General features: G+C 43.0%; 55 protein-coding genes and 2 pseudogenes (2 of these 57 running past the window's edge). 44 read left to right on the top strand and 13 right to left on the bottom strand.

Annotation, left to right across the window (positions count from 1 at the left end; genetic code table 11):
* The 29 genes and pseudogenes from NQ489_RS08360 to NQ489_RS08225 form a co-directional block, all read left to right on the top strand.
* A protein-coding gene (locus NQ489_RS08360) for a recombinase family protein (protein ID WP_044961777.1) crosses the window boundary here: on the top strand, positions 1-453 show its end. Its footprint begins 1215 nt before the window's first position; the window shows 453 of its 1668 coding nt (coding positions 1216-1668); the start codon falls outside the window, past its left edge; the stop codon is at positions 451-453.
* The gene (locus NQ489_RS08355; RefSeq protein ID WP_021651969.1) at positions 446-2137 is read left to right on the top strand and encodes a recombinase family protein; all 1692 of its coding nucleotides are present in this window, start codon (positions 446-448) and stop codon (positions 2135-2137) included. The genes NQ489_RS08360 and NQ489_RS08355 overlap by 8 nt, the downstream gene beginning before the upstream one ends.
* Entirely contained in the window at positions 2127-3701 is a 1575-nt protein-coding gene (locus tag NQ489_RS08350) for a recombinase family protein (RefSeq protein ID WP_021651970.1), read from the top strand. Before NQ489_RS08355 ends, NQ489_RS08350 begins: the two co-directional genes overlap by 11 nt.
* 134 nt (positions 3702-3835) lie before the next feature.
* Positions 3836-4306 carry a hypothetical protein gene (locus NQ489_RS08345; RefSeq protein WP_044961779.1) on the top strand — a complete coding sequence of 157 codons (471 nt, stop codon included), beginning with the start codon at positions 3836-3838 and terminating at the stop codon, positions 4304-4306.
* Between the two features lie 179 nt (positions 4307-4485).
* On the top strand, positions 4486-5064 hold the full coding sequence (locus NQ489_RS08340) for a hypothetical protein (protein WP_044961781.1): 579 nt from the start codon (positions 4486-4488) through the stop codon (positions 5062-5064).
* A 13-nt stretch (positions 5065-5077) separates the two neighbouring features.
* Positions 5078-5983, top strand: coding sequence for a bacteriophage abortive infection AbiH family protein (locus tag NQ489_RS08335; protein WP_021651973.1), 906 nt, complete (start codon positions 5078-5080; stop codon positions 5981-5983).
* 403 nt (positions 5984-6386) lie between these two features.
* The gene (locus tag NQ489_RS08330) at positions 6387-7133 is read left to right on the top strand and encodes a hypothetical protein (RefSeq protein ID WP_021651975.1); all 747 of its coding nucleotides are present in this window, start codon (positions 6387-6389) and stop codon (positions 7131-7133) included.
* Between the two features lie 97 nt (positions 7134-7230).
* Complete coding sequence (locus NQ489_RS17960) at positions 7231-7680, top strand: DUF4314 domain-containing protein (RefSeq protein ID WP_442863931.1); 450 nt, start codon at positions 7231-7233, stop codon at positions 7678-7680.
* Positions 7681-7741: 61 nt separating this feature from the next.
* A pseudogene (locus tag NQ489_RS08320) lies at positions 7742-8281 on the top strand (ABC transporter ATP-binding protein); the annotation flags it as partial.
* Between the two features lie 13 nt (positions 8282-8294).
* Positions 8295-10940, top strand: coding sequence for an ABC transporter permease (locus tag NQ489_RS08315; RefSeq protein WP_044961803.1), 2646 nt, complete (start codon positions 8295-8297; stop codon positions 10938-10940).
* Positions 10941-11007: 67 nt separating this feature from the next.
* Entirely contained in the window at positions 11008-11313 is a 306-nt protein-coding gene (locus NQ489_RS08310; RefSeq protein ID WP_044961805.1) for an Ig-like domain-containing protein, read from the top strand.
* Positions 11314-11619: 306 nt separating this feature from the next.
* Positions 11620-12174, top strand: a complete 555-nt coding sequence (locus NQ489_RS08305; protein WP_021652022.1) for an RNA polymerase sigma factor — start codon at positions 11620-11622, stop codon at positions 12172-12174.
* Positions 12147-13250: a DUF4179 domain-containing protein gene (locus tag NQ489_RS08300; RefSeq protein WP_084449168.1), complete on the top strand. Its 1104-nt coding sequence runs from the start codon at positions 12147-12149 to the stop codon at positions 13248-13250. Before NQ489_RS08305 ends, NQ489_RS08300 begins: the two co-directional genes overlap by 28 nt.
* Before the next feature lie 162 nt (positions 13251-13412).
* Entirely contained in the window at positions 13413-13514 is a 102-nt protein-coding gene (locus NQ489_RS17955) for a hypothetical protein (RefSeq protein ID WP_442858075.1), read from the top strand.
* Between the two features lie 555 nt (positions 13515-14069).
* Entirely contained in the window at positions 14070-16688 is a 2619-nt protein-coding gene (mutS, locus tag NQ489_RS08295; RefSeq protein WP_015525114.1) for a DNA mismatch repair protein MutS, read from the top strand.
* A 5-nt stretch (positions 16689-16693) separates the two neighbouring features.
* Positions 16694-18808, top strand: a complete 2115-nt coding sequence (mutL, locus tag NQ489_RS08290; protein ID WP_044961807.1) for a DNA mismatch repair endonuclease MutL — start codon at positions 16694-16696, stop codon at positions 18806-18808.
* Positions 18809-18835: 27 nt separating this feature from the next.
* A complete protein-coding gene (gene miaA / locus NQ489_RS08285; RefSeq protein ID WP_021652027.1) occupies positions 18836-19789 on the top strand; it encodes a tRNA (adenosine(37)-N6)-dimethylallyltransferase MiaA in 954 nt (317 codons plus the stop codon).
* A gap of 21 nt (positions 19790-19810) precedes the next feature.
* Positions 19811-21085 (top strand): methionine gamma-lyase family protein, encoded by a 1275-nt coding sequence (locus NQ489_RS08280; RefSeq protein WP_044961809.1) that lies wholly within the window; start codon positions 19811-19813, stop codon positions 21083-21085.
* On the top strand, positions 21082-22287 hold the full coding sequence (locus NQ489_RS08275) for an NAD(P)/FAD-dependent oxidoreductase (protein WP_021652029.1): 1206 nt from the start codon (positions 21082-21084) through the stop codon (positions 22285-22287). The genes NQ489_RS08280 and NQ489_RS08275 overlap by 4 nt, the downstream gene beginning before the upstream one ends.
* A complete protein-coding gene (locus NQ489_RS08270; protein WP_021652030.1) occupies positions 22284-23885 on the top strand; it encodes an NAD(P)/FAD-dependent oxidoreductase in 1602 nt (533 codons plus the stop codon). The genes NQ489_RS08275 and NQ489_RS08270 overlap by 4 nt, the downstream gene beginning before the upstream one ends.
* Before the next feature lie 105 nt (positions 23886-23990).
* On the top strand, positions 23991-24698 hold the full coding sequence (gene radC, locus NQ489_RS08265) for a RadC family protein (protein ID WP_021652031.1): 708 nt from the start codon (positions 23991-23993) through the stop codon (positions 24696-24698).
* Positions 24699-24714: 16 nt separating this feature from the next.
* Complete coding sequence (locus tag NQ489_RS08260) at positions 24715-25728, top strand: rod shape-determining protein (RefSeq protein ID WP_021652032.1); 1014 nt, start codon at positions 24715-24717, stop codon at positions 25726-25728.
* 13 nt (positions 25729-25741) lie between these two features.
* The gene (mreC, locus tag NQ489_RS08255) at positions 25742-26638 is read left to right on the top strand and encodes a rod shape-determining protein MreC (protein WP_021652033.1); all 897 of its coding nucleotides are present in this window, start codon (positions 25742-25744) and stop codon (positions 26636-26638) included.
* Positions 26628-27155: a rod shape-determining protein MreD gene (mreD, locus tag NQ489_RS08250; RefSeq protein WP_021652034.1), complete on the top strand. Its 528-nt coding sequence runs from the start codon at positions 26628-26630 to the stop codon at positions 27153-27155. The genes mreC and mreD overlap by 11 nt, the downstream gene beginning before the upstream one ends.
* Entirely contained in the window at positions 27140-30037 is a 2898-nt protein-coding gene (locus tag NQ489_RS08245) for a penicillin-binding transpeptidase domain-containing protein (RefSeq protein ID WP_021652035.1), read from the top strand. The genes mreD and NQ489_RS08245 overlap by 16 nt, the downstream gene beginning before the upstream one ends.
* A 57-nt stretch (positions 30038-30094) precedes the next feature.
* Complete coding sequence (minD, locus tag NQ489_RS08240) at positions 30095-30883, top strand: septum site-determining protein MinD (RefSeq protein WP_015525126.1); 789 nt, start codon at positions 30095-30097, stop codon at positions 30881-30883.
* 45 nt (positions 30884-30928) lie between these two features.
* A complete protein-coding gene (gene minE, locus NQ489_RS08235) occupies positions 30929-31168 on the top strand; it encodes a cell division topological specificity factor MinE (protein ID WP_015525127.1) in 240 nt (79 codons plus the stop codon).
* 3 nt (positions 31169-31171) lie between these two features.
* The gene (locus tag NQ489_RS08230; RefSeq protein WP_015525128.1) at positions 31172-32347 is read left to right on the top strand and encodes an FtsW/RodA/SpoVE family cell cycle protein; all 1176 of its coding nucleotides are present in this window, start codon (positions 31172-31174) and stop codon (positions 32345-32347) included.
* Complete coding sequence (locus NQ489_RS08225) at positions 32344-33510, top strand: D-alanyl-D-alanine carboxypeptidase family protein (RefSeq protein WP_021652037.1); 1167 nt, start codon at positions 32344-32346, stop codon at positions 33508-33510. Before NQ489_RS08230 ends, NQ489_RS08225 begins: the two co-directional genes overlap by 4 nt.
* A gap of 83 nt (positions 33511-33593) precedes the next feature.
* Here NQ489_RS08225 and NQ489_RS08220 read toward each other — a convergent pair whose 3' ends face one another.
* Positions 33594-34106: a hypothetical protein gene (locus tag NQ489_RS08220; RefSeq protein ID WP_021652038.1), complete on the bottom strand. Its 513-nt coding sequence runs from the start codon at positions 34104-34106 to the stop codon at positions 33594-33596.
* 195 nt (positions 34107-34301) lie between these two features.
* Here NQ489_RS08220 and NQ489_RS08215 point away from each other — a divergent pair, with 195 nt between their 5' ends.
* The 6 genes from NQ489_RS08215 to NQ489_RS08190 all read left to right on the top strand — a co-directional run bounded on the left by NQ489_RS08215 (position 34302) and on the right by NQ489_RS08190 (position 40308).
* A complete protein-coding gene (locus NQ489_RS08215; protein ID WP_021652040.1) occupies positions 34302-34850 on the top strand; it encodes a hypothetical protein in 549 nt (182 codons plus the stop codon).
* Between the two features lie 42 nt (positions 34851-34892).
* Positions 34893-36134 carry a DNA polymerase Y family protein gene (locus tag NQ489_RS08210; RefSeq protein ID WP_021652041.1) on the top strand — a complete coding sequence of 414 codons (1242 nt, stop codon included), beginning with the start codon at positions 34893-34895 and terminating at the stop codon, positions 36132-36134.
* A gap of 128 nt (positions 36135-36262) precedes the next feature.
* A complete protein-coding gene (locus NQ489_RS08205; protein WP_021652042.1) occupies positions 36263-36682 on the top strand; it encodes a hypothetical protein in 420 nt (139 codons plus the stop codon).
* 167 nt (positions 36683-36849) lie between these two features.
* Positions 36850-38082, top strand: coding sequence for an MYG1 family protein (locus NQ489_RS08200; RefSeq protein ID WP_021652043.1), 1233 nt, complete (start codon positions 36850-36852; stop codon positions 38080-38082).
* A 75-nt stretch (positions 38083-38157) separates the two neighbouring features.
* The gene (locus tag NQ489_RS08195; protein WP_015525138.1) at positions 38158-38388 is read left to right on the top strand and encodes a hypothetical protein; all 231 of its coding nucleotides are present in this window, start codon (positions 38158-38160) and stop codon (positions 38386-38388) included.
* Positions 38389-38562: 174 nt separating this feature from the next.
* Entirely contained in the window at positions 38563-40308 is a 1746-nt protein-coding gene (locus tag NQ489_RS08190) for an alpha-amylase family glycosyl hydrolase (RefSeq protein ID WP_021652045.1), read from the top strand.
* A 220-nt stretch (positions 40309-40528) separates the two neighbouring features.
* On the opposite strand, the gene NQ489_RS08185 is transcribed toward NQ489_RS08190, so the two are convergent.
* Complete coding sequence (locus NQ489_RS08185) at positions 40529-41911, bottom strand: citrate/2-methylcitrate synthase (RefSeq protein WP_022427281.1); 1383 nt, start codon at positions 41909-41911, stop codon at positions 40529-40531.
* 310 nt (positions 41912-42221) lie between these two features.
* Here NQ489_RS08185 and NQ489_RS17825 point away from each other — a divergent pair.
* The 9 genes and pseudogenes from NQ489_RS17825 to NQ489_RS08140 form a co-directional block, all read left to right on the top strand.
* Positions 42222-42407 (top strand): annotated as a pseudogene (locus NQ489_RS17825) (purine permease); the annotation flags it as partial.
* A 10-nt stretch (positions 42408-42417) separates the two neighbouring features.
* Positions 42418-43089 carry a response regulator transcription factor gene (locus NQ489_RS08175; protein ID WP_021652048.1) on the top strand — a complete coding sequence of 224 codons (672 nt, stop codon included), beginning with the start codon at positions 42418-42420 and terminating at the stop codon, positions 43087-43089.
* Positions 43086-44096 (top strand): HAMP domain-containing sensor histidine kinase, encoded by a 1011-nt coding sequence (locus tag NQ489_RS08170; RefSeq protein WP_021652049.1) that lies wholly within the window; start codon positions 43086-43088, stop codon positions 44094-44096. The genes NQ489_RS08175 and NQ489_RS08170 overlap by 4 nt, the downstream gene beginning before the upstream one ends.
* 200 nt (positions 44097-44296) lie before the next feature.
* Positions 44297-44938, top strand: coding sequence for a GNAT family N-acetyltransferase (locus NQ489_RS08165; RefSeq protein WP_021652050.1), 642 nt, complete (start codon positions 44297-44299; stop codon positions 44936-44938).
* 23 nt (positions 44939-44961) lie between these two features.
* The gene (locus tag NQ489_RS08160; protein ID WP_092070011.1) at positions 44962-45834 is read left to right on the top strand and encodes a DegV family protein; all 873 of its coding nucleotides are present in this window, start codon (positions 44962-44964) and stop codon (positions 45832-45834) included.
* 174 nt (positions 45835-46008) lie between these two features.
* On the top strand, positions 46009-46356 hold the full coding sequence (locus tag NQ489_RS08155; protein WP_015525145.1) for a hypothetical protein: 348 nt from the start codon (positions 46009-46011) through the stop codon (positions 46354-46356).
* A gap of 4 nt (positions 46357-46360) precedes the next feature.
* Positions 46361-46933, top strand: a complete 573-nt coding sequence (gene cyaB / locus NQ489_RS08150) for a class IV adenylate cyclase (protein WP_021652052.1) — start codon at positions 46361-46363, stop codon at positions 46931-46933.
* Between the two features lie 390 nt (positions 46934-47323).
* Entirely contained in the window at positions 47324-48154 is an 831-nt protein-coding gene (gene rhaD, locus NQ489_RS08145; RefSeq protein WP_021652054.1) for a rhamnulose-1-phosphate aldolase, read from the top strand.
* Between the two features lie 157 nt (positions 48155-48311).
* Positions 48312-48569: a hypothetical protein gene (locus NQ489_RS08140; protein ID WP_015525151.1), complete on the top strand. Its 258-nt coding sequence runs from the start codon at positions 48312-48314 to the stop codon at positions 48567-48569.
* Between the two features lie 221 nt (positions 48570-48790).
* Here NQ489_RS08140 and NQ489_RS08135 read toward each other — a convergent pair whose 3' ends face one another.
* The 11 genes from NQ489_RS08135 to NQ489_RS08085 all read right to left on the bottom strand — a co-directional run.
* Positions 48791-49852 (bottom strand): tyrosine-type recombinase/integrase, encoded by a 1062-nt coding sequence (locus NQ489_RS08135; protein WP_021652055.1) that lies wholly within the window; start codon positions 49850-49852, stop codon positions 48791-48793.
* Between the two features lie 223 nt (positions 49853-50075).
* Positions 50076-50525: a D-aminoacyl-tRNA deacylase gene (dtd, locus tag NQ489_RS08130; protein ID WP_021652056.1), complete on the bottom strand. Its 450-nt coding sequence runs from the start codon at positions 50523-50525 to the stop codon at positions 50076-50078.
* The gene (locus NQ489_RS08125; protein WP_044961815.1) at positions 50522-51949 is read right to left on the bottom strand and encodes an AI-2E family transporter; all 1428 of its coding nucleotides are present in this window, start codon (positions 51947-51949) and stop codon (positions 50522-50524) included. Before NQ489_RS08125 ends, dtd begins: the two co-directional genes overlap by 4 nt.
* A 170-nt stretch (positions 51950-52119) precedes the next feature.
* A complete protein-coding gene (locus NQ489_RS08120; protein WP_022427272.1) occupies positions 52120-52761 on the bottom strand; it encodes a cytidylate kinase-like family protein in 642 nt (213 codons plus the stop codon).
* 102 nt (positions 52762-52863) lie between these two features.
* Positions 52864-53778: an RluA family pseudouridine synthase gene (locus tag NQ489_RS08115; RefSeq protein WP_021652059.1), complete on the bottom strand. Its 915-nt coding sequence runs from the start codon at positions 53776-53778 to the stop codon at positions 52864-52866.
* A 47-nt stretch (positions 53779-53825) separates the two neighbouring features.
* Complete coding sequence (gene lspA, locus NQ489_RS08110) at positions 53826-54296, bottom strand: signal peptidase II (RefSeq protein ID WP_326929028.1); 471 nt, start codon at positions 54294-54296, stop codon at positions 53826-53828.
* A gap of 62 nt (positions 54297-54358) precedes the next feature.
* Complete coding sequence (gene aroB, locus NQ489_RS08105; RefSeq protein WP_021652061.1) at positions 54359-55450, bottom strand: 3-dehydroquinate synthase; 1092 nt, start codon at positions 55448-55450, stop codon at positions 54359-54361.
* A 20-nt stretch (positions 55451-55470) separates the two neighbouring features.
* On the bottom strand, positions 55471-56223 hold the full coding sequence (locus NQ489_RS08100; protein ID WP_021652062.1) for a YlmH family RNA-binding protein: 753 nt from the start codon (positions 56221-56223) through the stop codon (positions 55471-55473).
* 4 nt (positions 56224-56227) lie between these two features.
* Positions 56228-56881 (bottom strand): cell division protein SepF, encoded by a 654-nt coding sequence (locus NQ489_RS08095; RefSeq protein ID WP_021652063.1) that lies wholly within the window; start codon positions 56879-56881, stop codon positions 56228-56230.
* Positions 56882-56905: 24 nt separating this feature from the next.
* On the bottom strand, positions 56906-57598 hold the full coding sequence (locus NQ489_RS08090; protein WP_015525161.1) for a YggS family pyridoxal phosphate-dependent enzyme: 693 nt from the start codon (positions 57596-57598) through the stop codon (positions 56906-56908).
* A 19-nt stretch (positions 57599-57617) separates the two neighbouring features.
* Positions 57618-57671 carry the 3' end of an HlyD family efflux transporter periplasmic adaptor subunit gene (locus NQ489_RS08085; protein WP_021652064.1) on the bottom strand. It continues 1389 nt past the right edge of the window, so only the last 54 of its 1443 coding nucleotides appear in the window; its start codon lies beyond the right edge, outside the window; its stop codon occupies positions 57618-57620.

The raw sequence follows: 57671 nt of genomic DNA, 5'->3' as shown, positions 1-57671 counted from the left end.
GAAGAGGATAAAAAACTGGAGGTATTGGAAAAAGAAAGCCAGAGGATCTTAAACATTAAAGTAAAACTGTATGACAGTTTTGCAGAAGAAATCCTGGACCGGACAGAATTTGAAACCTTCAAAGCAAAGTATGACCAGTCTTTAGAGGAAATCCGGCAGGCAATGGAGTGCCAGCAAAGGGAAATCCGAAACTTGCAGGAAACCCTTGAAAAACAGCAGGAGTGGCTGGAATATTTTCTGGAATACCGGGACCGGACGGAAGTGGACCGCTTAATGCTGGTAAACCTGGTCAAACGGATTGAGGTATATGAGCAGAAGCGCATTATCATTCATTTTTGGTTTGAAGATGAATTTGAAAAGGTATTGGGACTGCTGGAAACGGTAAATAGAGCAAAGCCGGATCAGCATGTGGAAGCCTTCCTGAAAGGAAAGGGGGCGGAAGCAAGTGCCTAAGGTAAGAAAAAGAGGACAGAAAAGACAAAGCAGCAAGCCGGAAATGAAGTATCTGAGAACCTATATTTATGTAAGGCTTTCCGAAAAGGACGGAGGGCATGGCAGAAGGGATTCCATTTATATCCAAAAACAGATCTGTGAAGACTACGCAAAGAAACACCCGGAAATGCTGGTGGTAAAAGTCTATGCGGATAATGGTGTGACAGGTACAACGTTCCAAAGGAACGCATTTGAAGAGTTGATGGAAGATGTGGCAAATAAAAAGGTTGACTGCATCATTGTAAAGGATTTTGCCCGGTTTGGAAGGGACGCCTTAGATGCTGTAGATTTGATTGATGTAATTTTCCCAACTTTAAATATCCGGTTTGTTTCCGTTATGGACGAATATGACAGTGCGAACCCGGCTTGTGTAGAAGACCGGACCACCAATATTTTGAAGCACTTTATGAATGATTATTATGCCAGGGAAGTTTCAGAGAAACTGGTACAGGCACACCGGCTGTCTAGGGAGCGGGGAGAGTTCTGGGGTTCCAGACCTCCTTATGGATACCAAAGGGCAGAGGAAAACAGCAAGAAGCTGGTGCCGGAACCAGAGGAGGCAGAAATAATCCTGCAGATTTTTTACTGGTATGTGTTTGAAGAAATGTCAAGCTATGATATAGCAAGGGAACTGAATGGCAGAAAGGTATTAGGACCGGAGGACAGCTATCAGAAAAGGAAACAGGGAAAGGAGCCGGAAAAAAGGCGGTTATGGAGATCAGACGGTATCAGGAAGATTTTACAGAACCCCGTTTACATTGGTGCTGCTGTTTATGGGAAAACAAAACAGATGCTTGCACAGAATATTCCTCTTCAGATGATACCAAAAGAGCAGTGGGAAGTGTGTGAAAATGCCTGGGAAGCAGTTGTGGAACGGGCGATTTATGAAAAAGCACAGGAAATTGCAAAGGAACGCTGGAAAGATACGTTAGATAACTGGGCTGCAAACCCAAAAGAAAAACAGGGGGCAGATGGTCCTTTTAAGGGAAGGATTTTCTGTGGACATTGCGGAAAACGCCTTGGAAGGTGCAGGAGCGGAGGCAATGAGAAACATAAATATATGGTTTATAAATGCCCTTCTTTTTCCCTTACAGATCATACGGAATGTTTCCGCACGGTGAATGAAATCTACATCAATCAGGCAGTCAAGGCAGCACTCCGCTACCAGATCCAGCTTGCTGTGGAAAGTAAGAAGACCTATGGTGCAGAGTTTTATCAAAAGCTGGAGCAGGAGGTAGCAGAAAAAATAAAAAATGCCAGACGGAAGTATGAGAAATATGGAAGAAAACTGGAAATCTTGTTTGAGCATTATGCTACCGGACTGTTGGACTGCAAGGAATATCAGGAGATTAAATCAATCTATCAGGAAGAACAGCAAGCAGCCAAGCAGAATATGAAGCAGGTACAGCTTCGTGGACAGAACCTGTTAGATCAGGTGAAGGCAAGAATGGACTGGACAGAGGAACTTCTAAAGTACCAAAGATTCCAGAAGATAGAGAAAGGGATTGCTGACCGCTTTATTGAAAAGATTACGGTATATTCCAAAGACTATGTGGAAATCGTGTTCTGGTTTGGGGATTTATTTGAAAAGGAGCTGGAAAAAGAACTGGTCAATATGGAAGGAGGTCTTCCGTATGCAGTATGATTTTATTTTTGCTTATCTGCGTCTTTCCAGAGATGATAAAGAAAAAATGGAGGAAAGCAACAGCATTAAAAATCAAAGGCTTTTGATCCAGCATTTTGTAGAAAAACAGCCGGAATTTGCAGGGGCAAAGGTTTTCTTCTTTGTAGATGATGGTTACAGCGGTACAACCTTTGACCGCCCGGAATTTAAGCGCATGATGGGGCTGATTACCAGGAGAAAACGGATCTGTATCATTGTCAAAGATTTGAGCCGCCTGGGAAGGGATACCATAGAAACACAAAACTATATCGAAAAAATATTTCCGTTCCTTGGGGTGCGTTTCATTTCAATCAATGATTTTTATGACAGCAGCCAGAAACCTTCCGAAAGAAAGGATACGGAGATTAAATTTAAGAACCTAATCAATGGGATTTATCCCCAGATTTGTTCCGACAATATCAAAAAAGTTATGAGGAAACAGGCTGAAATGGGACAATATCATGGTTCAATCCCAACATACGGATATTGCTTCCATGACGGTGTTCATACAAAACTTCATCTGGATACGGAGGCAGCTTCCGTTGTAAGGGGGATTTTCGACCAAAGGTTGGAAGGAAAGACCTATGCAGACATTGCCAGGGACCTGAATAAAAAAGAAGTTGAAACACCTACCGTATATCTTCAAAGGAAAGGCTGGGCGCCGGAAGCAAAGAAATCTGTGAAATTCTGGGACGGAAATTTAGTAAAGCTGATTTTGTTTAATCCGGTTTATGCAGGACTGACGGTAAGAGGGAAAACAGAAACCAGGGTTCCGTCAAAAAGAGAGTACCGATATATTTCAAGAGAGGATTGGATTTGCGTAAAAGGAGGACACGAAGCGATTGTAACGGAGCAGGAGCTTCAGAAGGTCCAGGACATGGTACAGAAGGACAGAAAATATCATGGGTCTACACCGTCTTCTGAGAATATTTTTGCAGGCCTGATCCGCTGCGGGCATTGTGGTCGGAAAATGCGGATACGGACAGAATACAAAGAAAAGCCGATTTATTGTAAAAGTGTTACGACAGCCCCCAATGCTTCCTGTTATCCAAAGAAATATAAGCAGAAAGAGTTGGAAGAACTGGTGCTAATTATGATAAGACAGCAGGCAGCCCTTGCAGAGGATACCATAAAGCAGTTAAAGAAAGCCAATCAGACTTTGAATATTCCGAAACTCCGGTATCGGAAAAAGCAATATGAAAAGAAGCTGGCACTTTGCAAACAGGAGAAAATGGAACTATATGAACAATATGTAGAAGAACAGATTTCTTTGAAGGATTACCTGGCACGAAAACAAACCTATATGGAGAAAATAGCAGCTTATCAGCAAAAGATACAGGAGATAGAAGCAAAAATTTTAAAGGGGGAGGAGGAAAAACAAAAGGAGAAATCAGAGGGACTGCAACTTTTTGTAAAATATAAGGGATTGGAAGAGCTGTCTTATGAAGTTCTGCATGAGCTGATTGAAGTCATAAATTTTTATGATCCGGAACATATTGAAATTGTATGGAAATACAGGGACGAATTTCTGGAAGCAGTAGAATAAGAAAGAACCGGGAGAGCTTATTGTCCTGGATTCCGGTAGAGAAAAAGATTTCATAAAAGAGGAGGAAAACGCTGCGGTGTCTTCCTCTTCTTTGTATTAGGAGAAAATTAGGCAAAGAAGATGGGGGAGGAGCCATGTATCTTGAAACATATTCTATGGAAGAACTGATGGAGCTGATAGAAGAGAAAGGGTATTGCTCTGTGGAGGCAGTAGAAATCCTGAAAGAAATGGAACAGGCAAAAAAAGAGTATGATTTTTTACTCCGGGATTGTGAGGAAAAAGCGTGGAAAACAGACCAGGTGGTAGTTGATTATTACCGGCATCTCTTAGAAGAATTACGGAAATCGTTGCCCTATGATGCTATGGGAGGGCAGTACACAATTCCGATTTTGGTGTTACAGGAGTTCCGTAAACCGGACATTGTAGAAAAAATCAGGGATTTTATTGGTTGTCAGGCTGGATTTTCCGATCATGCTCTGTTACAGGAAATACAGAAATTTATGACCGTACATCTGGACCCGCAGGGAATTATCCTCTATATGGACGTATTGGGAAACCAGCCGGCGGCAAGGAATGTTTACAAACAGGGAGGACAAATGTGGTAAAAGAAAGAGTATTGGCGGTTCTCGACATCATTATGAAAATAAGATATAGGAAGATTATTGAAAAAGTGGTACAATAAAATATAAAGAAAAATAAGCATTAAAAGTAATATAAAAACCAAAGAAAATATGATAGGTTAATAATTTAACTTAGAAATAGAATACGAATGGAGATGTTTAAAATGGGTACATTGATACGTGAAAATAAAAGGAAAATAGCACTTAGTCTTAATATGGGTTTGTTGTTAATGGGATGTTTAATGTTAACGATTGGTGCATATCCAGCCTTATATAGTGGTGGAGCAAATGAAACACGTTTATCAATAGGAGCAACATGTATTGCATTTTGGTTTATTAGTTTTCCTGCTTTATCGAGAGAAACTAAAGAGAAAAAGATAGTTACAGTAAGCATCCATGCCATTACTGCATTTTCTGTTTTAATTATATTTTCTTGGGAGATACATTATATTCTTGTTAATTGGAAAAAAGGATCTCACTTGGGAGATATAGGATTTTGCATAGGGGGCATAATCGTGTGTTCCTATTTGTGTTATATACTTATCTCGTTCATTAAAACATTTTATTTTTTAATACAGAAGGTAAGGAGATTACTGTTTCCTAATAGTACAAATCAAAATGTTTCCAGAATTGTACATCTGCTAGAAATGGCTTCTTCGTTAATAGTATCTTTAACAGCTTTTATCGGAAGTCTAACAGCTGCTTGTGTAGCAGTGCAAACATTTTTGGAACATATTTACTAGGAGAGAAAAGAAATTGGACAGATTGGTTATTATAGGAAATGGTTTTGATCGGGCACACAATTTGCCCACTTCGTATTATGATTTTAAGGAGTATTTGAGAATATATGCTCGTGAATTTTATGAAGCTATATGTAAATATATACCAGAAGAAGAATTGTGGTTTCAATTTGAAATGGCTTTAGGCGAATTAGATAAATATCAAGTGCAAGAAGAAAATGCTTCATATTATCTTGATTATGGTGACGAAAATTGGAAAGACAGTGCTAATCATGACTTTCAATTTATGGTTGAGCAGGATTTGGCATTTGCATCTTATATTCCATATTATTTTAAGAAATGGATTGAGCAAATAGATACAAACGTTTTACCTTTGGTATCAAAGCGTATAATAAATAATACGTGTAAGATTCTAAATTTTAATTATACGGATACATTAGAAAGAGCATATAAAGTACCTGCTGAGAATATTTTATACATTCATGGAAAAGCCCTGAGCAGTAAGAAACTTGTAGTGGGACATCATGATATTTCTACTTTTCAGTACGGAGCTGTTTCTCCATTTAATGCAGCGGAAGAACATGGAATATATATACAAGATGATGATGAAGATTTTAGAATAACTGAAACAAAAGAAATCATTAAAGCCTATTTTCAAAAGACATATAAAGATACGTTTGGTATTATACAAATGAATCAAAATTTTTTTGACTCTCTTATAAATATAAATGAAATATTTATATTAGGTCATTCGTTATCTTCTGTAGATATGGATTATTTTGTTGAGATTAGAAAGAGAGTATTACATTCGTGTAAATGGTATATTTCATATTTCTCAGAAAGTGATTTAGATAATATGGAATATTTTGCAAAAAGGTTAGATATTAAAAATTTTCAGCCGGTAATGCTAAGTAATTTATAATACGATTATACAGTCAGAAAAGACTAATAAAAGAAGAGGAAAACGCTGCGGTGCCTTCCTCTTCTTTTATTTAGAAGAAAATTTAGAAAAGAAGGAAGGGGAGAAGAGCCATGTATCTTGAAACATATTTTACGGAAAGACTATGAAAAAAGCTAGCATATAATGCTATGGGAGGTCAGCACACGATTCCGATTCTGGTGTTACAAGAGTTCCGTAAACGGGATATTGTAGAAAAAATCAGGAATTTTATTGGCTGCCAGGCTGGGTTTTCTGATCATGATCTGTTACAGGAAATACAGAAATTTATTACCGTACATCTGGACTCGCAGGGAATTATCCTCTATATGGACGTACTGGGGAATTTGCCGCGTGCAAGAAATAGTTACAAGTAAGGAGGACAAATGTGGTAAAAGAAAGAGTATTAGCAGTTCCAGATACAAGCATTTTTATTGCGGAGTTGCCGGAAGCAACCAGAAATATCATACGGAAAGATTTAGAGGAACATGCAAGGGAACATCATTACCGGCTGGAATGGGACCGGGAAAGTAAAGATTATGTGGCAATGAGCCGGAGATTTTGCGATATGGAAAACATTTATACGGATACATATCTGCATTTCTGCGAGACAGGGGAAGATATAGAACCCTATGAAAAAAGCCTGCAGCGGACCATTTCTATCAGGTTATATCAAGACGAAGTAGAAGAACTCTGTATGAAGTCTGGAAAAGTTGGGTTATCAATTGGCGAACTGTTTGAAAACTTTGTTGCAGATTTGATTTGCGGTACACATACCAATGGTTCTGATGAACGCATGTATATTGAGCAATGGTTTGACCGGTGCTATTTCAGTATTATGCCTGAGAAAACGTTTTTATCTTATCTGCTTGAAATGCAGGAGATAGACAGTGTTTTGGAATGTTGGGAAACCTTACAGGAGTTGAAGGAATTGGAAGAACCGGATTGCTATGATAAAGAGGAACTGGAGATACAGCAGAACACTTTGGAAGAATATTTTCAGGAATATAGAACTTATACAAGAGAACCGGTAGAAGATCAGTTGGAAGCTGCTATGGAAAAGGTGTTGGAATGGAATAAAGAAAGAGAGCATTTATTGGAGGGAAATGTTCCAGAGAAATCTTTGGAACGGTAGCCAGATTGAAGAGAGGAAGAAAACAGTGATAAGTAATGCGGAAAGAATTGTGTTGAGAAATATGTATCCACCAGGGTGTCGGGTAGAATTGGAAGATATGGAGGCTGATCCGTATGTAAAACTGAGCCCCGGTGATTTAGGAACTGTACAGTTTGTAGATGATGCCGGACAGATTCATGTATCCTGGGATTGTGGACACAGCCTTGCTATGGTGTTTGGTGTAGATCATTGCAAATGTGTTATGAGAGAGGAACGTTTGCAGGAGATATTACAAAGGATACAGGCTATGCCATTTGAGAGCTTGGAAAAAATGGAACTGTATATTATGGAAAAATTATCAGGGGTTTTTCCTAAAATCAGTTTTCAGAAGAAAGAAGGGCAGGAGGTTTTTGTAGATATGGGAGTTGCCGCATTTATGAAGAAGGGTCTTGGTGTGGCAATTCAATATGAAACTGACAGTCAGCAGCACATCTTCATAAAAAAGATGGAAATGCAGGGACAGGAGTTGGAGAGGAAAAATCCTTTCCCAGTACAGAAGAAGCGATAAGAATGGTTTCTTTTAATTGCAAAAATCGACAATTTTTTTTGGATATTACTTGACAGGATAGGGAAAATCCACGCTGTTGCATATGCTGGGCGGGCTGGATCGCCCTACAAGCGGCACGGTCATGGTGGACGGACAGGATATTTTCTCCCTAAAGGAGGAAGCGCTGACCATCTTCCGCCGCAGGAAAATCGGCTTTGTATTTCAGAGCTACAATCTTGTTCCGGTGCTGAATATATATGAAAATATCATTCTACCCACTGAACTGGATGGCGGAAAGGTAAACAAGGCTTTTGTGCAGCAGATCGTGCAGACGCTTGGACTGAACGACCGTCTGGATGCGCTGCCCAATCAGCTCTCAGGCGGTCAACAGCAGCGAGTAGCCATTGCCCGTGCGCTGGCAGCGGCACCCGCTATCATTCTGGCAGATGAACCCACCGGCAATCTGGACAGCAAGACCAGTCAGGATGTTTTGAGTCTGCTGAAGGTGAGCAGTCAAAAATTTGCCCAGACCATCGTGATGATCACCCACAACGAAGAGATTGCCCAACTATCTGACCGGATCATCCGCATAGAAGATGGCCGCATTGTCACGGACCGATGAGGAGGTGACCGTGATGAAGGTAAGAAATCAAAAATGTATTCGAAAGCTCAGCTTAAAATCCCTTTATGCGAACCGTAGCCGCAATCTGATCGCCATTTTTGCCATTGCGCTGACAACGCTGCTATTTACTTCCATGTTTACCATTGTCTTGTCGTTGAACGCCAGTTATGAAACCTACCAGTTTCGGCAGGTAGGCGGCTATGCACACGGTACCTTTAAAGATGTTTCCCCCGAGCAGGCGGAACGTATCGCTGCTCATCCAAAGGTGAAGGCTGCGGGGGCACGGAAGGTGATCGGCATCACTGTGGATGGTGTCTTTTCCAAAACACCTGCAGAGATCAGCTACATGGATGCCAACTGCACCAAATGGAGCTATGCCACCCCTACTACCGGGCGGATGCCCGAAAGCGGCAAAGAAGTAGCCATGGATACGGCAGCGTTGCAGCTGCTTGGCGTAACGCCGGAGCTGGGCGTCGAGGTCACGGTTTCCTATTCCATCACGGACAAGGATCAAACCGCCTTTACTGTAACAGATACCTTTACGCTGGTGGGCTATTGGGACTATGATGAACTAATGCCTGTTCATTACATCAACATCAGCCGTGATTACGCAGATGATATCGAAGCGCAGGCAGTGAAAACAGGTTTACAGCCCTTCCGCACTGACCTGAATGTCATGATGGCTTCCAGTACAAACATTCAAGGGCAGATGGAGCAGGTGGATACCGATCTCGGCTACACATGGGACAGCTATACCGATCCCAACAGCGTCCGGATCGGCGTCAACTGGGGATATACCTCATCCCAGCTGGAGTCGCACCTCGATCCGGAACTTGTGATCGCCATAGCAGCTTTTTTGCTGCTGGTGATTTTCACCGGGTATCTTATCATCTATAACATTTTCCAGATCTCTGTTGCGGGGGATATCCGGTTTTACGGGCTTCTGAAAACCATTGGCACAACGCCCCGGCAGCTCAAACGCATCATTCGCCAGCAGGCACTTCTGCTTTGTCTGATTGGCATTCCGGCGGGGCTGCTGTTGGGCTATGGCATTGGCGCTGTTCTGGTGCCTGTTGTCTTGCGCTCCACCCAGTTGGATGCGGGCATCACCACCATCAGCACTTCGCCTGTGATCTTTGTTGGCTCCGTGCTGTTTGCCCTGCTGACGGTGCTTTTGTCCTGCTCCAAGCCCGGGAAAATGGCAGCCAGGGTTTCTCCGGTGGAGGCTACCAAATATACAGATGCGATGCAGACCAAGAAAAAACAGCGCAGCACCCGGGGAGCGAAGCTCCATCAGATGGCCTTTGCCAATCTGGGACGAAACAAAAAAAAGACGGTGCTGGTGGTGGTGTCTCTGGCACTGTCGGTGACGCTGTTCAATGCACTGTGTGCCTTTGTGGGCGGCTTCAGCATGGAGAAGTATGTATCCTTCATGACCTGCGCCGATTTTATCGTCAGCACGCCCGACTATTTCCGTTACAACCCGGCGGATGAATTCATCACGCCGGAACAGATCGAAGAGATCGCAGCAAACACAAAGTCCAGTCTTTCCGGCACGGGATATGCTGTGCGAAAACCCGTATATCTTTGGATGACGGAGGATGCTCTGCGGCAGGACTATGCAAGGTACGAAAGTGCTGAGCAGTTGGACAGCCATATGAGCCGCATGGAGCACCGGGGCGATATGGTGATGGGAGATACCAGAATCGAGGCTCTGGATAACAGCCTGTTTGACAAGCTGCAAGTGTTCGACGGAGATATTTCTCCTATGCTGGAGCCGGACAATAACGCCATTGCCATTGCGGTTTCTTTGGATGATTACGGCAATCTGCCCAATCCTGAATACTACCCCAAGGTGGGAGACACGATCACCGCCACCTATGCGGACGATGTGAAATATATCGACAGCCGCACCGGGGAACTCCGCACCGAAGATACACCGGAGGAGTACTTTCAGGAAAAACTGTATGGAGCTAGAGATGTAGAGTACACGGTCTGCGCCTTGGTAGAGCTTCCGTATTCCATGAGTTATCGTTATGGTGGTATTGGATATGAGACAGTTTTGTCTGTGGATACCGCACAGAGGGACAGCGGCGGTGCGGCCATTCCGATGCTCTACCTGTTCGACACAGCAGACGACGCAGACGAGGCCGAAGCAGAGCAATATCTATCGAAGCTCACTGCCGGTGAGTTTTCACCCTTGATGTATGAAAGCAAGGCCACGGCTCGCTCTGAGTTTGCTCAGTTCCGGCAGATGTTCCTTCTGGTAGGTGGTATCCTCTGTGCTATCATCGGGCTGGTGGGACTCTTAAATTTCTTCAACGCCATGATGACCAGTATTCTTTCCCGCCGCCGTGAATTTGCTGTGCTTCAGGCTGTAGGAATGACGAACCGGCAGCTCAAAACCATGCTGATCTACGAGGGATTGTTTTACGCAATGTCCTCCGTATCGGCGGCCTTTATTCTGTCGCTGGCGGTGGGACCTCTTGCAGGAAAAATGCTGGGCAGTATGTTCTGGTTCTTTGAGTATCGATTCACCATTCTGCCTGTCCTGCTGACAATTCCGGTATTTCTTCTGCTTGGGTGGCTGATTCCCTGCATGATGTATGATAACGCAGCGAAATGCAGCATTGTAGATCAGTTAAGGGATGCTCAATAATTGCTAAGCCAAAATTAGCCCTCTGTCAATGAAAAGGCTGAGGGCTGGAATTCAAATAATAATCAAAGTGACCATTACACTGGCCAGCGGCAAGAAACAGGTCATTTCCGTTACTGTGCAGAAAACAACGGTAAGAACAACAAAGATCACCGGACTGAAATCAAGCGTGACTGTTGCAAGAAATAAAAAACTTACGCTGAAACCGGACATCAGCCCGATCACTTCCCAGGAGAAGGCTACATATAGTTCTTCGAATAAGAAGAGCGTGACGCTAAATTCCAAGGGCGTGATCACCGGAAAGAAAAAGGGAACCGCCTATATCACAGTGAAATCTGGAAAGATCCGCAAAAAAGTAAAAGTAGTTGTTAAATAAAAATGATTCAAGCAGGAGCTGCCTTTCATGAATACACATGGAATGGCAGCTCCTTTTTTCATTTTTTGCATGTGGTTTTATTTGCAGAAGTAGATTACGATATTAATAGTTGACCAGGGAGAGAAGAATGTTTAGATAATATGTTATAGTGATAATGGAAGCATGGTAACAAAAAAATTATAAAAATAGAAAAAAAGTGCAACCAAACAGAAAAAAATACGTTATATATAATAGAAAACATTAATATGGCACACTGCAAATAACCTATCTGCATAAAAACACTAATATACAGGGGAGAAATGTGATATGGAAGATATACATATTATAAATTTATTTTTAGAAAGATCAGAAGATGCAATTCGCCAGGTAGAAGTAAAGTATGAAAAATTTTGCTTTAAGATTGCATGGAATATTTTATATAACACAGAAGACTCAGAAGAATGCGTAAATGATACATGGCTGATAACGTGGAATAAGATTCCGCCCAAAACGCCAACAAAATTATCTGCATTTCTTGGAAAAATAACCAGAAATTTGGCATTGGACAATTTCAGAAAGAAAAATGCTTCAAAAAGAGCAGATACACATATGATGGATATTTGTGGTGAAGTGGAAAAACTGGAAAATACAATAAAGGATTATGTGGAAGAGGATATAAAGAAAAAGGAAATTTTGAATATTTTAAAAAAATTTTTAAGTGATTTAAAAGCAGGGGACAGGGATATTTTTGTCAGGCGATATTGGTATATGGATAATATTAAAGACATTGCAAAAAGACATGGATGCTCTGAGACTAAAATTAAATCCAGTCTTTTTCGAAGCAGAAACAGATTATGGGAAGAGGTGAAAGAAATCATATGAAAAAAGAAAACAATTTTTTGGATCTGATGGGAGAAATAGATGAAAAATTTGTTTATGAAGCTTCCTTGCCATGGGAAAAGCGAAATGTTAATTTGAAATTAAAATTAGCAAAGATTGCAGCAGCAGGAGTTGTAATAGCATTATTGATAGGAGGCTTGGGACATCCGCATGAGATAAAGGCGGCCTGGGAACAGATTACTTTGTGGATTCAAACTGCATTGGGGATTAATGAAAATGTAGAATCATATATAGATAGTGTTGGAAAAACGATTACTAAAAATGGAATTTCTATTACGTTAGATGAAATTGCTGCTGATAAGGAGAATTTATGGGTGGCAATATCTGATAATATAAATGATTCAAAAGAAAAGGAGACTATTCTACTAACAGAAGTGGAGATAAATGGAAAAGCGGCACAGTTAGATGGAACATATGCTCTGGAGAAAAAGGAGAACGGAACAGATGGTCAGGTTTGTCATTATAGGTTGGAAGATACAACTATTAAAGATAATACAGCAGATATAAAAATGAAAGTATGGTTATTTTATTCAACAGAAATGGATACTGCAGATACAGAAGATACGGATGACTATATTTTTGAATTTTCATCAAATTGGGAAGAACTGGAGAAGAATACCATAAATGTAAATGTGAATAAAAAAATAAAGATATCTCCAAATCAAAATCTGACGATTTCAAAAATGAGCTTAAACGATTTGGCAAGTACAATTTATGGAAATTTGGATAATAAAGAATATGAAGATTATTATTTAATAGGAACCGACGATAAAGGAAATCAGGGGCTTTATAGAATGACAAATTATGGAGACACAGAGACTGTGTTTGAAGAAAGCAGAAATAATACAAAATATAAAGGAATTTCTCCAGATGCTAAAACGGTGACATTAGAATTATATGTAAATAAAGAAGAAAAAAACAGAACAACATATAAAAAATATGAAACAGGAACAGAAGATACTTACGGAGAAGGCGAAGGACGTGTTTATGAAAGTGATGAAGATCCTCTGGATTTATATAGCCCAGTGGAAGGAAAAATAGAAATTAAAATCAGATGACAAAAGAATAATTTTATCGAAGAGAGGAACAGCCAATATCATCTGCCTTCAGATATTGGCTGTAATATATATGATACATAAAAAATACAAGCAGCAGATAACGATAAGATTCTTATATCAGTCAAGGAAGCCTGTGAACGCACAGGTCTTTCAGAGAAAACCATGAGAACTCTTATGAAGAATAATACCTTCATGGTACGAATTGGGCGAAGAACCCTGATTGATAAGAAAAAATTTCAGAAATGGATAGATCGGCAGTCTTGAAAGGTTTTTGGGGTTGTGTTAAAATTAAGTCCAGTGCCATGCATGATCATCTATTGTTATTAGAAAAAGGATGGTAATGTTATGGAAAAAATCTAAGAGGAAAAGAAATAGGTAAGGGAATCCGACAAAGAAAAGATGGGCGGTAAGAAGCCAGAATCACAATTAAGGGATCTGGCAACCGCCTTTTTCTATCTATGGAACAAATCTTCAGCAGGTGAAAAAGCAAAGAAACATGTATTTGGCGGAAGTTCTCCCAGGTATTCCAGGCTTTGATTCGAGTATGTCCGTTTCAAAATGGTATGAGAAATGGATGGAACTTTATAAGGTTCGGAATCTTAAAGCAACCACGATAAGAAATTATGAAGAAAAGTATGGAAAAGAAAGCTAATTTTACTGATAAAATGACAATTTAGGAAGAGGTTTAAATATTTGGAAAAAGCAAGAAACACTGAAGAAGAGAAAAAAATGGGTCAAAAGTGGGTCAAAAAAAAATATAAGGCATCTGAAACCCGCATAAACACTGGGTTTCCGGCTGATACCAGTACATTATCACCGATGATGAAAGAATACGTAAAGACCAAAGAAGAATACAGCGACTGTATCCTTTTTTACCGTCTGGGCGATTTTTATGAAATGTTCTTTGATGATGCGCTGACTGCATCCAAGGAACTGGAGATCACACTTACAGGAAAAGACTGCGGATTGGAAGAGAGAGCGCCCATGTGTGGCGTTCCTTTTCATGCTGCGGAAACTTATATCAACCGGCTGATCGAAAAGGGCTATAAGGTTGCCATCTGCGAACAGGTAGAAGATCCGAAAAAAGCCAAGGGTCTTGTTAAACGAGAGGTTGTCCGCATTGTCACGCCGGGAACTACTCTGGATACCATGTCACTGGACGAGTCCAAAAACAATTATCTGATGTCCATCGTCTCCATTGGAGAGCATTTTGGCTGTGCAATTGCAGATATCACAACCGGTGACTGTTTTCTCACAGAACTGGATAAACCTCAGAAGCTTCTGGATGAGATCAATAAATTTACACCTGCAGAGATCATCTGCAATGACGCCTTTCTTTTAAGCGGTGTGGATGTAGCGGATCTGAAGGGGCGTCTTGGAATCTGTGTATTTGCTCTGGATCCCTGGTACTTTGACGACCAGCTGTGCCAGAAAACCCTGAAAGAGCATTTTCACGTCGGAAATCTGGAAGGTCTCGGGATCGGAGATTATGACAGCGGGATCATTGCTTCCGGTGCACTGTTCCTGTATCTGAAGGAAACACAGAAAACAGCACTTTCCCATATGGCAAGCATCCGCCCTTACTCTGCTGAAAAATATATGCTCATCGACAGCTCCAGCCGTCGTAACCTGGAGCTTGTGGAAACCATGCGCGAAAAGCAGAAAAGAGGTTCTCTTCTCTGGGTTCTGGATAAAACCAAAACTGCCATGGGTGCAAGAACCCTTCGTTCTTATGTGGAGCAGCCTCTGATCGATGCAGAGGAAATCGAAAAGAGACTTGGTGCCCTGGAAGAACTGAACGCAAAACCTATGGATCGTGATGAGATCCGGGAATACTTAAATCCGATCTACGATCTGGAACGTCTGATAAGCCGTATCAGCTATAAATCTGCCAACCCAAGAGATCTGGTTTCCTTTGCCTCTTCCCTGGAAATGCTGCCTTATATAAAGCAGATCCTTGCAGAATTTAAATCTCCGCTGCTTATGCAGATCAACGAAGACATGGATCCATTGTCAGACATTACCGATCTGATCCGTAATTCCATTGCTGATGATCCGCCCCTTGCCCAAAAGGACGGCGGTATCATTCGGGAAGGTTATAACGAAGATGTGGATAAATTCCGCCGCTCCCGGACAGATGGAAAGAAGTGGTTATCTGAATTGGAAGCAAGAGAGCGGGAACGTACCGGTATTAAGAGCCTGAAGATCAAATATAACCGTGTATTCGGCTATTCCCTGGAAGTTACCAACACCTTCAAGGATCTCGTGCCGGAGGACTATATCCGCAAACAGACCCTTACCAACGCAGAGCGTTACATCACCCAGGAGCTGAAGGATCTGGAGGATCTGATCCTTGGAGCAGAAGATAAGCTTTATGCATTAGAATTTGAACTGTTTTCAGATATCCGTGATCAGGTTGGAGCTGAGGTTGTCCGTATCCAGCGTACTGCAAAGGCAGTAGCTGCTCTGGATGTTTTTGCTTCCCTTGCACTGGTTGCACAGAGGAATAACTTTGTCCGGCCCAAGATCAATGAGACCGGCCTCATTGATATCCGAAATGGCCGCCACCCGGTTGTGGAACAGATGATTGAAAACGATATGTTCATTCCAAATGATACGTATCTTGACAACCACAAAAAACGTATCTCCATTATCACAGGACCGAACATGGCCGGAAAATCCACATACATGCGCCAGACAGCATTGATCGTACTGATGGCACAGATCGGAAGCTTTGTTCCTGCGGACAGTGCGAATATCGGTGTGGTTGACCGGATCTTCACCCGTGTGGGAGCATCCGATGACCTTGCAAGCGGACAGAGTACCTTTATGGTGGAGATGACAGAGGTTGCCAACATTCTTCGTAATGCCACTTCCCGAAGTCTTCTGATCCTGGATGAGATCGGACGTGGAACTAGTACCTTTGACGGCCTTTCCATTGCCTGGGCAGTGATCGAACACATCAGCAACACCAAACTCTGCGGCGCCAAGACCTTATTTGCGACCCATTATCACGAGCTTACCGAACTGGAAGGCAAGCTTTCCGGTGTCAACAACTACTGTATCGCTGTCAAGGAAAAAGGCGACGATATCGTATTCCTGCGTAAGATCGTAAAAGGCGGAGCAGATAAAAGCTATGGTATCCAGGTAGCCAAGCTTGCCGGTGTTCCGGATTCCGTGATCCAGCGTGCCAAGGAACTGGTAGAGGAGCTCAGTGATGCAGATATCACTGCAGCTGTAAAAGATCTAACTGCTCCAAAGAAAAAGCAGAAGATCACCTATGATCAGTTAGATATGGCACAGATGTCACTGTTTGACACGGTACAGGACAATGATATCATTGAAGAGATCAAAAACCTGGAGATCGGGAATCTGACACCAATGGAAGCTTTGAACATTCTCTATAACCTGCAGAACAAAATTAAGAACCGGTGGTGAGACCCTTGAAAAAAATTGCAGTTTTAGACCAGAATACCATTGATAAGATCGCAGCAGGAGAGGTCGTAGAGCGCCCCTCCTCTGTTGTAAAAGAGCTTGTGGAAAATGCCATTGACGCAGGTGCTACCGCTATTACTGTAGAGATCACAGACGGCGGAAAAAAGCTGATCCGTATCACGGACAATGGCTCCGGAATGGATGCAGAGCAGGTTCCGCTTGCTTTTCTCCGCCATGCCACAAGTAAAATTGAAAAAGTAGAAGACCTGACCCACATTGCCTCTCTTGGCTTCCGTGGTGAAGCACTTTCCAGTATTGCCGCCGTCTCCCAGGTGGAGCTGATCACAAAGACTCCTTCCGGGATCAGTGGTACCCGTTATGTGATCGAAGGCGGAAAAGAACAGTCTCTGGAGGAAATGGGGGCACCGGAGGGAACAACATTTCTGATCCGAAACCTCTTTTACAATACACCTGCAAGGAGCAAATTCCTGAAATCCGATATGACAGAAGCCGGTTACATCAATACTCTGATGGAGCAGTTGGCGCTTTCCCATCCGGAAATCTCCTTTAAATATATCCAGAACCGTCAGGTGAAGCTTTCCAGTTCCGGAAACTACAGCGTAAAAGATGTGATCTACAGTGTCTACGGCCGGGAGATCGCCAAGGCGCTTCTGGATGTTTCCTACGAAAATGATTTCATGAAGATCGAGGGCTTTGTGGGGAAACCGGAGATTTCCAGAGGAAACCGTACTTTTGAGAATTATTATATCAATGGCCGATATGTAAAAAACAAGATCATTACCAAGGCCATTGAGGACGGATATAAAGGACTTGTCATGCAGCATAAATTTCCGTTTGTCTCACTTCGGATCGAAATGGACGGCAATGACCTGGATGTTAATGTGCATCCCGCAAAGAGAGAAGTGCGTTTTGCCAGAGAAACCGAAGTTTATACGGCCATTTATGAAACTGTCCGCAAGGTATTGACCCACAGAGAACTGATCCCACAGGTATCTGTTGGAAAAGACGAACCGACATCCCGCACAGAACAGATAAAGCCAGGAAATATTCCGGAGCCTTTTGAAGTAAAACGGCGGCAGGAGATGTACGGTCACCCAAATCGGACGGCAAATATAGCTTCCCATGCTGCACCGACAGCTTCTGAAGTACGTAGTACAGCGCCGGTTCCATCGATACCTTATAATAAGCCAACAAATGGTACCGCCTCCTATGGTTCAGCTGAAACAACTCACAATTCTTCAGCTTCTTCTGCAGATAAATACAAACGTGTGGATTCTCTGCGGGAAAATCCCGTATATGAATCGCAGCCTTTCACAAAAGAAGAAGAGGAAATGTTTTCCGGAACATTAAAAGACGGAAGAAATGAAAATTCCGCTACAGAAACAGCAGATTATGAAGTGATTTCTGAAAAGCCTGCTGAATCGGCACCTCCTGAGGTAGACAACGAGCCGATCAAATCGCAGGAACAGGAACCGCCAAAACAGCTGGAACTGTTCGAAGAACGGCTTCTTGCTCCTGAATCCAGAAGCCGCCACAGACTGATCGGACAGCTGTTTGATACCTACTGGCTGGTACAGTTTGAGGATAATTTTTATATCATTGACCAGCATGCTGCCCATGAAAAAGTATATTATGAGCGATTCGTAAAGCAGTTTCAGTCCCAGAACATCCAGTCCCAGTATGTAAGTCCCCCACTGATCGTTTCACTCAGCCTTGAGGAGGAGAATCTGCTGAAGGCAAACAAAAAGTATTTCCGGGATTTCGGCTTTGAGATCGAACCCTTTGGCGGAAGGGAGTACAGTATCAGTGCGGTTCCCTCCAGCCTTCTGGGAATGACAGAAGAAGAGCTGTTTCTGGAAATGCTGGACCATCTCACTGCAGACGGCTCCAAAGATGCATTTGAACTGTTTACCGCAAGGCTTGCAACTATGGCCTGCAAAGCTGCTGTAAAAGGCAATCATTCCATGTCACCCCAGGAAGCCGACAAGCTGATCGATGAACTTCTGACACTGGAAAATCCTTATAACTGTCCTCATGGAAGGCCAACCATCATTGCCATGAGTAAGACAGAGATTGAAAAAAAATTTAAACGTATCGTGTAAGATACCTATCATAAACGGAGAAAATCTATGAAAAAACCTCTTATCGTCCTTACCGGACCTACTGCCGTGGGAAAAACAAAACTTTCCATTGCCCTTGCAAAAGCAGTAAACGGAGAGATCATCTCCGCAGATTCCATGCAGGTTTACCGCCATATGGATATTGGTTCCGCCAAGATCACACCGGAAGAAATGGATGGCGTCCCTCATCATCTGGTGGATGTGTTGGAGCCCACAGAAGATTTTAATATTGTCCTTTTCCAGCAGATGGCAAAAGAAGCCATGGAAAAAATTTATGATAAAGGCCGGATCCCGATCCTGGTAGGCGGCACGGGATTTTATATTCAGGCCGTAACCAGAGATATTGATTTTACCAGTTCCAACCAGGATGACCATTACCGCAGGGAGCTGGAAGAGCTGGCAGAACAAAAAGGCCCTTCATTTCTTCATGATATGCTTGCACAGGTTGATCCCAAGTCAGCCCAGGACATCCATGAGAACAATGTCAAGCGAGTGATACGCGCCCTGGAATTTTATAAACAGAACGGTACCAGGATCTCCGAACATAATGAAGAGCAGAAAGAACATACCAGCCCCTATGCCCTGGCATACTTTGTCCTGAACGCACCCCGTCCCCTTCTCTACGAACGCATAGACACAAGAGTGGATGAGATGTTGAAAAACGGGCTTGTAGAAGAAGTAAAAAAGCTCCGGGAAATGGGCTGCCACAGAGGAATGGTTTCGATGCAGGGACTGGGCTATAAAGAAATCCTGGACTGGATGGACGGAGAATACCCTTACGAGGAAGCCGTTCGCATCCTGAAACGTGACACCAGACATTTCGCCAAACGCCAGCTTACCTGGTTCCGAAGAGAAGGCGAGGTAACCTGGGTAGATAAAGATAACTTTGATTACGATGACAGCCGGATCCTTTCCTACATGCTTTCTGTATGCAGAGAAAAAGGGATCCTGCCTGCCAAATAAAATAAAAAAGGAAAAATGATCATGAAAGAATTATATGCACAGCTTGGAATCTCTTCCGCAGTTTACGATTTCGGTAAAACTGTAGAAGATTCCCTGAAAGAACGTTTTGAAAAATTTGATAAAACTGCAGAGTATAACCAGATGAAGGTTATCCATGCCATGCAGAAAAACCGTGTCAGTGAGGCATGTTTCGGAGCTTCCTCCGGTTATGGCTACAACGACCTTGGCCGCGAAACTCTGGAGCAGGTTTATGCCGATACCTTCCACACAGAAGCCTGCCTGGTACGCCCGCAGATCACCTGTGGAACTCATGCACTTGCCATTGCTCTCTTCGGAAACCTGCGCCCCGGTGACGAGCTTCTTTCCCCTGTAGGAAAGCCTTACGATACCCTGGAAGAAGTGATCGGTATCCGCCCGTCCAATGGTTCCCTTGCGGAATATGGCGTAAAATATCGTCAGGTGGATCTTCTCGAGGATGGTACCTTTGATTATGAAAACATCAGAAAAGCAGTCAATGAAAAAACAAAGCTGGTAACCATCCAGCGTTCCAAAGGCTATCAGACCCGTCCTTCTTTCTCCGTAAAACAGATCGGTGAGCTGATCTCTTTTGTAAAAAAGATCAAGCCGGATGTGATCTGCATGGTAGATAACTGCTACGGTGAGTTCGTAGATACCATAGAGCCAAGTGATGTAGGTGCAGATATCATGGTGGGTTCCCTGATCAAAAATCCAGGCGGTGGTCTGGCACCTATCGGTGGTTATATCGCAGGAAGAAAAGACTGTGTGGAAAATGCCTCCTACCGTATGACCTGCCCGGGACTGGGCATGGAAGTCGGTGCAACTCTTGGTGTAAACCGTTCTCTGTATCAGGGATTTTTCCTTGCACCGATGATCACCAAAGGAGCTTTAAAGGGCGCTGTTTTTGCAGCGAACATTTACGAAAAGCTTGGTTTCCCGGTAGTTCCCAACAGCACAGAGCCACGTCAGGATATCATCCAGGCGGTCACTCTCGGAACACCGGAGGGTCTTGTAGCATTCTGCCAGGGTATCCAGGCTGCTGCACCGGTAGACAGCTTTGTAACACCGGAGCCGTGGGATATGCCGGGATATGACAGCCAGGTGATCATGGCAGCAGGTGCTTTCATCCAGGGTTCTTCCATCGAGCTTTCTGCCGATGGTCCTATGAAACCGCCTTATGCAGTTTATTTCCAGGGTGGTCTCACCTGGGAGCATGCAAAGCTGGGAATCCTGAAATCTCTTCAGTATATGGTTGATAAGGAACTTGTGAGCTTATGAAAAAATCCGAAGGACCGGACTTAAAAAAACAGATCTTTGTCATAGGAGCCGGTGCTTCCGGTCTTATGGCAGCTATTCAGGCTGCTGTATACGGAGCTGCAGTTACGGTTCTGGAACAAAATGACCGTCCCGGCAGAAAAATCTGTGCTACGGGAAACGGCCGTTGTAATATGACGAACCTGAATCAGGATGAAAACGCTTACCGGGGATCTCATCCTGAATTTGCCAAGGATGCCCTGGCACAGTTTCCTGTGGAAAAAACTCTAAAATTCTTTCAGGAACTGGGAATCTGTACCACAGACCGCAGCGGATGGATCTATCCCCGAAGCAACCAGGCACAGAGTGTGGTAGATGTTCTTGTCATGAAGGCACGCAGCCTGAAGGTAAAGCTGAAAACCAATCAGACCGTTACCGGTGTGTCTTTTGCAGACGGACAGTGGAAGATCCATACGGACGGATGGACCTACAGTGGTGATGCCGTGATCCTTGCAAATGGTTCCCGCGCGTCTTCCGTTGCAGGTTCCTGCGAAAGCGGATATGAAATTGCAAAAAGTCTCGGACATCATCTGATCGAACCCCTTCCCGCACTGACAGCTCTGAAATGTAAGGGAAATTCTTTTTCCGGCTGGAGTGGTGTACGGACAGAAGGGAAGATAACACTTTATATAGACGGCACACCGACAGTCTCCCAGCAGGGAGAACTGCAGCTTACCGATTACGGTGTATCCGGGATCCCGGTATTCCAGATTTCCCGCTATGCTATCCGTGCCGTCCATGAAAACAAAAATGTGGAGCTTTCCATAAATTTTTTTCCGGAACTGAACCGGAAAGAGCTGAAAGAATACCTGGAGCACAGAAAAGCAGCCTGTCCTTACAAAACAGAAAAAGAACTTCTCATCGGACTTTTTCCTGAAAAACTGATCCGTGTTTTATGTGCACAGAAGGATCTTATCCGCGGGATCACCGATTTTCGTCTCCCGGTAAAAAACGGCCTTTCCTTTGAACAGGCACAGGTTTGTTCCGGTGGAGTGGATACGTCTGAAGTTCACAGCAAAACCATGGAGTCCAGGCTTCATAAAGGTCTTTATTTTGCCGGAGAGCTCCTTGACATTGACGGTACCTGCGGAGGTTATAACCTGCAGTGGGCGTGGTCAAGCGGAGCTGCCGCCGGTATCTGGGCAGCAAAGGAGGAAGAAAAATGATCCGGATCACACAGCTGAAGCTTCCCATCACTCATACAGAAGAGCAGCTTCACCGAAAAATAGCAAAAATGCTTCGTCTTGGAAATCAGCCGTTCACCTATGAGATCCGAAAACAATCTCTGGATGCCCGGCACAAAGAGGACAAAAAATTTGTCTACACTGTAGATATTAAACTGGATAACGAATCCCGTGTTCTCAAAAAGGTTCACGATAAAAATATTATGTTAACCTCTGAGAAAAAATATCATTTCCCCTCATCTGGCTCTGACACTCTGTCCCATCGTCCTGTAGTGATCGGAAGCGGACCTGCAGGATTATTCTGTGCCTGGTACCTGGCCAAAGCCGGGTACTGTCCACTGGTACTGGAACGGGGAGAAGAAGCAGACAAACGCCAGGAAACCGTGGAAAATTTCTGGAAAAACGGCATCCTGGATCCGGATTCCAATGTACAGTTCGGAGAGGGCGGTGCAGGGACTTTTTCCGATGGAAAGCTGAATACTCTGGTAAAAGATACTTTTGGAAGAGGAAGGGAAGTTCTTTCCCGATTTGTGGAGGCAGGAGCTCCCTCTGAGATCCTTTACCAGCAAAAGCCTCATCTTGGCACAGATCAGCTTGTAGGTATCGTTCAGTTTATGCGTCATCAGATTGAAGAAATGGGCGGGGAATTCCGTTTTCGTTCCACAGTAACTGATCTGATGATCCGTGACCGGAAGCTTACTGCAGTCATTGTCAATGCAAAAGAGGAAATACCGGCAGAAATCTGCATTCTTGCTCCCGGCCACAGCGCCAGAGATACGTTTGCCATGCTGGAAAAACACAATATTAACATGGAGCCGAAATCTTTTGCAGTGGGGGTACGTGTGGAACATCCGCAGACTATGATCAACCAGGATCTTTACGGGGAACCGGAAAACGACCGTCTGGGTGCATCCAGCTACAAGGTTACCCATACACTGGAAAACGGACGTGGCGTTTATTCTTTCTGTATGTGTCCCGGCGGATATGTTGTAAATGCATCTTCTGAAGAAGGTATGCTTGCAGTGAATGGTATGAGCTATCAGGCACGTGACAGCCATAATGCCAACAGTGCTATCATCGTTACGGTAAACCCTTCTGATTTTCCTGAAGAGGGAGTTCTCGGCGGAATCGCTCTGCAGCGAAAACTGGAGCGCGCTGCCTGGGAAGCCGGAAAAGGAAAAATTCCGGTACAGCTTTTCAAAGATTACTGTACCCATCAGAAAAGTACCAGGCTTGGAGATGTGATCCCCTGTATCAAAGGAGCTTATACACTTACCGATGTCCGCAGTATTTTCCCGAAAGAGATCGGCGATTCCATTGAAGCAGGAATCCATGCTTTTGGAAAAAAGCTTTCCGGTTTTGACCGACCGGATGCATTGCTGGAAGGAGTAGAAAGCCGTACCTCTTCTCCTGTACGGATCGTTCGGGAACCGAAAAAGCTCACTTCCAATATAGAAGGGATCTACCCCTGCGGAGAGGGCGCCGGTTACGCCGGAGGCATTACATCCGCAGCAATGGACGGGATCAAGGTGGCAGAAGCAGTCGCTTCTGTTTATGCCCTGCCTGTAAACAAAATGTGAAAAAAGTGGAAATTTCCGGGATAGAGTGTACATCCCTGCTTTTTTATGCTAAAATAACTTCTGCAATTTTGCATCCCCTTCTTCGAGAGCGAAAAGGGAAATCATATGAAAGATACTATAATGGAAATGCCAGATTATCAGCGTCCGTATGAAAAATGTCTGCGAGAAGGAGAACAGTCCTTAAGCGATCGAGAGCTTCTTGCCGTGATCCTGCGCTGTGGCGTACAGGGATCCAGTTCCCTGACTCTGGCAGATAAAATCCTGAATTTATCGAAACAGACCGGATACAGTGGCCTGCTTGGACTGTTTCATATTTCCATGCAGGAACTGATGAAGATCCATGGGATCGGTAAGGTAAAAGCCATACAGCTGAAATGTATCGGGGAACTTTCCAAGCGTATGGCAACCGCAGCTGCAAAACCGGAATTGTCTTTTCACCATCCGGTAACCATTGCGAAGTATTATATGGAGCGGCTCCGGCATGAAGAACAGGAATTGCTTTACTGCATGATGCTGGACGGACATAACCATTTGTTGGGAGAACAGCTTTTAAGCCGCGGTACAGTCAATGCCACACTGATCACACCAAGAGAAGTCTTTGTAGAAGCTGTAAAATATCGTGCGGTGAACCTGATCCTGGTCCACAATCATCCGGGTGGTGATCCCTCCCCCAGTCAGGCTGATCTGGATGTTACGGAACGGATCTATCATTGCGGTGAACTCCTCGGCATCCATCTTCTGGATCATATCATCATCGGTGATCACAGGTATGTCAGTTTCCGCGAAAAAGGGATTTTTGATGAATATACTTAAGTGAAGGGACAGATTTATGCTTTTTAGAAATAATTACGGAGTAGACCTTGGAAGCAGCTCTGTAAAAGTCTATTCATTTTTCAGAAACAAAAGTTACATAGAAAAGAACATGGTAGCCTACAGAGGACGTCGGATCCTTGCCATAGGGAACGAAGCTTATGAAATGTTTGAAAAATCACCTGCAGATATTTCCGTAAATTCTCCTATGGCTTTCGGTATGCTGGCAAATCTGGAATTGCAGGAGATCGTCCTTTACAGCATGATAAAAAAAATCGATCATACATCCGGTCTCGGAGCAGACATGTATTTCTCCGTACCACTTGATATGACTGCTATCGAAAAGAGGGCATACTATCATCTGGTCAATGGTCACTGGCTGCGGAAAAACCGTGTTTTTATGGTGGAGTCCCCTATTGCAGATGCCATTGCCATGGGAATCGACCCTGAAAAGAATCAGGGCAGCATGATCGTAAACATCGGTGCACAGAGTACAGAGTTTTCCATCATAACCGACGGCAAGATCATCATCAGCCGTAAGATCCCCATCGGAGGCAGACAGATGAACGAATCTATCTGCAGCGAGATCCGAAAACATTATAATCTTCAGATTGGAACACGAACTGCAAAACGTCTGAAAGTAGTTATGGGAAGACTGAATGATCAGAAAAAAGAAGCCCGAAAAGTAGTCGGGATCGACAGTATTTCCGGACTTCCACGAGAAGAAGTTATTTCTGCCTACGTTGTTAATGAAGGGATCGCCAACTGTGTGAACCAGATCGCAGCAGAGATGAAATCTTTTCTGGAACGTACCCCGCCACAGATCGCTTATCATATCGCAAAAGAGGGCATTTATCTGACCGGCGGCAGTACACGGCTTCCTTATATAGATAACTATCTGGCTAGCTATACAGGATTTGCCTTTAATCTTTCTGATCTGTATGAAACTTCTGCAGCATACGGCCTGGAAAAGATCATCCGCGACAGAAACCTGCGCAAATGGGCCCAGCCGGTAAAACAGAAAAAACTGTAAAGGGGCATATATAATGAAAAACATCCGAAAAAAAGTGCGTTTTCATTTTAATTTAAAAAGTAAACATCTTCTGGTAATCATGACACTTTTCTGTGGAAGCTGCATTGTAGCTACAGCAGCCTCCGGAACCTCTTCCGCAGCACTTCAGGAGGCAGCCGGTTTTCTTATCGTTCCCTTTGAAAAGGGGATCGCCGGTGTCAGCGATATATTTGGAAATGTAAAAAACAATCTTCGTGATAAACAGGACGTGCTTCAGGAAAACGAAGAGCTGAAAAGTCAGATCAACAGTCTTACGGAACAGAATAACATCCTGATCCAGGACCAGACAGAGCTCACACGCCTGAAGGAACTTTACGATCTTGATCAGGAATATACCGACTATCCCAAGGTTGCCGCAAGGATAATCTCCAAAGATCCCGGAAACTGGTATGATACCTTTATGATCAACAAAGGCAGTAATAACGGGATCCGGGTTGATAACAACGTGATCGCCGGAAAGGGTCTTGTGGGTATCGTTACAGAAGTGGGACCTTCCTGGGCTACTGTCCGTTCCATCATCGATGACAGCAGCAATGTCAGTGCCATGGCAGTCAGTACTTCCGACAACTGCGTTGTCACTGGAGATCTGAAACTGATTGATGAAGGCAAATTAAGCTTTGAGCAGCTTTACGATCAGGATAACAAGGTAACAGTCGGAGAACGTATTGTCACCTCGAACATCAGTGAAAAATATGTGGAAGGACTGTTTATTGGTTATGTCAGTGAGATCCAGCAGGATCCCAATAACCTGACAAAAACAGGTACGATCGTTACACCGGTTGATTTCGGTCATCTGAAAGATGTATTTGTGATCACCACCAATAAACAGGACGCGATAGACAAATCGGAGGATGCGTCCAATGAAAAATAGGATTATATTATTTATCACTATCATTGTCTGTTTTCTCCTTCAGTGCACAGTAATGGACCGTATTTCCATTGGATCCATCACTCCAAATCTGCTTTTGATCCTGTGTGTATCCATGGGACTTATGCGTGGAAGAAAAGTCGGTCTGTGGACTGGATTTTTTTCCGGGCTTTTTGTCGATCTCTTTTATGGATCATTGTTTGGATTTTATGCACTGATCTATATGTATATAGGTTTTATCAGCGGCTATGCATTCCGCAGTTTTTATGATGATGATCTGAAAGTTCCGCTTTTTCTTGTAGCAGGAACAGATCTTCTTTATAATCTGGCTGTGTATGGCCTCCAGTTTCTGCTCAGAGGCCGTCTTGGATTCTGGACCTACATATACAGGATCATTATCCCCGAGATTGTATATACGGTTTTTCTCACCATCATCGTATACCGGGTATTTTACTGGATCAACTACCACTTAATGGATACTGTAAGGAAAGAAAGTGAGTCTATTTGGGAATTAAAATAAAAAAAATCATCAAAAAAATCCGTCTGAAACGTACTACAGTTCTTGTGATCGTATTTATTTTTCTGTCATCTGTCCTGGTCCGGCAGCTTTTCAGTCTGCAGATCATACAGGGAGAGGATTACATCAGTAAATTTCAGACACGTACCACCAAAACACGCGTGATCAAAAGCACCCGTGGTAATATTTATGACCGTAACGGCACAGTTGTCGCCTCCAATGTACTTGCATATTCTGTCACATTCGAAGATAGCGGTACATACAACAGCACCAGAGAAAAGAATCTGACTCTGAACGGTATCGCCTACCAGGTATTACAGATCCTTTCCAAAAACGGGGACAGCTTATCTGATAATTTTCATATTACCGTCAATGATCATGGCGACTATGCTTTTGATGTAGATGAAGGATTTACTCTTAACCGTTTCCGTGCGGATATTTACGGAGAAGCACAGATTGATGATCTCAGTGATGAGCAGAAAAACGCAACCGCAACCCAGATCATGGATCATCTTACCGGAAGTAGCGGATTTTCTATCGTTCTTTACGGAAAAGATGCCTACACCCCGGAAGAACTTGCCGCACATTCTCTTCCGGAAGAGCTTACCAAACAGGAAATCCTCGAAATTGCGATCATGCGCTATCAGCTGAACACCAACAGTTTCAAGAAATATATGCCGGTGACTATTGCAACAAATGTCAGTGAAAAATCTGTGGCAGCCATAAAAGAAAATCAGGCCGCTCTCCAGGGTATTGACATTGTAGAAGATTCCACCAGAAAATATGTGGACGATGAGAGTATGGCGCCGATTCTCGGTTACACAGGCCAGGCCTCTTCTGAAGAACTGGAAACCCTTCGTAAGGATAATCCTGATTATTCCAATGATGCGGTTGTTGGAAAAGCCGGGATCGAACAGTATATGGAGCTTGAACTTCAGGGAAAAGATGGAGAAGAAACGGTCACAGTTGATAATCTTGGTAAAGTCCTTGATATCGACAATTCCAAAACTGTTGATCCTGTGGCCGGAAACGATGTTTATCTGACCATTGATTCCGACTGGCAGAAGAGTATTTACCAGATCCTGGAACAGCGTGTTGCCGGTATTGTCCTCTCTAAACTGACACCAAATAAAAGCTTTGATTATGAAGCAGAGAAAGATGCAAGTAAGATCACCATCCCAATCTATGATGTATACAATGCACTGATTGCAAACAGTGTGATCGATATCAATAAATTCAGCGATGCAGATGCTTCCGATACAGAAAAAAATTTATACGCCAAATTTCAGCAAAAACAGCAACAGGTTTTTGATACAATAAGTAACAGGCTGACAGGTGACAATCCTCCAGCCTATAAGGATGAAGATACGCAGATGCAGGAATATCTTACCTATATCTGTGATGATCTTCTTACCAATACCCTGAAGGTACTGAAAAGTGATTCCATTGATACCTCAGATGAAACATACAAAGCCTGGAAAAATGACCAGAGTATCAGTCTGAAGGATTATCTGAACTATGCTGCCAGTCAGAACTGGATCGATATTTCCCAGATCTCAACCTCCGGAGAATATCTGGATTCTGAAGAGATCTATCAGGCTCTTACCGCCTATATCATTGATTACCTGAAGACAGATACAGGCTTTTCAAAGCTTCTGTATAAATATATGCTTCAGGAAGACACCATCAGTGGAGAAGAGCTGTGTCTTGTTCTCTATGAACAGGGCGTTCTTTCAAAAGAAGACGAACTGTATCAGACAATGGCCTCCGGTGGTCTTGATGCCTACACCTTCATGTATCGCAAGATCGCAAATCTTGAGATCACACCGGCCCAGCTTGCGTTGGCTCCGTGCTCTGCATCTGCGGTGATCACAGATACTACAACCGGAAATGTTCTCGCATGTGTTTCCTATCCGGGATATGATAATAATCGTCTGACCAACAATATGGACACCGATTATTATGCAAAGCTTTCCACAGATCTTTCCAGCCCGTTCTTCAACAAGGCAACACAGCAGAAGACGGCTCCAGGATCTACCTTAAAGATCTTATCTACTGTTGCCGGCATGTCCGAGGGCGTAATAGATGATGGCACATATATTGAATGTACAGGAAGCTTTGACCTTGTAACACCTCCGATCAACTGCTGGAATAAACAGGGCCACGGTTCTCTTGATATCCGTGAGGCCATTGAGCAGTCCTGTAACGTATTTTTCACTACGATCGGTTTCGAACTTGGTAAAGATTCCGAAGGTAATTTTTCTGAAGCCAGAAGTCTTGGAATGCTTCAGAAATATGCTTCCCTCATGGGATTGGATCAGAAAACCGGCATTGAAATTTCCGAGGCTTCTCCGCAGGTTTCTGACAAAAACGCGGTTCCTTCCTATATTGGACAAGGTACCAATACGTTTACGACCAGCCAGCTTGCACGCTATGCGTCAACGATTGCCACTTCCGGTACGATCTACAAGCTTTCCCTTCTGGACCGTGTGACGGATTCCAAAGGAAAACTTATAAAGGAATATCCTTCCAAAACAGCTGGACAGTTGGATCTTTCCAGCAATATCTGGGATGCCATCCATGACGGTATGTATCGTGTAGTGCAGACTCATGATCAGTTTAACGGACTTGGAGTTGAAGTAGCCGGAAAAACCGGTACTGCCGAGATTGACTATTACCATCCGAACAATGCACTTTTTATCGGATATGCGCCTGTTTCTGATCCCAAGTACGCAATATCTGTACGAATCGCAAACGGATATGCATCCGGTAATGCCTGCCTTGCAGCTAATGATATCTTTAAATACATTTTCGGACTTGCAGATGAAAGCACCATTCTCACTGGCTATGCAGCAAGCGATACCAGTAATGTATCGAATGACTAAACAAACTTTATGAGGATACCAGAAGTGTGGAACATTTTATAGGAGGAATCAGAAAACATGAGTGAAGTCATTGTCATTACATCTGGAAAAGGCGGTGTTGGAAAAACCACCACCGTGGCAAATATCGGGACCGGACTGGCTGCCATGGGAAAAAGGGTTGCAGTTGTAGATACCGATATCGGACTCCGAAATCTGGATGTTGTCATGGGACTGGAGAACCGTATTGTTTATAATCTGGTTGATGTGATCAATGGGAGCTGCCGCCTGAAACAGGCACTGATCCGGGATCGTCGGCATTCAGAACTGTATCTTCTTCCGTCTGCCCAGACCAAGGACAAAACTGCCGTATCTCCGGAACAGATGATCAAGCTTACCGATGATCTCCGGGAAGAATTCGATTATGTCCTTCTGGATTGTCCGGCAGGAATTGAACAGGGATTCAAAAATGCAGTAGCCGGAGCGGACCGTGCACTGGTCGTGACCACACCGGAAGTTTCCGCGATCCGGGATGCAGACCGTATCATCGGGTTGCTGGAGTCCGGAGGACTCCGGGATATCCGGCTGATCATCAACCGGCTTCGACCGGAAATGATCGCCAGAGGTGATATGATGTCCGTAGAAGATGTGTTGGAAATCCTGGCTGTAGATCTGATCGGTGCGATCCTGGATGATGAACAGATCGTGATCTCCACAAATCAGGGAGAACCTTTATCCGGAAAAAATTCCCAGGCAGAAGAAGAGTATCGCAATATCTGCCGGAGGCTTATGGGCGAAGAGGTCCCTTATGTTACTGTGCGTCGAAAAAATGGTGTATTCCACCGTCTTGGCAGCATTTTTCGAAAATAACAGACGCTTTGCTGTCTGACATTTTTCATCACGGGAGGAATGATTATGGGATTTTTCTCCGGGAAAAACCACTCTGCAGGCTATGCACGCGACAGGATGAAGCTTCTTCTTGTATCGGAACGCATAGACTGTTCTCCACAGATGATGAAGCTTTTACGGAACGATCTGATACATGCCGTAAAAAAATACGTTGTAATTGATGAACCAGGGGTGACCATACAGATCACACAGGAACCACCTGTTCTGCATGCAGTCATACCCGTACTTAAGAAAAGAGATGCATAATTTATGATTAAACAGTATAAGCTGCGGTTTTACAATTTTCGACTGGTGATCTTTCTCCTGGCGATCAGCTTTATTGGAATTCAGCTTGTAGGAACAGCTGCCGACTACCTTCGCACACGTCAGCTTCTGGGTGTGATCATCGGTGTAGTCTTTATGCTGATCCTTTCACTGATGGATTATTCCTGGCTGCTGAATTTTCAATGGATCATGTATGGATTTAATATCGTTATGCTTCTGGCTGTCCGGTTCTTCGGATCCAGCGCCAATGGTGCTGCCAGATGGGTGGATTTAGGTTTTATCCGTTTCCAGCCTACCGAGCTTTCAAAGATCATCATTATCCTGTTTTTTGCCAAATTTTTTATGGATCATGAGGAAGATCTGAATACCTTAAAGACTCTGATACAATCAGCTGTCCTTCTGGTCATCCCACTGATGCTGATCTATGTACAGCCGGATATGAAAAACACCATCACCGTAACAGTCCTGTTCTGTATTCTGATCTACATCGCAGGACTTAGTTATAAGATCATCGGAGGTGTAGCCTTGATCGCGATTCCTCTGGCCATCATCTTTCTGTCCATTATCGTGCAGCCGGATCAGAAATTGATACAGGATTACCAGAGAAACCGTATCATGTCATTCCTGTATCCGGAGAACGAAGAATACGCAGATGATATTGAACAGCAGAACAACTCAAAAACAGCCATCGCCTCCGGAGAGCTTGTGGGACGTGCTTTCAGTAATGACACCAGTGTTACATCCGTAAATGATGGAAACTTTGTTTCTGAGAATCAGACCGACTTTATTTTTGCGGTGGCTGGAGAGCAGTACGGATTTATCGGCTGTACTCTGATCGTACTGCTGCTGTTTCTGATCACCTTTGAATGTATCCGTATGAGCCTGCGGGCCAAGGATCTTGCCGGTAAGATCATATGCTGCGGTGTTGGAAGCATTGTTTCCATACAGAGCTTCATCAACATCTGTGTTGCTACCGGCCTTGCACCAAACACAGGTACTCCGCTTCCTTTTGTAAGCTATGGTCTTACTTCTCTGATCAGTCTGTTTATGGGTATGGGACTTGTTCTCAATGTAGGACTGCAGAGCAGTGCATATAATAAAGAATTACAGAAAAAAGGTCAGAAATCGGATACCTACTTTCGGAAAGAGGAATACTTATGACACGTAAAGAACCTGAAAAAACTCATGTACGTTCTGGCAATCCTTCCAGGGGTCAGGCTTCCCGGGCTGCACATACAGCCTCCAGGGGGACAAAAAGAACTTCCACGCCGTCTGACAAAACTGTTTCTGCCAGACGTAAAGCTCAGAATACCCGGATGAAACGGATGCGTCGTAAAAGGATCCGCAACACCATTTTTCTCCTTCTTCTGCTGATCGTACTATGTACAGCTGGCGGTTTTGGTGTTTACATGCTGAAGGGCGGAGATTTTTCCACTCCTGCAAATTCTTTCAATGCATTCTCCGAATTTGATAATACTCTGACTTCCAAAGAAGAACAGCGCGCGGCAGGTTTCGCCCATGATCTCTGTGTTGTTACAAAAGATGTTGCTCTGGATTCTGTCAGTCTGGATGACAGCCAATCCGGTGTGCTTCTGAATCTCAGTGATAAAAAGGTACTTTATGCAAAAGGTGCCTACAACAAGGTTTATCCTGCCAGCATCACAAAGATCATGACAGCTATGCTTGCACTGAAATATGGGAACATGGACGATACAGTAACGATCTCACAGGAGAATGTTACCCTGGAATCCGGTTCTCAGGTAGCTGGTTTCCAGGCGGGAGATCAGGTTACCATGGATCAGCTTCTTCATTGTCTTCTTGTTTATTCTGCCAATGATGCAGCATCTGCCATTGCGGAACATATAGGTGGATCAACAGATAAATTTGTAGAGATGATGAACAGCTTTGCTGCAGAACTTGGCTGTACAGGAACTCACTTTACCAATCCCCATGGTCTTCAGGACGAAAATCATTATACAACGCCTTATGACATTTATCTGATGCTGAAAGAAGCCTTGAATTATCCGGAGTTTACAGACATCACACAAATGGCATCTTATACAGTTAGCTATAAGCATTCCGATGGCTCCGATGCAAGTGCTACCTTACCCGCTACAGATCATTATCTTACCGGAGAGGCAGCAACTCCTAAGGATGTCACTATCCTTGGAGGAAAAACAGGAACAACCGATAAAGCCGGTAACTGTCTGGCACTTTTAAGCCAGAATGCTTATGGGAAGCCATTTATTTCCATCGTCATGGGTGCGTCCTCAAAGGATGTTCTTTATCAGGAAATGACATCCTTGCTCCAGAACATCAACTGACAGGATTACAAACAAAAAATAAAAAAGCAGATCTGTTTGAAATTTTATTTCGCAGATCTGCTTTTTTATTCTTTTTTTTACATTCAGTTAATTTCTACTGTATCATCGGTGCCATCACTGCCGGTATCATCGGTCTCACTGCTATCAAGATCCGTATCCGAAGTACCACTGGAATCATTGTCATCGACCACTTCACCGGAGCCACTGTCCGGATCTTCATAATTGCCTGCGTCTTCACCAGTTCCATCTGAAGATGTATCTGAAGTATCTGCTCCATTGGCTTCACTATCCGTATTGCCGTCGTAAGAATTATCACCTGGATCATAAGTCGGCTCTTCCGTGTAGGAATCTCCGTCCCCAGTATCGTCGGAACTCTCGGGCTCACTGCTGTAGCTGTCCTCTGTATAGATTGGAAAATCCGCATCAGCAGTTCCCTCTGATGTAGAATCTGTAACAGGCTCCGCCGCATTATTATCCGGAATAGCAGTAAGATGAGAAACCGTTCCATCCTTTGGGACGACGATATAGATTCCCAGCATCACGATACATAATGCCATGGCTAATCCGGCAATCTTCATTTCTTCCATATGTTTCATCGCTGATGATCTCCCTGTCGTTTTTTTGTATTATAGCACAGAATCACTCATATTTGTAAAACAGCCATGTATTTCTTTTGTTTTTCTGTAACAGTTCCCGAAATTTATTTCGCGATTATATAGACACACTTTCTCTGGGTGTTTATAATAAATAATCATATTTATTCATAAGCTTAAAGAAAGGCGTAACATTTTATGGGCGACTGCATTACCACATACACTGGAAAACATTTTGATCCGACACATCCGGACGAAGAGCTGATCTGCATTGAGGACATTGCACACGCACTTTCTCTTCTATGCCGCGGAAATGGTCATGTAAGGACTTTTTTCTCTGTAGGGCAGCACTGCATCCTCTGTGCCAAAGAAGCCGAAGCACGTGGCTATTCCGGCCGTCTTATACTGGCGTCCCTTCTTCACGATGCCAGCGAATGTTATATGTCCGATGTTCCAAGACCATTTAAGAAAAGTCTTCCTGCGTATCGGAAACAGGAGGAAGCTCTTTTAAACATTATCTATCAGAAATATCTGGGATCCGGACTTTCTGCCATAGAAGAGCAGAAGCTGAAGGAGATCGACAATGACCTGCTCTGGTATGACCTGAAATATCTTCTGAATGAAACACCGGACACTCCAAAACCGGTTGTCCATGTTCCGATCCAATACCGGCAATACCCTTTTTCACAGGTAGAAGAGGAATATCGGAACCTTTTTGATCAGCTGTCTGCAAAAATCTGTAAATAGATATAACAGACACACTTCATACAATTGAAAGAAGAACCCTATATGGAACGATTGATTTTTCATGTTGACGTAAACAGTGCTTTTCTTTCCTGGGAAGCAGCAAAAAGAGTAAAGATGGGACTTCCGGATCTGAGAGACATCCCTTCCTGTATTGGCGGAAACCCTAGTAAACGTACCGGCATCGTTGTCGCCAAGTCCATTCCTGCAAAAAAATACGGAATCCAGACAGGAGAGCCTATGGCTATGGCTTTTCGCAAATGTCCGAATCTTGTGGCCGTTCCATCTGACTTTGAATTATACGATAAATGTTCCAGAGCCTTCAAAAAAATCTGTGGATCCTATGCACCGGTAATGGAATCCTTTTCCATTGATGAGGTTTTTCTGGATATGACCGGAACCTCCTATATTTACCCGGATCCGGTGGCAACTGCCCATGAGCTGAAGGATAAGATCCGTACAGAACTCGGCTTTACCGTAAATATCGGCATCTCCACCAATAAACTTCTTGCAAAAATGGCCTCTGATTTCGAAAAGCCAGATAAAGTGCATACTTTATTTCCGGAAGAAATCCCTGTAAAAATGTGGCCTCTTCCAGTGAGAGAGCTTCTTTTTCTTGGCAGATCCTCTGAAAAAAAACTGCAGGACGCAGGGATCAGAACCATCGGAGATCTGGCTCATGAAAAAAAAGCAAAGATACAGGCACTTCTCGGTGAAAAAGCAGGACAGCAGTTATATCAGTATGCCCGTGGCCTTGATGATTCCCCTGTGAAAGCAAAACCTGATGAAGCAAAAGGATTCAGTCTGGAAACTACATTTAACGATGATCTGGTCTCACTGGAGCAGGCACTTCCGATCCTGCTGGAACAATGCGATATTCTGGCCGCCCGCATGCGCCGCAAAAAGAAAAAATGCACCTGCATTTCTGTAACCTTCCGTACCCTGGATTTTCGAAACAAATCTCATCAGACTAAACTGCCAAATGCCACCGATATCACAGAAGAGATTTACAGAAATGCCCAAAACCTCTTTCAGGAGTCCTGGATGAGACAGCCACTCCGGCTCCTGGGAGTATCACTGACCGGTCTTACGGATGATTCCTTTGAACAGCTGTCCTTTTTTGAGGATATTCACAAGAAGGAACGCCAGCAGAAACTGGATGCAGCACTGGATTCCATCCGTCTGAAGTACGGAAACGACAAGGTTACCCGGGCCAGTATCATGAACAGCACTACCCGGATCGGAAGGAAAGCAAAAGCACAAATGGAAAATGAAAGAGAGCAGTAAAGCTTGATTAAAATTGCCAGTTTTTTTCAAAAAGCTCTTGCAATTTTATTCACAATGCACTATAATTTGAAGCATATCAATAGCAATTTTATTCAAAATTATTATATGTGTCTAAGGAGGAAAACAGGATGGTTGAACTGATCGTAGGAAAGAAAGGCAAAGGAAAAACAAAAGTACTGTTAGACAAAGTAAACGGAGCTGTTAAGGACGCCAACGGCAGTATTGTTTACTTAGACAAGAGCACCAAGCACATGTATGAGCTGAACAACAAGGTCCGCCTTATCGATGTTTCCGGATTTCCGGTTAAAAATGCGGACGAGTTTGTAGGATTTATCTGTGGTATCCTCTCTCAGGATCATGATCTGGAGCAGGTATATCTGGACAGCTTCCTTACAACAGCCAAGCTTGAAGGAAAGGATGCAACCGAAACACTGGATCAGTTAAGTGCCATCGGTGAAACCTTCAAAGTTTCCTTTATTATCAGTATGTCTCTGGATAAAGAAGAAGTTCCGGAAGCATATCAGGATAAAATTATCTGCGCATTATAATAAAATTGAATATGAACGTCCTATTTTGTACATAAAGCATAAAAGAACGTAAATTTTTAAAGGGATCTGTCCTCAGGACGGATCCCTTTTTAACTGTAGGAAACTTTGTTTATTCTTCATTTCTGTGGTATACTGAAGAGCAGAATAAACACACAGGAGCGTTTCATATGAATCATTTACTGGAAAAAATCAAACAAAAAAATTCATCCGCATTCACCCACAGCGGGAAATTTCACGCAGACGATGTTTTTTCTGCCGCTCTGCTTTTATATCTGAATCCCGAGATCACCATCACACGTGGAAACCAGGTTCCTGAAAACTATGAAGGTCTTGTTTTTGATATTGGCAGAGGACAGTATGATCATCATCAGAAAGACAGCCGTATCCGCGATAATGGCGTCCCATATGCGGCCTTCGGCCTTCTCTGGGAGAAGCTTGGACCGGAAATCCTAGGTGAGGAGCTGGCACTAAAATTCGATGAATCCTTTGTCCAGCCTCTGGATATCAATGATAATACCGGTGAAAAAAATGAACTTGCCACACTGATCGGCAATTTTAATCCGGGATGGGATTCCAAAAGCAGCAATGACGAAGCCTTTTTCCAGGCAGTCAGTGTGGCAGGTATGATCCTGGAAAATAAATTCGAGCGTTACCTTGGAAATGAACGTGCAGACAGACGGGTGGAAGAAATTCTTACAGAACATGCTGCTTCCCTGGCTTCGGGCGATACCCCGGCAGAAAATACCAATATCCTTATACTTCCGGAATTTATTCCCTGCCAAAAACGCCTTTCGGAAACTAACATTGCTTTTGTGATCTTTCCGTCCAACCGGGGCGGTTACTGTATCCAGCCACAGAAAAAAGAATATTCCATGAATTACAAATGCAGTTTTCCTTCTTCCTGGCTTGGCCTGGAAGGCGAGGAGTTATCTTTGGTAACCGGTCTTAAAAGTGCAGCCTTTTGTCATAAAGGAGGATTTCTCATGACCTGCGGAACCCTTGAGGATTCTGTTCTTGCCTGCAGGAGCAGTCTTGCCGCCTTCCATGAAGAAGCTGTGATCGTAAGCCTTGGCGGAAATAAAGAAACAGACATGCTGCTTCAAAAGCTTCCGGATCTTTCTTCTGCCAGGATCGTACATCTGCCGGTTCCTCAATTACCGGAGCTGACTCTGAACGGAATCTACGGAGAACTCTCCATGGAAAAGACAGAATGGAAAAGCTTTATAAAAGACAGGATTAAAGAAATCCTCCGCTGCAAACCGGAAGCAGTTTTTGCAGATAATGCCATGTTTTCCCTGTATCCCATCGTTCATGCTCTGCGAAAAAAACATATTCCCGTTCTTACAGCAGTAGAAAAAGACGGACAGAAGCTTCTGGTACGGATCCCATCCGGTTCTTAAAGATCTTAAACATGTAATTAATTGTATTTACAGATATATTCACATTGCGTATTTATACAGAAAGAAGGCATGTTTATGCGAGAAGAAAAATTTAAAATGGAAAGACAGGGGCTGATCCAGGTGGGAGATAAAGTGAAGATCTCCGAATTTCTCTCTGCCACGAACTACAGCTATATCATTGAGCCTGCAGTAGCCATGTCTGGCTGCTACAGAAACGCAGACCGCATCAGATCCAAAGAGGGCATCATCAAAAGCATTGAGCATACGCCACGCGGCTTTATAGTTACTGCAGAATTTGACGAATAAACATATGTCCATCAGGTAAGATCCGGCAATTAGCAATATGCCGGATTTTTCGCTGAAAAACTGGCTGATTTATTCTGGATTATATTATAGGAATCTGGTATTATAGAGAAGATATTTGTGTAATTTCTCTAATTATCAGGAAATTGCAAATTTTTAGAACAGAGGTGTAATATTATGAGCTGGTACAACGAAGCAATCTTCTACCATATTTATCCACTTGGACTTACAGGCGCTCCAAAAGAAAATGATTACGGAACTCCTGTACATCGACTGAACACACTGCTGCCGTGGATCGACCACATCAAAGAGATCGGATGTACTGCCTTATATATAGGGCCGCTTTTTGAAAGTGTCGGACATGGCTATGAGACAACCGATTACAAAAAACTGGATTCCCGTCTTGGAACCAATAAAGATCTCACCAATTTTGTAAAAGCCTGCCATGAAAAAGGCATCCGCGTGATCTTTGATGGTGTATTCAACCATACAGGCCGTGATTTCTTCGCTTTTAAGGATATCCAGAAAAACCGTGAGCATTCCCCTTACGTTAACTGGTACTGTAATGTAAATTTCGGCGGAAATACCGAATATAATGACGGTTTTTCCTATGAAAACTGGGGTGGATACAATCTTCTTGTAAAGCTGAACCAGCGCAATCCGGAAGTACAGAACTATATCTGTGATGTGATCCGTTTCTGGGTTTCCGAATTTGATATTGATGGAATCCGCCTGGATGCCGCTGATGTTCTGGATTTTGATTTCATGCGTATTCTACGTCATACCGCAGATGAGGTTAAGAAAGACTTCTGGCTTATGGGAGAGGTCATTCACGGAGATTACAGCCGCTGGGTAAACGGACAGACTCTTCACAGTGTAACTAACTATGCCCTTCACAAGGCACTTTACAGCGGACATAATGACCACAACTATTTTGAAATTGCTCATACAGTAAAATATCTTCAGAATATGGGAGATCTGGACCTCTACAATTTCGTGGACAACCATGACGTAGAGCGAATTCATACCAAATTGCAGAACAAAGCACATTTTGCTCCTGTACATGTACTTCTTTATACTTTACCTGGCGTTCCAAGCATTTATTACGGCTCAGAATTTGGTATTGACGGAAAAAAAGAAAAATTTTCCGATGCCAGCTTACGTCCGGCACTTGATCTTAACGATTATGCGGATGCTGCAACAAAGAACCCATGTACTGCACTGATCGCAGCCCTCGGAAAAGTCCGTCAGGGAACTCCTGCATTAAGCTATGGTTCCTATGCAGAGCTGGCTCTTACAAACCGCCAGTTTGCTTTTGCAAGAGATCTGGATGGCATGCGTGTGATCGTCACAGTAAATAACGATGACAGCGATGCAGAAATGAATCTTCCAACAGGAAGCGCACCGGAATACGTAGGCGCACTCACCGGCCAGAAAGTTTCCGCCCAGGGTGGACGTATCCGTGTCCGTGTTGCAGCAAACAGCGGTGAGATCTGGCTTCCGGCCGGAGATATGCCAGAATACAAGCCAGTCCAGACAGAAATCCCGGAAATGGCTGCAGCAAAAGAGGAAATCACTGCACCTGAGGAAGAAGAGAACCAGACTGCTGAAAATGGCACTGTAACAGAAGCTGCCCCGGAAAAAGAAGCTTCAAACGCTGAAAATCCAGATAAAGCTTCTGACAATACAGCAAACTCAGCGAATGTTCCGTCAACTCCTGCAGCAGAGTCCTCCAATCTGCAGGAAACGGCCGCTGCACCAAATCCGCACAAAACGCCGGAAGAAATGACAGTAGGAGAACTTCAGGCTGCTATCCTTGCAAAAATGGCAGGAAACGGACCCGTAGATGACCAGATGAAAAAGACCGTATACGACAACATCTGGCATGATTCTCTTGTAAACTGGCTGAAGAGCTTCCGATAGGAAAAGAATAATAAAGTAAGATTCCATAAAAAACAAGGCAATCCGATCATATCTTATGCGGTAAGCCTTGTTTTTTTGTGAAAACAGACATTTATTTTACATAATATATATTATGTATAGTTATGATCCTGTTTTTCTGTAATTTAGGAGAACAAAAAAACAGCAGAGATTTCCAACTTAAATAGGTCAGAAATCCCCACTGCTTTTATCATTCTGTTTATTATCTCTCATCAAAAGGTACAAAATCTGCATGATGCCCCACATACTTATAGGCAGGACGGATGATCTTATTGGCACTGATCAGCTCTTCCAGACGATGTGCACTCCAGCCAGGCATACGTGCGATGGCAAAGATCGGAGTAAAAAGTTCTTCCGGGATACCAAGCATTGAGTAAACGAAGCCACTGTAGAAGTCAACATTTGCGCAAACATTTTTGAACAGCTTTCTGTGTTCCATGACCAGTTTTCCGGCAATACCCTCAACCTTATCATAGAGCTTAAATTCATCTATCATTCCTTTTTCCTCTGCAAGAGCCTGTGCAAAACGTTTCAGGATCACTTCTCGCGGATCGGAGAGTGTATAAACTGCATGTCCCATACCATAGATCAGACCTGCATGATCAAATGCTTCTTTATTCAGTATTTTCTGCAGATATGCTGTGATCTCCTCATCACTTTCCCAGTCCTTTACATTGGCCTTCAGATCTGTAAACATGTTCTGGACCTTCAGGTTGGCACCACCATGACGCGGTCCCTTCAGTGAACCGATGGATGCAGAGGTAGAAGAGTAGCTGTCTGTTCCGGAAGATGTTACTACATGTGTGGTAAAAGTAGAGTTATTACCACCGCCGTGCTCTGCATGAAGTACAAGTGCGATATCAAGGACCTTGGCCTCAAGCTCTGTATAATTGCCGTCCGGACGAAGCATCAGAAGGATATTCTCGGCAAGTGAAAGCCCCTTCTGCGGATTGCGGATAAAAAGTGTCTCGTCTTTACGGAAATGACGGTATGCGTGATAGGAGTAAACCGCGATTTCAGGAAGCTTAGCGATCAGTTCCAGAGACTGGCGGAGTACATTCTCCACAGAAATATCTTCCGGGTTATCATCATATGTATAGAGAGCAAGTACGCAGCGCTCCATAGCATTCATAATATTGGCATTGGTTCCCTTCATGACAACGTCACGGACAAAACGTCCTCCCAGATCCTCCATGTCAGAAAGAAGCTCAAGAAATCTGGAAAGCTCTTCCTTGCTGGGAAGCTTACCGAAAATCAGAAGATAGATCGTCTCCTCAAAACCAAAACGTCTGTCCTTCAGTCCGTTTACGATATCCTGCACATCGATTCCCCGGTAATACAATGCACCGTCTGCAGGAATACGTCTGCCATTGACCAGCTTATAGCCGGTAACATCGGAAATCTCAGTAAGACCTGTGAGAACACCTTTACCTGCGGAATCACGAAGTCCTCTTTTTACATCGTATTCCACATAAAGGTTGGGATCGATGTGATGATTCTCTACCAGTTCCTTTTCAAAGAATTTCATTCTGCCTTTCAGCTGTTCGGAGTCCTCCAGACTCATCATTTCATGCTTTTTTTCCATAATTTTTTCCTCGTTTCCCCATTGTATATTAAAAAACACTGATACAGTTAAGATTGGTTACATCTTTGTAATCAGTGTTCGGGTATGGCATACATTTGTGTTTACCTGGTTAATAATTCTACAGTAAAAGTTTCGAAAATGCAAGAGGGTATTTCTTTTTTTCGTGTATAAATATTCATAATATGACCTAATTCATCTATTATTACATTTATTCATCAAAATCCGTCTGGTTTCCACAACGAATCTATGTTATGATTATTCCGTAATTTTTCTTATAATAGTAGTTTGTTTCACATCGGACTGCTGCCGCCTATCTCTTTCACTTGCTGTCGGAATCGGATTCACCACAGCAAGTGAGAGCGGGATCTGGGATATTTTCCCGTCGATCATACAGTCCGTTTTTGCGCAAAATGTAGTTGCTGTTGTATTTATCATATCCATTGTTTTAAGCTGTATCCTGCCTGAAAACATGGACATTGAAAAGATCAAGGAATAGGGATGTAAAAATGTTTAAAATTCTCATTGCGGAAGATGACCTGGAACTCCGCCAACTTTTCCGGCATGTCCTCTTAAAAAACGGTTATACAGTAAAAGGGGTCTCTGACGGACAGGAAGCGCTGGATGTCCTGGAAAAAGATTATTACGATCTGATCATTTCGGACATAATGATGCCCAACATGGATGGCTATGAACTGGTCCGCTCACTCAGAGATGCCGGAGATTCCATTCCTGTACTTATGGTCACTGCCAAAGATGCTTTTGATGATATGCGTATGGGATTTCTGTCCGGTACCGATGATTATATGGTGAAACCGGTCAATATCAATGAACTGGTTTTGCGGGTAGGTGCACTTCTCCGCAGAGCACAGATGATCAATGAGCGGAAACAGCGAATCGGAGATACCATTTTGGAGTGCGATTCCCTGACGGTCTCCACCTCCTCGGAAAGTATGGTACTTCCTCAGAAAGAATTCATGCTCTTATATAAGATGGTTTCTTTTCCGGGAAAAATCTTTACCCGGCAACAGCTTATGGATGATATCTGGGGATATGATTCCGCAAGCGATGCCCACACAGTAGATGTCCACATCGGAAGGCTTCGGGAACGCTTCCGCGATAATCCGGATTTTAAGATCGTGACGATCCGTGGAGTTGGATATAAGGTGGTAAAGGCATGAAAAAGAAACCCTTCATAAATTTAAGCATTCGTTTACGTTTTATCTTTATGATCATGTTGGAGCTTGTCTGTGTATCTCTGATATCCTGGCTTGTTATGGATGTACTGCATATTTCAGCTGTTCCGAACATCGTATGGATCATCCTGGCCAGCGTGACCGCAGGGGGTGTCCTTAACAACTTTCTCAGTATCCGGTATTTCGGTCCTGTACTAAAGCTGAAAAAAGCCATGCAACAGGTTGCTGAAGGCGATTTTTCCGTCCGACTGGAAACGGAAAAGCAAATGAAGGAAATCCGGGATATTTATTCTAATTTCAATCTGATGGTCCAGGAACTGGAAGCAACGGAGATTCTACAGACAGACTTTGTTTCCAATGTTTCCCACGAATTCAAAACTCCCATCAGTGCTATTGAGGGTTATGCAACTCTGCTGCAGGATGATGACATGCCTATATCAGAAGAGCAGGAGCAGTACATCAGCAAAATCCTCTTTAACACCAGAAGGCTTTCCCACCTGGCAGGAAATATCCTGCTGCTGTCCAAAATCGAACACCAGTCGATCCAGACCCGTCAGAACTGGTACCGTCTGGATGAGCAGATCCGACAATCCATTGTTATGATGGAACCGAAATGGTCAGAAAAAGAAATTGAATTTGATGTGGACATGATGGATGTGGAGTATCTTGGAAACGAAAATCTCATCTGTCATGTATGGGACAATCTGCTTTCCAATGCTATCAAATTCAGTCCCTGTGGTGGTACGATCTATATCCGGATGATGCCGGAAGGAGAAAAGATCCGTTTTTCCATAGAAAACGAAGGCCCCCAGATCAGTGAATACTCCATGAAACATATCTTTGACAAATTTTACCAGGGCGACAGTTCCCATAAACAGGAGGGAAACGGTCTTGGACTTGCCCTTGTAAAACAGATCCTGAACCTGTGTAAGGGAACCGTTTCCGTGGAAAATATTCCCGGAAGCGGCTGTCGTTTTACTGTTATACTGTAAAACAAATATTTTACACATATCCATAAAACCCAAAAACAGCGGACACCTTATTTTTCATGAGGTTCTTCCGTTGTTTTTTTATTTTATATAAACTTTTTCATAAACTTCAACAATTGTTGAGAAACAGTTGATGTTAAGTTGCAGATCATCTTTTAAAGTATAGGATAGTTATTTATGAAAAAATACAGGAGATATGGACTATGTTATTAAAAAAAGCACCTGCCTACCGGAAAGCAGAAAAGGAAGATTTTTCAATAATCCGGGAATTTATCCGAAGAAATTATAAAGACCGCTGGGAGTTTGAGGAAACACATACCGAAAAACGTCTGACCAGACTTTTCTTTTACACCTATATGATATACAGAGATAGCGTTACCGTGGCAACCTACCGGGATCAGGTAGTTGGGGTGCTCATTACCGGTAAAGAATCTCATGGCCATTTTGCCCCGGTTTTCCGTTTGAAAAAAGGCTATCATTTCCTGCGCCTGAAGTTTACTAAGGAAGGCCGGAAGAATCTGGAGCATTTTAACAAACTTCAGGATATGAAAAAACAATTGACTGTTTCCCCGGAGAAACCGACTCCCGGAAATATCCTCTTTCTTTATGTAAGCAAAGATTACCGCAGAAACGGAATCGGTACCGGGCTTCTCAAACAGATTTCAACAGAGAAGGATACGGATTATTCCATATATATGGACCAGCTGGATCAAAGAACCTTTATGGAAAGTCATGGTTTCGTAAAGAAAAACGAGGTTTCCCAGATGCGGGAGCTGAACAAAAAACGCTTCCGGGAAAGTGTAGCTCTTTATAAAAAAGAGCCGCATTGCGAAACACATTCATAAATTACGCAGGAGATAAATGGAAAATGAAAAAAATTGGAATCATGGCTGACAGCCACAGTGGCATTTTAAAACAAGAAGCAGAGGAACTGGATATTCATGTCCTTCCCATGCCTTTTTATCTGAATGGAGAACTGTTTCATGAAGACCTGGATTTTTCCAGAACAGGATTTTATGAGAAGCTGCGTGAAGGAGCAGATGTTTCAACTTCACAGCCTTCCCCACAGGAAGTTATGGAAATGTGGGACGAAATGCTTTTATCTTATGATCAGATCCTCTACATTCCGTTGAGCAGTAGTTTAAGCGGTTCCTGCATGACTGCTGCCGCCTTGTCTCAGGAACCCAAATACGAAAACAAAGTGTTTGTGGTAGATAACGGGCGTGTTTCCACACCCCTTCACCGTTCCATTCTGGATGCGATAGACCTGGTGGAAGATGGATATACAGCACCGCAGATCAAGGATATTCTGGAAGCATCCCGCGAAAAAACCGTGATCTATGTCGGATTAAGCACACTGGAATATCTGAAAAAGGGAGGCCGTATCAATACCACCACAGCACTGGCCGCAAATCTTCTCAATATCAAACCGGTTATGAAATTTGGAACCGGTAAACTGGATGTTTTCCAGAAATGCAGAGGCATGAAAAAATCAAGAAAAGCCATGATCGATGCTATGCACAGAGAATTGGAAACAACTTTCAAAAAAGAATATGATGCCGGAAAAGTATATCTTATGGCTGCCTCCAGCAGCACTGCGGAAGTTACCGCGGACTGGATCTCACAGATCCGGGAAAGCTTTCCGGGAATGGATGTGATGTGTGATGATCTTTCCCTTGGACTTTCCTGCCATATTGGCCCAGACGGACTGGGAATCGGATGTTCCTGCATGCCTTTATAAAAAACGTCTCAATATTTTCTGCAAATAATCCAGGGTTGTGGTATGATATTGTTATCAATACATAACAGGCAGATTTTATCTGTTATTATAGCACTTCCAACCATTCATGTTCTGCACAGCTGAACTTGATGCAGTAATTTCTGGGAGTGCTATGATCAGAAGGGAGAAATTATCATGGCAAAAACAATTAAAGAATTAACACAGGATCTTCTTCAGGCACCATCTGCATGCAAAGAAGTAAAAGAAGCGGCACAGAATTATCTGGATGCGGCAGGAACTGAGAAAGAAGCAGATGCGGCAACTGCTTACGTAAAAGAGCTGGAAGCAGATATCATGCCCATCGACGGACTGATCTCTTTTGCAGGTTCTGACATGGGTGCACAGGTATTTGGCGCAGATGACGCAAAAAAGATCCTGGCTCATGCTGAGGAGATCAAAGCTTCCGGTGCAAAATACTGTGACTGCCCAGCATGTGCAGCCTGCGAAGCACTTCTGAACAAAAAAGCAGAAATTCTGAAGTAATCACATGGCCCAGTTTGAAATTGAGATCAAGCTTCCATTAAAGAATCTTAAGGAAACCCTGAAATTTCTGACAGATCAGGGATTTCAGGAGACAGCACAGATCCAGGAAGAAGATACCTATTTTAACAGTGTCTATCATGATGTAAAAAAACGTGATGAAGCACTGCGTATCCGAACAAGCACAGACTGCAGATCCGGTATTTCTAAGACTCAGATTAATTTTAAGGGGCCCAAACTGGATAAAATCTCCATGTCCCGAATGGAACTGGAAACAGAAGTATCCGATGCAGAAGTGCTTAAAAATATTCTCATCCATTTGGATTTTTCTCCGGTAGCGTCTGTCATGAAAACGCGAAAGTATATGAAATGTGGCAGATTTACCGCCTGTCTGGATCAGGTAGAGGGACTTGGAGACTTTCTGGAGCTTGAGGTGATCGCAGAGCAGGAAAGTGAGCGGAAAGAAATTTTATCCAAAATGGAAGATCTGCTTGCCATATTGGGATATCACATGTCGGACACTGTACAGACTTCTTATCTCAGTATGCTTCCGAAAAAATTAAATAAAAATCTTTTTTAAACCAGCAGGAATATTTTCGTGTGAGTATCTAAGGTACAGAATACGGAAATGTTCCTGTTTTTTCTTTTCTTACAATTCTTCGGCGTTCCAAGTTTATCTATCATACTATAAATCCCACATCACAAAGCAACACCAAACCACATTCAATGTACATGTCATTACTATTGACCACTCGTGATTTTTGTTGCTTTATGTTTATTTTTATGTGGTTTATTGAATGTTTACAAGATTTTTTGCATTTTACATGTGGATTTATTGATATTTTTTCAAAAAAGCCCTTTACAAATCCACACAATCGGGCATATAATAAAGTCACAAACAACAAGAAAGCATATTGAAGCAATCGCAAACCCAACAATAAACCACATTTAAACACGGAGGAAATATATTATGAAAATTCTTGAATCTAAATTCGTACAGGGCTTTATCAAAATGGCAGATGATGGATATAAGCAGGGGTGGCATGAAAGAAACGGCGGAAACTTAAGCTATCGTCTGAAAGCAGAAGAAGTGGAAATGATCCGCCCACGACTGAACGCCCCCGGAGAATGGACCCCCATCGGTGTTGAGGTTCCGGGACTTGCCGGAGAGTTTTTCCTGGTAACAGGAAGCGGTAAATATTTCCGTAATATCATCGTTGACCCGGAAGTATGTCTTGCGATCATTGAGCTTGACGAAACAGGAACCAACTACCGTATCCGCTGGGGTCTTGTGGAAGGCGGTCGTCCGACCAGTGAGCTTCCAACTCATCTGATGAACCATGAAGTAAAGAAAAAACTTACCAACGGTAAACATCGTGTTATTTACCATGCACATACCACCAATACCATTGCACTTACCTTCGTTCTTCCCCTGGATGACAAGGTATTTACCCGTGAACTCTGGGAATCCGCAACTGAGTGTCCGGTAGTATTCCCGGATGGTGTAGGTGTCATCGGATGGATGGTTCCAGGTGGAAGAGAAATCGCGATCAAAACCGCTGAACTGATGAAAAAATATGATGTTGTTATCTGGGCGCATCATGGTATGTTCTGCTCAGGCGAGGATTTTGACCTGACCTTCGGACTTCTTCATACCGTTGAAAAATCCGCAGAGATCCTGGTTAAGATCTTATCCATGGCTCCACAGAAACTGCAGACCATCACACCGAATGACTTCCGCGCCCTTGCAAAAGATTTCAAAGTAACTTTGCCGGAAGAATTCCTTTACGAAAAGAAATAAAATCCTTCATATGCAGCAAATCATATAACCGGTATCTCTATCTGAAACTTTATCGGAAACGACCAAATATTTGCTGATTTTTGCTGATAAATCTGGTATGATAAAAACATATCTGGTTTATCAGCCAATTAATTTCAGAAAGGATATGGGATAAAGTATGGAAGAATTATATAAAGCGATCGAAGAGAAGATCAAAGCAAGCGGATACCCGCGAAAGATTTCCGGAGAGGACGTTTACGACGACATCTGCGATCAGATCGATGGGAAAGAGAATGGAAGCTATGTGCTGCTTTCCAAATTTGATGATGATGTGATCTTTGAATATCATATCTCAATTATGGACAGTGAATTTAATCTGGGTGTTCTTACCATGCGTACTCCGGAAGGTGTATTTGAGACAGATTTTGACAAATAAGTTAAGTACGGATTTTGATTTTGGGTCATGGATATAATACAGATATCCATAACCACTGCTTAAGGTTTTTTGAACCCTACAGGGAATTTGAGATTTTCTTGATCTGATTAAATATATAGAGACAGTTGATTTACATAATTTATATTATGTGAACTATCTGTCTCTATATTTATATGCAATGCATGTCAAACGAATCAGTTGCTCCGCAGTCCCATTATTCATCAGTCCTCGCGAAGGCGTACTGCCTTGGCCGCCTGACGCCGTCTGGCATCATCCAGAGCAGCATAATGCTTCTTAGTAGTATTGACATCCTTATGACCCAAAACATCCGCTACAAGGTAAATATCACCGGTTTCCTGGTACAGGGCAGTACCATAGGTGCTGCGAAGCTTATGCGGGGTGATCTTTTTTGTAGTTGTGATCTCCCTGGCATATTTTTTAACCAGATTTTCGATAGCCTGAACACCGATCCGGCGGCGTTGGGTAGAATAGAAGAGAGCGTGCTCATGGCCTGCCAGAGGCGTAATATTCTCCCTGACTTCCAGATATTTCTTCAATGCTTTTTCTACTTCAGGCCCAAAGTATACAACCATTTCATTTCCGCCTTTTCGGGTAACTTTGATTCCATTGTTTTTGAAATCTACATCCTCAACATCCAGTCCGACACATTCCGATACTCGGATCCCGGTACCAAGAAGGAGAGTAACAATAGCAAGATCTCTGTCCTTCGTTTTTTCATGGTACATCCGTTTCTGCCCGGTCAGCGTATCTCCGCAATGCTCAATATAATCCAGCAGCATGGCAACCTCATCTGTATCCAGACGGATAATATTCTTATCATGGATCTTGGGCACATCGATCAGAACAGACGGGTTGGTGGTGATCATTTCATGTTTATAATAGTAAGCATAAAAACTTCTTAAAGCAGAAATTTTACGTTTGACGCCACGTTCACCATTTGTTTCCGTTTTGGAAGAGTCCGCGGATTTATAAACTTTGAGAAATTCTTCATATTCCTCAAGATCAACAGCTTTAATCTGATCCAGAACATCAATTGTAAAATCCGACATATTTTTGTCTTTAAACATTGGATTCTGATCTAACAGAAACTGAAAAAATATACGAATGTCATATGCATAGGAAATTCTGGTCTTGGTTGTAGTCGTTGCATCAATAGCCCGGAAATAATCCCTGCAAAATGGCGGAAGCGTTTTTAAAACCTCACGGAGTTTTAAAGTATTGTCAATGTCATTTTGTTCGTGGTAAGTAATTTTGTTATCCATAAAAACTCCTTAATATATAAATTTTACATAATTTGCAGGAAATACCTGAAACACCTGTTAAAAGAAGAGGTTTTACACTCATCTATATCTATACGACAAACCCGAGTTTTTCAAATAGATTGGTAGTATAAACAGCTACTTCCTGCAAAATTGCCTGTTTTTGATAAATTTTCAAGTAAATAAAGTGCCTCCTTATGGAAGCACTTTTTATTATTATTTGTCGTTACCCTCTGAGGTTTTCATCAAAAATAACGGTAAACGGCCCGTCATTTTCCAAAGATACTTTCATATCTGCACCAAAAATTCCGTGTTCCACAACCGGAACCTGTTTACTGGCTTCCGAAATAATATATTCATATAATTTATTTGCTTCATCCGGTGCACCGGCTTCTATAAAGCTTGGACGGTTTCCCTTACGGCAGTTTGCATATAAGGTAAACTGTGAAACCAAAAGCAATTCCCCGTTTACATCCGCCAGGGACAAATTGGTCTTTCCATTTTCATCCTCAAAAATACGAAGTCCCAGAAGCTTTTTCAGATACCAGTCTGCATCCTCTTTGATGTCCTCACGGCCAACGCCGATCAGAACAAGAAACCCTTTTCCAATTTTTCCGACAATTTCTCCGTCTACTTTGACTTCTGCATGATTTACACGCTGAATTACAAATTTCATAACCTGTTCTTCCTCCGTCTCCGTCTGTTTTTCTGCTTCAATCGAAAGCCTATATATTTCGCCTGAATAAATTTAACTAAAAATGTAAACATTCGTTTAATTTCATCCCAAGCCCCGGACCAGATTCTGTTTTTTTCCGCTTTTACTGTAACTTCCTGTGCTTTTGATACGGATTTTTTCACCGGCATTGGCAGGACCTTTCCGGAAACGGGGTCTACACAATCAATATCTCTATAAAACTCAGCATCTGCAGACATATCTTTTTCATCAAGACTACGTCCGATCAGCTTCCATACAGCAGCATTCAGCACAGCAAATACCGGAACTCCAACGATCATTCCCGGAACTCCAAATAAACCACCACCGACCATGATTGCAACAATAACCATAAAGCTGGACAGTCCGGTCGACTCACCCAGGATCTTTGGTCCAAGGATATTTCCGTCAAACTGCTGAAGAATCAAAATAAAGATCAGGAAATACAAGCTCTGAATGGGATCTACCAGCAAAATAAGAAGAAAACACGGAACTGCTCCCAGATATGGCCCGAAAAACGGAATAACATTTGTAACACCGACGATCACACTGACCAAAATCGCATATGGGGTTCCGATGATCGATGTTCCAACATAACACAATACACCGATAATTGCGGAATCCAGGATCTTTCCGCTGATAAATCCACCAAAGGTTTTATGCGTAAAACGCATGGAATGAACAAGAAAGGTTGCCCATTTGGTTGGAAGAACTGCATAAACAGCCATTTTTGCCTTGGCAACAAATCCCTCTTTATCCGCCAGTATATAAAGAGATACGATCGCTCCAATAAGGAAATTCTTCAAAAAAACAAGAAGATCCAGAAAGCTTGCGGATATATTTTTCATCATAAACTGCATCTGGGGAAGGATCGTATTTGTCAGATACTCCTGTAATCTGCTGGAATACTGATTGATCTGGCTGATCATATCCGGATTCAGTTTCCATCCCTTTTCCACGACGGAATTTAACCAGTTTTCCACTACACTTACATAATGAGGAAAACTGTAGATAATATTCATGATGCTTCGAATCAATTGAGGAAGGATCATCATGACAAGGGCATAAATGACCAAGAACATAAGAAATACAGAAAGGATCACACAGATCCAGCGTACTACTTTCCTCCCCTTTTTCTGAAGTGCTTTATTCCTTTTTTCAAAAATCGGAAAAATGATCTTCCTCTCCAAAAAATTAACAATGGGAGTTAGCAGATATGCTATGGCAGCTCCGTAAATGATCGGCGCCATAATACCGAAAAATGTTTTAATTCCGGTGATCAGAGATTTCATATGGAAAATCCCGTAATAAAATAAAATACTGGCAGCAATAACCAGAAATGCAGTCACACCTAACTGCACATAGCGATGGTTCCAACGAATTTTCATAGTAATTTCCTCCACCAGGTGATTATAACATAGCATCTCTGGTTTGTGTCTAAAAAAAACATAAACATTATTTTCCAATAACCTGCAAAGATAAATTCCGACTTCAGGGTATCGCGCTGATACAGAAAACACCCCGCCATAAAATGGCAGGGTGCCTAAAAATCTGATGTTTATTTTTTCAGGCTGTCATAAATGTGAATGGCTTCGATAATTGCCTTCGCAGTTCCATCAATGCCAAGCTTGCTGCTATCCAGACAAAGATTATAGCTGTCCGCAGATCCCCATTTCTTGTTGGTATAATAATTATAGTAGCTGGAACGGCTTTTGTCTGTTTTGTTGATCATGTCCTTGGCCTCTTTGGCATTTTTATTGTATTTCTGAGCAATACGGTTGATACGCCAGTCAAGGTTTGCATGAACAAATACACTGAAACAATCCGGATTATCTGCAAGTGCATAATCCGCACATCTGCCGACCATTACACAGGGACCTTCTGAAGCCAGCTTCTTGATTGCCTCAAACTGTGCAAGAAAAATCTTATGGTTCATAGGCATGTCTGTAAATCCGGCTGAGGAATACCCAAATGAATAAGTATCCATTACAAGAGAATAAAGAAAACTGTTTGTTGGCTTCTCATCATGATGCTCAAACAGCTCCTTGCAGATCCCACTGTCATTGGCTGCGTGCTCCAGCAGCTCTTTATCATAACATTTGATTCCAAAATATTTAGCAACTTCCTGGCCGATCTGTCTTCCGGCGCTGCCATATTTACGACCGATAGTAATAATAGAACTTGTTGTATTGTTACTCATAACAGCCACATCCTTTCTGCTCAGATTCAGCGAATTTGCAAATATTAACTCCGCTTCCTCTTTAATATAGTTATTATACACTATATTCCACAAGTTTTCCAGCTATTTTCGCAATTTTGTCAGCAATTTAACAAAATATTCCGGAAGTGGGGCTGTAAATTCCATATATTCCCCGGTACGTGGATGAACAAATCCAAGGATCATTGCATGAAGTGCCTGTCCCTCCAGATGATAGGGATTTCTGGATGAACCATACACCGTGTCCCCAAGAAGCGGATGTCCGATACTGGCCATGTGCACACGGATCTGGTGGGTACGTCCTGTTTCAAGACGACATTCCACATACGTGGCCTCGCCAAAACGTTCCAGCACTTTGTAATGTGTTATTGCATCTTTACCATTTTTATGATTGATGGCCATTTTTTTACGATCTGTCGGATGCCGTCCAATAGGTCCCTCTATGGTTCCCTCATCCTCTTTCAGATTTCCCTGCACAACTGCCCGGTAGCGTCTGCGGATACTGTGACATTTCAGCTGTTCTGCCAGATCCCGGTGAGCAATATCATTTTTGCATATCAACAGTGCCCCGGTGGTATCCTTATCAATTCTGTGGACAATTCCAGGCCGCATCACTCCGTTAATACCGGAAAGGCTGTCACCACAATGTGCCATAACTGCATTGACCAGTGTTCCCTGATAATGCCCGGCTGCAGGATGTACAACCATCCCTTTGGGCTTATTAACGATCAGTACATCTTCATCCTCGTAAAGAATATCCAGCGGAATATCCTCCGGAACGATATCCGGCTCACTGGAATCCGGGATCTCCAGATGGATCCTGTCATTTTCACGGACCTTATAATTAGATTTGGCAGCCTTCTCTCCCACGGTAATCTGTCCTTCTTTCAGAAGTTTCTGAAGGAAAGACCTGGAAAGACCGCTGTCTTTCTCAGCAAGATAGCGGTCGATTCGTATACCTGATTCTTCTTTTTCTACTGTATAATCATATATTTCCATTTATATCTCCTACAAGAACAGACAAATGCATTATATCTCTGCCCGGATCACTGTTTGATATTCAGAAACGCAAAATCATCATCTCTGTATTTCGTGCATACAAACAGGATCAGAAAAATTCCACTTACAACCACATAAACATCCGCAAGATTAAATACCGGAAAATCGATCAGGGAGAAATAGATAAAATCGATCACATATCCTCTGAAAAAACGATCGATAAAATTTCCCAGTGCACCAGCTGCAAGTACTGTAGCAATGGTGAGCAACGGCAGATAAAACCGCTCTTTCGGAATACGGATCCATGCATAGAGGATCACTCCCAGAAACAGTAAACTCACAATGGCAAAAAAGAGTACACTTCCCTGAAACATTCCAAACGCAATTCCCCTGTTTTCCGGATAGAGATAATGAAGTTTAAGTACGCCGGGAATCAGCGAAACCGATGGTTGTCCTTTCAGATACAGATATGACAGCCATTTTGCTCCCTGATCCGCAGCCACGAGTAAGATCAGCAAAAAAATGTCCCCCGACATACACTTACTAAAAGACATTTTCTGATGATGGTTAACACGACTGATCATAGAGTTATCTCCTGAATACAGGAAAGCATTTCTTCATCGGTAACTGTTTTGTCGATAAAGCTTTTTCCGATACCATCCATCAGGATAAACCTGATATGTCCCTGTTCCATTTTTTTGTCTTTCTTTGTTGCGGAAAGAACTTCTTCCGGGATAAGACCATCTACATGCACCGGAAGATCGTAATCCGAACATCCCTGGCAGATTTCCTGATATTCCTCTTTGGTCAGAAGTCCTCGTTTCATGGAAAGATATGCCGCAGCTACCAGTCCGACTCCCACACACTGTCCGTGGAGCAGGGTGAAATTCTTAAGTTTTTCTACTGCATGCCCCACAGTATGTCCCAGGTTAAGAAGCGCACGCTCTCCCTGTTCCTTGGGATCACGCTCCACAACGCCTGCTTTGATCTCACAGCATCTGCGTACCATTCTGGCAATCCGTTCCATATCCAGCTTTTTGATCTCTTTCTGCTCACAGCATACATAGCGGAAAAAATCTCCATCACAGATCAATCCTGTTTTTAAAATCTCACCCATTCCGCAGGCAAACTGTTCTGCCGGAAGCGAAGAAAGAGTGCTTAGATTCATATATACAAGACGTGGCTGGTGAAAAGCTCCTACCATGTTTTTGTACTGCTGAAAATCTACGCCGGTTTTTCCGCCAACGCTGCTGTCTACCTGTGCAAGCAGTGTTGTCGGTACCTGAATGAAGTCAATCCCCCTGAGATAAGTTGCCGCGCCAAATCCGGTAAGGTCCCCTACCACACCACCGCCTAATGCAACAAGCAGACTTTTTCGGTCAAGACCATTTTGGATCAGGGCCTGATACAATGCCGAAACGGTATTAAGGTTTTTGTTTTTTTCTCCTGCCTCAAAGGTGAACACAGAAATATCGGAACTTACCTCACTTAAAACCTGTTTTACAGATTCTTCATACAGTGGTCCCACATTAGAATCTGTTACAATGCAGATTTTTCTGTCAACAAGTCCTTCTTCCTTCATAACCTGCGCCAGATTAGAAAAATCTTCTTCAAAACAGATGGGATAATGAAAATCACCTTCTCGTTTTACAAGTAATTTTGATGCTGTCATTGCGTTTTCCTCCTAGCTGTTCAGATATAAAGCAGAATCCGTACCCCTAGACGTCCTTTTTTTGTCTGACGGGATACTCCATCATAAATAAAACGTCCCTTTTTCCGAACGGATATGATGTCTCCCTCTTTGGGCTCATAACCATTGGATGTGATCAGTTTTCCATTTACAAAAACAAGCCCCTCTTCAATACAATGCACAATACTGCTTCTGGAAGTCCCAAAAGCCAGTGCGATCAGAGAATCCAGGCGTACGGACGCACAGGTTCCACTAACTGGTTTCAGTTCCGGCCTCGGAAGATCACCCGGATCTTCTATCTTCGACGCCACAACTGTGGTATGTCTTACACGACACAGATTCTCCAGAAAAAAATCTGTCATCTGACGCAGACAGAAAAAGCTCGCAGTATGATCTTCTATAAGAATATCCCCAACAACACTCCTGTCAACCCCAAGATTCAGGATCGCTCCCAAATAATCCCGATGTGTCAGATCTTCTGAAAATTTCACTGCTTTTGGCTCAAGCCGGATGCAATCAATGGGATAATCCCATGTAAAAGCAAGAGCATCAGGGTGAAAGGCTACCATCTGACGCTCTGCATTCTCATATCCGCCAAAACCTTCCGCTGTAACACCCAGCTTATGAAAATTCTGACTGTTTAAAATATTCCGTTCATTTAAATTAAGAAAATCCGTAAATGTGGTAATATCTCTCTGATAGGCCAGATTTGCCAGTTCACGGATTCTCTTAACAAAAAGTTCTTCTTTATCCATGAGGTTAATAACCCACTCTAACAGACGGCACAGAACCGCCAAGAATATTCTGAAGATCACCTGTAATATCTACATTATATGGTCCAAGTACAAAAATATAGCTGGATACCTGCTGAAGGCTTCCTCCAAGTGAATAACATGCACCGGAAGTAAAATCAATGATCCTCTGTGCAAGCTCCACATCGATTCCTTCAAGATTCAGGATCACGGTAGAATTATCGACCAGTGTATCCGCAATTTCTCTTGCTTCCTCCATGGTTGTAGGCTTGATCACACAAACTTCCATATTTGCAGCCTGGGAAGAACGCTTGCTTGTACGCATTGGGGTGATTTTGGAAGAAGGTGCCGGTCTGGAAATACGTTCCTGCCTTGCCGGGGCCTTGGCTGCAGCTGTCTTTGCAGATGACTTGGCAACAGGTGCCTTAACCGTTTCATCTTCCGGCTCATCCTCCAGAAAATCCTCTTCCTCGTCATTTTTTTTCTTGGAAAATTTCTCAAAAAATTTCTTCTTTGGTTTCTCTTCCATATCATCATCTTCATCGAGGAAATCGTCATCATAATCGTCCTCATCCTCAAGAAGGCTATCATCTAACAATTCGTCATCGTCATAATCGTCGTTCAGTTTGATGGCATCTAAAAACTTGTCTAAAACGCCCATTTTAAATCTCCAATCTTATTAGTCTTATAATGCGTAATTTCTTGCACCAAAAATACCAGTGCCTACACGCACCATCGTAGCGCCCTCCTGCACGGCAACCATGTAATCTCCGGTCATTCCCATACTCAGAACACTCATAGTAACATTATTAATGTTTTTAGCAGCAATGTCAACACTTAATTTCTTAAGTTCACGGAAAATTTCGCGATTTTCCTCTGCATTATCAACATAGGGAGCAATTGTCATGAGCCCCTTTATCCGAATGTGTGAAAAATCTGCGATCTGTTCTATAAGCGGTAAAACTTCTTCCGGTTTCAGACCAAATTTACTTTCTTCCTGCGCTACATTTACTTCTATAAGGATCGGAACAATAACCGCTTTTTTCGCTGCTTCTTTTTCAATCGTCTCGGCCAGGCGAAGCGAATCTACAGAATGGATCATTGCAACTTTATCCACAATATATTTTACTTTATTACGCTGAAGATGTCCGATCATATGCCATTTGACATCTGAAGGCATCTGATCATATTTATCCACGATCTCCTGCACTTTGTTCTCTCCAAAGACACGTGCTCCGGCATCATAAGCCTCCTTCAGCATCTCCACCGGTTTGGTTTTGCTTACTGCGATCAGTGTGACTTCATTCGGATCTCTGTTAATTTTATTGCAGGATTCATTAATATTTTTCTGCACCTGTGCCAAATTTTCCGCTACCATGATATAAATCCTCCTTTAATCAGTAAAGTATATCCTGTTCACTTACTTTATCTGCATTTTTCACAATACGGTC

It is taken from the genome of Blautia sp. KLE_1732_HM_1032 (genome assembly GCF_025147905.1).
In the GTDB taxonomy this organism is placed as follows: domain Bacteria; phylum Bacillota; class Clostridia; order Lachnospirales; family Lachnospiraceae; genus Blautia_A; species Blautia_A fusiformis.
Note: the sequence above shows the minus strand (reverse complement) of the source record. Positions and strands in the feature narration are given on the sequence as shown.

Coding starts and splice junctions, on each gene's coding strand:
- NQ489_RS08350 (WP_021651970.1), top strand. CDS start 2,127: ATGCAGTATGATTTTATTTTTGCTTATCTGCGTCTTTCCAGAGATGAT.
- NQ489_RS08345 (WP_044961779.1), top strand. CDS start 3,836: ATGTATCTTGAAACATATTCTATGGAAGAACTGATGGAGCTGATAGAA.
- NQ489_RS08340 (WP_044961781.1), top strand. CDS start 4,486: ATGGGTACATTGATACGTGAAAATAAAAGGAAAATAGCACTTAGTCTT.
- NQ489_RS17960 (WP_442863931.1), top strand. CDS start 7,231: ATGGAGGCTGATCCGTATGTAAAACTGAGCCCCGGTGATTTAGGAACT.
- NQ489_RS08315 (WP_044961803.1), top strand. CDS start 8,295: ATGAAGGTAAGAAATCAAAAATGTATTCGAAAGCTCAGCTTAAAATCC.
- NQ489_RS08305 (WP_021652022.1), top strand. CDS start 11,620: ATGGAAGATATACATATTATAAATTTATTTTTAGAAAGATCAGAAGAT.
- NQ489_RS08300 (WP_084449168.1), top strand. CDS start 12,147: ATGGGAAGAGGTGAAAGAAATCATATGAAAAAAGAAAACAATTTTTTG.
- NQ489_RS17955 (WP_442858075.1), top strand. CDS start 13,413: ATGAGAACTCTTATGAAGAATAATACCTTCATGGTACGAATTGGGCGA.
- mutS (WP_015525114.1), top strand. CDS start 14,070: ATGATGAAAGAATACGTAAAGACCAAAGAAGAATACAGCGACTGTATC.
- miaA (WP_021652027.1), top strand. CDS start 18,836: ATGAAAAAACCTCTTATCGTCCTTACCGGACCTACTGCCGTGGGAAAA.
- NQ489_RS08280 (WP_044961809.1), top strand. CDS start 19,811: ATGAAAGAATTATATGCACAGCTTGGAATCTCTTCCGCAGTTTACGAT.
- NQ489_RS08275 (WP_021652029.1), top strand. CDS start 21,082: ATGAAAAAATCCGAAGGACCGGACTTAAAAAAACAGATCTTTGTCATA.
- NQ489_RS08270 (WP_021652030.1), top strand. CDS start 22,284: ATGATCCGGATCACACAGCTGAAGCTTCCCATCACTCATACAGAAGAG.
- radC (WP_021652031.1), top strand. CDS start 23,991: ATGAAAGATACTATAATGGAAATGCCAGATTATCAGCGTCCGTATGAA.
- NQ489_RS08260 (WP_021652032.1), top strand. CDS start 24,715: ATGCTTTTTAGAAATAATTACGGAGTAGACCTTGGAAGCAGCTCTGTA.
- mreC (WP_021652033.1), top strand. CDS start 25,742: ATGAAAAACATCCGAAAAAAAGTGCGTTTTCATTTTAATTTAAAAAGT.
- mreD (WP_021652034.1), top strand. CDS start 26,628: ATGAAAAATAGGATTATATTATTTATCACTATCATTGTCTGTTTTCTC.
- minD (WP_015525126.1), top strand. CDS start 30,095: ATGAGTGAAGTCATTGTCATTACATCTGGAAAAGGCGGTGTTGGAAAA.
- minE (WP_015525127.1), top strand. CDS start 30,929: ATGGGATTTTTCTCCGGGAAAAACCACTCTGCAGGCTATGCACGCGAC.
- NQ489_RS08230 (WP_015525128.1), top strand. CDS start 31,172: ATGATTAAACAGTATAAGCTGCGGTTTTACAATTTTCGACTGGTGATC.
- NQ489_RS08225 (WP_021652037.1), top strand. CDS start 32,344: ATGACACGTAAAGAACCTGAAAAAACTCATGTACGTTCTGGCAATCCT.
- NQ489_RS08220 (WP_021652038.1), bottom strand. CDS start 34,106: ATGAAACATATGGAAGAAATGAAGATTGCCGGATTAGCCATGGCATTA.
- NQ489_RS08215 (WP_021652040.1), top strand. CDS start 34,302: ATGGGCGACTGCATTACCACATACACTGGAAAACATTTTGATCCGACA.
- NQ489_RS08210 (WP_021652041.1), top strand. CDS start 34,893: ATGGAACGATTGATTTTTCATGTTGACGTAAACAGTGCTTTTCTTTCC.
- NQ489_RS08205 (WP_021652042.1), top strand. CDS start 36,263: ATGGTTGAACTGATCGTAGGAAAGAAAGGCAAAGGAAAAACAAAAGTA.
- NQ489_RS08200 (WP_021652043.1), top strand. CDS start 36,850: ATGAATCATTTACTGGAAAAAATCAAACAAAAAAATTCATCCGCATTC.
- NQ489_RS08195 (WP_015525138.1), top strand. CDS start 38,158: ATGCGAGAAGAAAAATTTAAAATGGAAAGACAGGGGCTGATCCAGGTG.
- NQ489_RS08190 (WP_021652045.1), top strand. CDS start 38,563: ATGAGCTGGTACAACGAAGCAATCTTCTACCATATTTATCCACTTGGA.
- NQ489_RS08185 (WP_022427281.1), bottom strand. CDS start 41,911: ATGGAAAAAAAGCATGAAATGATGAGTCTGGAGGACTCCGAACAGCTG.
- NQ489_RS08175 (WP_021652048.1), top strand. CDS start 42,418: ATGTTTAAAATTCTCATTGCGGAAGATGACCTGGAACTCCGCCAACTT.
- NQ489_RS08170 (WP_021652049.1), top strand. CDS start 43,086: ATGAAAAAGAAACCCTTCATAAATTTAAGCATTCGTTTACGTTTTATC.
- NQ489_RS08165 (WP_021652050.1), top strand. CDS start 44,297: ATGTTATTAAAAAAAGCACCTGCCTACCGGAAAGCAGAAAAGGAAGAT.
- NQ489_RS08160 (WP_092070011.1), top strand. CDS start 44,962: ATGAAAAAAATTGGAATCATGGCTGACAGCCACAGTGGCATTTTAAAA.
- NQ489_RS08155 (WP_015525145.1), top strand. CDS start 46,009: ATGGCAAAAACAATTAAAGAATTAACACAGGATCTTCTTCAGGCACCA.
- cyaB (WP_021652052.1), top strand. CDS start 46,361: ATGGCCCAGTTTGAAATTGAGATCAAGCTTCCATTAAAGAATCTTAAG.
- rhaD (WP_021652054.1), top strand. CDS start 47,324: ATGAAAATTCTTGAATCTAAATTCGTACAGGGCTTTATCAAAATGGCA.
- NQ489_RS08140 (WP_015525151.1), top strand. CDS start 48,312: ATGGAAGAATTATATAAAGCGATCGAAGAGAAGATCAAAGCAAGCGGA.
- NQ489_RS08135 (WP_021652055.1), bottom strand. CDS start 49,852: ATGGATAACAAAATTACTTACCACGAACAAAATGACATTGACAATACT.
- dtd (WP_021652056.1), bottom strand. CDS start 50,525: ATGAAATTTGTAATTCAGCGTGTAAATCATGCAGAAGTCAAAGTAGAC.
- NQ489_RS08125 (WP_044961815.1), bottom strand. CDS start 51,949: ATGAAAATTCGTTGGAACCATCGCTATGTGCAGTTAGGTGTGACTGCA.
- NQ489_RS08120 (WP_022427272.1), bottom strand. CDS start 52,761: ATGAGTAACAATACAACAAGTTCTATTATTACTATCGGTCGTAAATAT.
- NQ489_RS08115 (WP_021652059.1), bottom strand. CDS start 53,778: ATGGAAATATATGATTATACAGTAGAAAAAGAAGAATCAGGTATACGA.
- aroB (WP_021652061.1), bottom strand. CDS start 55,450: ATGACAGCATCAAAATTACTTGTAAAACGAGAAGGTGATTTTCATTAT.
- NQ489_RS08100 (WP_021652062.1), bottom strand. CDS start 56,223: ATGGATAAAGAAGAACTTTTTGTTAAGAGAATCCGTGAACTGGCAAAT.
- NQ489_RS08095 (WP_021652063.1), bottom strand. CDS start 56,881: ATGGGCGTTTTAGACAAGTTTTTAGATGCCATCAAACTGAACGACGAT.
- NQ489_RS08090 (WP_015525161.1), bottom strand. CDS start 57,598: ATGGTAGCGGAAAATTTGGCACAGGTGCAGAAAAATATTAATGAATCC.